General features: G+C 59.2%; 36 protein-coding genes and 1 pseudogene. 21 read left to right on the forward strand and 16 right to left on the reverse strand.

The features are described from left to right. Nucleotides 1-495, reverse strand: a pseudogene (locus QQ055_RS01725) (AAA family ATPase); the annotation flags it as partial. A 131-nt stretch (nt 496-626) separates the two neighbouring features. Next, nucleotides 627-1,286, reverse strand: a complete 660-nt coding sequence (locus tag QQ055_RS01730) for a hypothetical protein (protein WP_286004115.1) — start codon at nt 1,284-1,286, stop codon at nt 627-629. Between the two features lie 249 nt (nt 1,287-1,535). Between QQ055_RS01730 and QQ055_RS01735 the strand changes: the two genes are divergently transcribed. Next, entirely contained in the window at nt 1,536-2,864 is a 1,329-nt protein-coding gene (locus QQ055_RS01735) for a TolB family protein (protein WP_286004116.1), read from the forward strand. A gap of 86 nt (nt 2,865-2,950) precedes the next feature. On the opposite strand, the gene QQ055_RS01740 is transcribed toward QQ055_RS01735, so the two are convergent. After that, nucleotides 2,951-3,694, reverse strand: coding sequence for a hypothetical protein (locus QQ055_RS01740; protein WP_286004117.1), 744 nt, complete (start codon nt 3,692-3,694; stop codon nt 2,951-2,953). 189 nt (nt 3,695-3,883) lie between these two features. Here QQ055_RS01740 and QQ055_RS01745 point away from each other — a divergent pair, with 189 nt between their 5' ends. Further along, nucleotides 3,884-4,810, forward strand: a complete 927-nt coding sequence (locus tag QQ055_RS01745; protein WP_286004118.1) for a GNAT family N-acetyltransferase — start codon at nt 3,884-3,886, stop codon at nt 4,808-4,810. Here QQ055_RS01745 and QQ055_RS01750 read toward each other — a convergent pair. From QQ055_RS01750 to QQ055_RS01765, 4 genes are all read right to left on the reverse strand, one after another. After that, nucleotides 4,807-5,187, reverse strand: coding sequence for a hypothetical protein (locus tag QQ055_RS01750; RefSeq protein ID WP_286004119.1), 381 nt, complete (start codon nt 5,185-5,187; stop codon nt 4,807-4,809). The two genes, QQ055_RS01745 and QQ055_RS01750, sit on opposite strands and share 4 nt — an antisense overlap. After that, on the reverse strand, nt 5,180-5,476 hold the full coding sequence (locus QQ055_RS01755; protein ID WP_349775307.1) for a MoaD/ThiS family protein: 297 nt from the start codon (nt 5,474-5,476) through the stop codon (nt 5,180-5,182). Before QQ055_RS01755 ends, QQ055_RS01750 begins: the two co-directional genes overlap by 8 nt. Continuing rightward, entirely contained in the window at nt 5,476-6,591 is a 1,116-nt protein-coding gene (locus QQ055_RS01760) for a WD40/YVTN/BNR-like repeat-containing protein (RefSeq protein WP_285965057.1), read from the reverse strand. Before QQ055_RS01760 ends, QQ055_RS01755 begins: the two co-directional genes overlap by 1 nt. Nucleotides 6,592-6,697: 106 nt before the next feature. Further along, nucleotides 6,698-7,615: an aldo/keto reductase gene (locus QQ055_RS01765; RefSeq protein WP_285965058.1), complete on the reverse strand. Its 918-nt coding sequence runs from the start codon at nt 7,613-7,615 to the stop codon at nt 6,698-6,700. 213 nt (nt 7,616-7,828) lie between these two features. On the opposite strand from QQ055_RS01765, the gene QQ055_RS01770 reads away from it, so the two are divergent. The 7 genes from QQ055_RS01770 (at nt 7,829) to QQ055_RS01800 (ending at nt 16,361) form a co-directional block, all read left to right on the forward strand. Further along, on the forward strand, nt 7,829-8,848 hold the full coding sequence (locus tag QQ055_RS01770) for a LacI family DNA-binding transcriptional regulator (RefSeq protein ID WP_286004120.1): 1,020 nt from the start codon (nt 7,829-7,831) through the stop codon (nt 8,846-8,848). Then, nucleotides 8,845-10,341 (forward strand): sulfatase family protein, encoded by a 1,497-nt coding sequence (locus tag QQ055_RS01775; RefSeq protein WP_285965060.1) that lies wholly within the window; start codon nt 8,845-8,847, stop codon nt 10,339-10,341. Before QQ055_RS01770 ends, QQ055_RS01775 begins: the two co-directional genes overlap by 4 nt. A 2-nt stretch (nt 10,342-10,343) precedes the next feature. Next, nucleotides 10,344-11,882 carry an alkaline phosphatase family protein gene (locus tag QQ055_RS01780; RefSeq protein ID WP_285965061.1) on the forward strand — a complete coding sequence of 513 codons (1,539 nt, stop codon included), beginning with the start codon at nt 10,344-10,346 and terminating at the stop codon, nt 11,880-11,882. Beyond that, nucleotides 11,879-13,213: an ABC transporter substrate-binding protein gene (locus tag QQ055_RS01785; protein ID WP_285965062.1), complete on the forward strand. Its 1,335-nt coding sequence runs from the start codon at nt 11,879-11,881 to the stop codon at nt 13,211-13,213. The genes QQ055_RS01780 and QQ055_RS01785 overlap by 4 nt, the downstream gene beginning before the upstream one ends. Before the next feature lie 64 nt (nt 13,214-13,277). After that, nucleotides 13,278-14,162 carry a carbohydrate ABC transporter permease gene (locus QQ055_RS01790; RefSeq protein ID WP_285965063.1) on the forward strand — a complete coding sequence of 295 codons (885 nt, stop codon included), beginning with the start codon at nt 13,278-13,280 and terminating at the stop codon, nt 14,160-14,162. A 21-nt stretch (nt 14,163-14,183) separates the two neighbouring features. Next, entirely contained in the window at nt 14,184-15,026 is an 843-nt protein-coding gene (locus QQ055_RS01795; protein ID WP_285965064.1) for a carbohydrate ABC transporter permease, read from the forward strand. 6 nt (nt 15,027-15,032) lie between these two features. Next, on the forward strand, nt 15,033-16,361 hold the full coding sequence (locus QQ055_RS01800; RefSeq protein WP_285965065.1) for an anaerobic sulfatase maturase: 1,329 nt from the start codon (nt 15,033-15,035) through the stop codon (nt 16,359-16,361). 6 nt (nt 16,362-16,367) lie between these two features. Here the strand turns inward: QQ055_RS01800 and QQ055_RS01805 are convergent, their stop codons facing one another. From QQ055_RS01805 to QQ055_RS01830, 6 genes are all read right to left on the reverse strand, one after another. Next, a complete protein-coding gene (locus tag QQ055_RS01805; protein ID WP_285965066.1) occupies nt 16,368-16,691 on the reverse strand; it encodes an L-rhamnose mutarotase in 324 nt (107 codons plus the stop codon). 11 nt (nt 16,692-16,702) lie between these two features. Beyond that, a complete protein-coding gene (locus tag QQ055_RS01810) occupies nt 16,703-18,157 on the reverse strand; it encodes an L-fucose/L-arabinose isomerase family protein (protein ID WP_286004121.1) in 1,455 nt (484 codons plus the stop codon). A 22-nt stretch (nt 18,158-18,179) separates the two neighbouring features. Further along, nucleotides 18,180-19,220 (reverse strand): ABC transporter permease, encoded by a 1,041-nt coding sequence (locus tag QQ055_RS01815; RefSeq protein WP_285965068.1) that lies wholly within the window; start codon nt 19,218-19,220, stop codon nt 18,180-18,182. Continuing rightward, nucleotides 19,217-20,740, reverse strand: coding sequence for a sugar ABC transporter ATP-binding protein (locus QQ055_RS01820; protein ID WP_285965069.1), 1,524 nt, complete (start codon nt 20,738-20,740; stop codon nt 19,217-19,219). Before QQ055_RS01820 ends, QQ055_RS01815 begins: the two co-directional genes overlap by 4 nt. Next, nucleotides 20,737-21,741: an ABC transporter permease gene (locus QQ055_RS01825; protein WP_285965070.1), complete on the reverse strand. Its 1,005-nt coding sequence runs from the start codon at nt 21,739-21,741 to the stop codon at nt 20,737-20,739. The genes QQ055_RS01820 and QQ055_RS01825 overlap by 4 nt, the downstream gene beginning before the upstream one ends. Nucleotides 21,742-21,866: 125 nt before the next feature. Next, the gene (locus QQ055_RS01830) at nt 21,867-22,898 is read right to left on the reverse strand and encodes a sugar ABC transporter substrate-binding protein (protein ID WP_285965071.1); all 1,032 of its coding nucleotides are present in this window, start codon (nt 22,896-22,898) and stop codon (nt 21,867-21,869) included. Nucleotides 22,899-23,134: 236 nt separating this feature from the next. Between QQ055_RS01830 and QQ055_RS01835 the strand changes: the two genes are divergently transcribed. From QQ055_RS01835 to QQ055_RS01855, 5 genes are all read left to right on the forward strand, one after another. Beyond that, complete coding sequence (locus QQ055_RS01835; RefSeq protein ID WP_285965072.1) at nt 23,135-24,820, forward strand: substrate-binding domain-containing protein; 1,686 nt, start codon at nt 23,135-23,137, stop codon at nt 24,818-24,820. Between the two features lie 79 nt (nt 24,821-24,899). Beyond that, the gene (locus QQ055_RS01840) at nt 24,900-25,427 is read left to right on the forward strand and encodes a PadR family transcriptional regulator (RefSeq protein WP_285965073.1); all 528 of its coding nucleotides are present in this window, start codon (nt 24,900-24,902) and stop codon (nt 25,425-25,427) included. Nucleotides 25,428-25,476: 49 nt separating this feature from the next. Continuing rightward, nucleotides 25,477-26,310: a molybdate ABC transporter substrate-binding protein gene (gene modA, locus QQ055_RS01845; RefSeq protein ID WP_286004126.1), complete on the forward strand. Its 834-nt coding sequence runs from the start codon at nt 25,477-25,479 to the stop codon at nt 26,308-26,310. Then, nucleotides 26,307-26,996: a molybdate ABC transporter permease subunit gene (gene modB / locus QQ055_RS01850; RefSeq protein ID WP_285965075.1), complete on the forward strand. Its 690-nt coding sequence runs from the start codon at nt 26,307-26,309 to the stop codon at nt 26,994-26,996. Before modA ends, modB begins: the two co-directional genes overlap by 4 nt. Continuing rightward, nucleotides 26,980-27,777, forward strand: a complete 798-nt coding sequence (locus tag QQ055_RS01855; protein ID WP_285965076.1) for a sulfite exporter TauE/SafE family protein — start codon at nt 26,980-26,982, stop codon at nt 27,775-27,777. The genes modB and QQ055_RS01855 overlap by 17 nt, the downstream gene beginning before the upstream one ends. Before the next feature lie 12 nt (nt 27,778-27,789). On the opposite strand, the gene QQ055_RS01860 is transcribed toward QQ055_RS01855, so the two are convergent. Next, a complete protein-coding gene (locus QQ055_RS01860) occupies nt 27,790-28,653 on the reverse strand; it encodes a D-psicose 3-epimerase (protein WP_285965077.1) in 864 nt (287 codons plus the stop codon). A 154-nt stretch (nt 28,654-28,807) separates the two neighbouring features. Next, nucleotides 28,808-29,773 carry a glycoside hydrolase family 43 protein gene (locus QQ055_RS01865; RefSeq protein ID WP_285965078.1) on the reverse strand — a complete coding sequence of 322 codons (966 nt, stop codon included), beginning with the start codon at nt 29,771-29,773 and terminating at the stop codon, nt 28,808-28,810. 200 nt (nt 29,774-29,973) lie between these two features. Here QQ055_RS01865 and QQ055_RS01870 point away from each other — a divergent pair, with 200 nt between their 5' ends. The 7 genes from QQ055_RS01870 (at nt 29,974) to QQ055_RS01900 (ending at nt 37,924) form a co-directional block, all read left to right on the forward strand. Then, a complete protein-coding gene (locus QQ055_RS01870) occupies nt 29,974-30,945 on the forward strand; it encodes an ArsR/SmtB family transcription factor (protein ID WP_286004122.1) in 972 nt (323 codons plus the stop codon). A gap of 144 nt (nt 30,946-31,089) precedes the next feature. Continuing rightward, on the forward strand, nt 31,090-32,487 hold the full coding sequence (locus QQ055_RS01875) for an ABC transporter substrate-binding protein (RefSeq protein WP_285965080.1): 1,398 nt from the start codon (nt 31,090-31,092) through the stop codon (nt 32,485-32,487). A 97-nt stretch (nt 32,488-32,584) separates the two neighbouring features. Further along, nucleotides 32,585-33,739 carry a carbohydrate ABC transporter permease gene (locus QQ055_RS01880; protein WP_285965081.1) on the forward strand — a complete coding sequence of 385 codons (1,155 nt, stop codon included), beginning with the start codon at nt 32,585-32,587 and terminating at the stop codon, nt 33,737-33,739. 11 nt (nt 33,740-33,750) lie between these two features. Then, nucleotides 33,751-34,659: a carbohydrate ABC transporter permease gene (locus QQ055_RS01885; protein ID WP_285965082.1), complete on the forward strand. Its 909-nt coding sequence runs from the start codon at nt 33,751-33,753 to the stop codon at nt 34,657-34,659. Nucleotides 34,660-34,664: 5 nt separating this feature from the next. Beyond that, nucleotides 34,665-36,140, forward strand: a complete 1,476-nt coding sequence (locus QQ055_RS01890; RefSeq protein ID WP_285965083.1) for a glycoside hydrolase 5 family protein — start codon at nt 34,665-34,667, stop codon at nt 36,138-36,140. 9 nt (nt 36,141-36,149) lie between these two features. Beyond that, a complete protein-coding gene (locus QQ055_RS01895) occupies nt 36,150-37,271 on the forward strand; it encodes a glycoside hydrolase family 2 protein (protein ID WP_286004123.1) in 1,122 nt (373 codons plus the stop codon). Further along, nucleotides 37,259-37,924 (forward strand): glycoside hydrolase family 2 TIM barrel-domain containing protein, encoded by a 666-nt coding sequence (locus QQ055_RS01900; protein ID WP_286004124.1) that lies wholly within the window; start codon nt 37,259-37,261, stop codon nt 37,922-37,924. Before QQ055_RS01895 ends, QQ055_RS01900 begins: the two co-directional genes overlap by 13 nt. 121 nt (nt 37,925-38,045) lie before the next feature. On the opposite strand, the gene QQ055_RS01905 is transcribed toward QQ055_RS01900, so the two are convergent. Next, a complete protein-coding gene (locus QQ055_RS01905; RefSeq protein ID WP_286004125.1) occupies nt 38,046-44,036 on the reverse strand; it encodes a DUF7933 domain-containing protein in 5,991 nt (1,996 codons plus the stop codon). Nucleotides 44,037-44,060 lie beyond the last annotated feature (24 nt).

The raw sequence follows: 44,060 nt of genomic DNA on the forward strand, positions 1-44,060 counted from the left end.
CCAGGTTTTGCCCGTGCCGGGCGGGCCTTCCAGCAGCAGGCCGTTGAGCGGCTCGCCGCCGGCTTCCTCAAAGACGCGCACGCCGCGCAGCAGCGTCACGATCTGTTTTGCCTGTTCGAGCAGTTCCGGCTGCCCGCGATAATCCTTGAAGCTGACGCCTTCCTGACCGGGCCAGATGGTGTACATGCGCGTGCGGCTGAGGAACCAGAACATGGCGATCAACTGGAAACCGAGCAGGCTGCCCATCAGGCACATGCGACCGATGATGAAGGGGATGTAGGCCAGCGGCGTCTGTACGGCGGCGGCAAGCTGCGCATTGAGCAGGACGGCTATCGTGAAAGCGATGATCAGCAGCAGCAGCCAGCGGCGGGCGAAGAAACGACGGATACGATAGGGAAGTTTCCTTCGCTTATCGACCAGTGTTTCTTCTTCCTGCCAGCTAAAACGTCTGGGTTCAGGATCGGGCGATAAGTTGGTGGGCTTCGCAATTGACATACAGCTATCCGTAAGGAACTCGATGATCTGTATACGTCTGGAAAGCGGCTTTCCGATTTTCCGCTTCCCCCATCAGCACAACGGGCGGCTGGCTGTGGGGGAAAACGGACGAACAACCTGTGCTGGCGGCTTCAGAGCGAACCCGCCGCCGACAGCATGAACAGCGGATGATTGGGCGAGCCTTCATACAACTGAACACTGCTGGCGCTCTCGTAGATCAGCGTGCCGTTAGCGATCATGTCAAAGAAGGTGTTCAGCGAACGTTCTCCCTGGAGATACGCCTGCGCTGCCGAGCGCTCGATCTGCGCGTTGGCGATGACGATGCCGATGAAGCTTCTGCCGCTGTCGAGCGTGGTCACTGACTGCGGAGCGAGCAGAGTGACGCGCAGAATATCCGCGTTGACGCTCTCGCGCATCGTCCCGACCCACGTCAGTTCAAAGGCGCGGCGCAGCGCGTCGAGCTGGGCGATCTGCCCCTGCGTGGAATTGTCGGTCTGCGGCGGGTTGAATAACATGCTGACCGTGAAAACGCGGTTTTCAAAATCCTCGCGAATCTCGATGATGTCTACAGCGCCGCTGGCGGCTTCGATCCGGTCTGCCGCTGCGGATAAGCCAGGGTCTGTGCCGCCGGATTTATCTGCCATGACGAGATCGCCAGCCTGTACGGCGGTTTCTGCAATCGATTGAGGATTATCCTGACCTGTCAGCACGCGAAGTCCGGGCAGGCTTTGGCAGCCCGCGACGACGAGCAGCGCAACGACGAGGAATGGAAACGAAGCGAACCTGCGCATACGATAAAGTCCTTCAATCTCACCTGATTAGGACGGTCAGGTCAATAGTTGATAGCTTAACACGATTTAATGTGAATCGATCGGAAAGCCTTCGTAACTTTCAGAAAGCCTTAACCTCCTAAAAATTGAGGTGTGCAGGCTGTCTATCCCTTGAAAATGGGGGGATCCAGAGCCTTGAATCGCGTTATGCTACTGATACTTGTAATAACCGGCATGCTGATGCAGGTTCAATATTGAAAGGGCTGCCGAATGCGCACACGACTGACAACCCTATATGCGTTCAGCGCGCTGTTCGTTCTGCTGATCCTTGCCGCTGTGCCGGTTTACGCTCAGGGGAATTCGCTCGTGGCGTTCGTCAACACGGGCAGTCAGTTGATCGTGGGCAGCGCGGACGGATCCTATCGCTGGATCATGACCAATCCCGGTGAACAACTGGCGGAGCCGGTCGGCTTTGCCTGGTCGCCGGATGCATCGCGTCTGTTCTTTGCCGTCAATGCTGGTGGGGAAGCCAGCCTGCGCGTCGGCACGATCGCCACGCAGAGCCTGATCGAGATCGGGCGTGTGCCTGCCAGCAATCTGAGCGGCGGCGTGTGGCGGCGGGATGGCGGCGGCGTGTTCGTCGGCTATGCGGATACGATCGCGCTCTTTGATGCCAATGGCGGCGGTGCGACTCCTGTGATCACCGGTCAGGGGGCCGTCCGACTGATCTCGCCGTATGGCGACGATCGCCCCAACCTTCAGCGCCCCAGCAGCCTGTCTGCCGACGGGCAGTATCTGCTTTTCCAGCAGGCTGATGGACGCTACGCGATCTACGGGCTGACGACCGGTTCCCTGTTTGCGCTGCCGGGCACGAATGACGCTGCCGCCCGCTCAAGCGGGTTATGGTCGAGCGCGGCTCCGCTGGTGGCGACATGGGGGTATCAGGGCAGCGCGATCCTCAATGTGACCTATGCGCCGACCGGGGCGACAGTGACGCTTGACAGCGGGCGGAGCGCGCCGATCACGCCGCTGGCGTGGATTCCCGGCTCCACCGCGCTGATCTACCGCGATGCAACCGGTTTTGCGCGGGTCACTGATCTGTCGTGCCTGGCATCTTCATGTGCCGGGAACCCACTTCAGACCGGCGTTGAACTTGCGCCAGCGACGGCGACGGATATCCAGACCGAGAGCGGCTTTGCCTTCTATCGCGATGGCGACGGGATTTATGCGGTTTCGCTGAGCTGCCTGAACGCAGGCAACTGCCTGAGCAGCGCCAGCCTGCTTGGCATCAATGCAGCTCCCGGCACTGTCCTGCATATCTCCGGCGGCACGCTGGCCTATACCAGCTACACCGCTGACCCGAATAATCCGGCCGATCGCGCGGTCAACGTGATCGATCTGGCGTGCCTGAGCAGCGGCGGCTGTCAGCCGATCCCGGTGGTATCTGGGGCGGTGGCGGGGCTGGTCTCGCCGGACGGGATGGCGGTTGTGATCGAAGGGGCAGCCGGGCTGAATGCCTTTAACCTGGTGACGTTTAACCCGGCATGGCTGAGCGATTATTCGGGCGGTCAGCTTCTGCTGGATGCGCAGTGGCGGTAAGCTTTTCGGCACAGGTGCAAGAATCAGAACGGACGCGACCCTGAAAAGAGCCGCGCCCGTTTGTTTGCCAGTGACAGGCAAAAAACTTATTCTGGCAGATTGCCCGCCGGTGGCAGCGGGCGTCCGCCCCAGACGACATCGAAATTGGCGCCCAGCGCTTCTGCTGGAACCCAGACATACTGCGCCTGACAGGCGACGAACAGCTTGTAGAATCCATCACGCGCTTCGATGATCCACCATGACGTGCCTACCGGCAGGACGACATCGGTCAGCGTGTCGTATGAAGCATCCCAGAAGACCTGCGTCGGGAAGATCACGCGCCCCTGACCGAGTGTGGTGGGTGACAGCGGATACGGGCATGCAGGTGAGGCAACGGTGGGGATGGCTTCACTCTGGCACGAATCATAGACCGAGTTGGGAACACCGTAGGGCTCGATAGCATTGTAGGTGTAACCAAAGCCAGTGCCGTCGGTATCGACATAGATACCGATATCTTCATCATCATAATACCGATCCACGGTATAGATCACCTGCTGAGGTTGCCCGATATCCCCGCTAACCATAAAGGAAGCGAGCAGATTGCCATCGTCAAAGATGTTCACATAGACTATGTTCGACACTATTGTACCGGCTGCAAATTTGGCGAAAGACTTGCCGTCCAGCCGCACTATCAGCGGCGCTGGCATGCTGAAATCGATCACGATAGTGCAGCCGACGGTTTGTGCGTTCAGCCCGATACTGCTGGCTCCCCCGAAAACGGGCATCACGGCGGCGACGAGCATGAGCAGGACAACGACGGAAACCATAAATTTTCGGTAAAGCGAATTCATAGGATCTCCTGTGGATTAAAACGGGTAAAAATTGGTGAGGACTACGATGGGCTTCGCGTGTCTGTCACGGAAATCAACTATACAGCATTTCCAAATACGCGCGACTCATAAAGTACTGCCCTTGCTGAAAGCACCTGACGGGATCCCGCCCGGCGCTGTTCTCTTATTGAGGAGAGGAAAAACACACTGATGAAGATTCGACCGGAAACTACTGCTGATTATGCGGCGCTCGCCCGCCTCAATATCCTCGCGTTTCATGAGCGCATCGACGAATCGCATCTGGTCAGCCTGGTGCGGCAGCGGCGCGCCTACGATCCTGATCTCTGCCTCGTTGCAGAACTGGATGGGCAGATCGCCGGTCACATCATGTTCAACCCGATGCGCATCCGTCTGATGGGGCAGACGCTCGATGCGGTCAACCTCGCACCCGTGGCGGTGCTGCCGGGCTATCAGCGGCAGGGGATCGGCAGGGCGCTGATCGAGGCGGGGCACAAGGTGGTACGAGACAAAGGTTACGGACTGAGCCTGCTGCTGGGGCACACGGACTACTATCCGAAATTCGGCTATGTCATGGGGCTGTTCGGGACGGCTTCAGTTGAAGTTGACTCCGAGGCGGAAGGCGCTCCAGCAGACAGCCTGACTGTCCGCACGGTGACCGAGGCTGACCTGCCCGCGCTGATGGCGCTCTGGCTGCATGAGGAAGGCGGCGTCGATTTCTCGGCGGAGCCGGAACCGACGCTGATCGACTGGCTCAGCCCGAACCCGGCTGTCCAGCCGCGCATTTATGAGCGGGATGGGCAGATCGTCGGCTACACCCGGATCGACACGCGCCGGCCGCATGCTCCGCTCATGTTCCTGTCCGGGGATGCGCTGTCCGCGCGCCAGATGATCGCGTGGTGTGCCGCTCAGGCGGGGCAGCGGATGCTCACCCTGCCGCTGCACCCGGCTTCGGCTTCGGCGGCATTTTTCAACGGCGCGAAGGTCGATCCGTGGGATGCAGCGATGGCGATCCCGCTGACGGAGGATACGCCGCTGCATGACTTCATCGCGCAGGTGAAATCAGGTCAGCGGCTGCCCGGCAGGCTGATCTGGCCGAGCGTGTTTGATGTGAGCTAGGGGATCACTGTGCCGGAACGTTCAAAGACTGTAATTCGCCAGCCGCGATCCTGATCAGTGGTTTGGATCTGCCAGCCCTCCACATGAAGTTTTTCTGTCTGTGCCTGAAAGATGCTGGCGGCTTCACTGCGCAGCCGTTCCTGAGCGGATCGATCGCTGCTGAAACTGCCGGGCGGACGCCACGAGAACAGCGCTTTGGAGGTTTTTTTCCACGCGCTGTAACTGCTGTAGGTTCTGGATAATCCGTCGTTGCCCCGGCTGATCTGGCTGCGCAGCGTGGATGCCAGATCACCGGGTAAGAGCAAAACGACTGCGCCGCATTCATCGCGGACGCAGTCGATCAGCATGATGAGTGAAACCAGATGTTTCTCAGCCACCGGCCATCGCTCCGATGATGCGGAACGGTTCTTTGCCCTTCACCACATCGTCCGGCACGCTGGCATCCGGCGGCTCATGAGAGAGATCCTCTCCGCAGGCGAAGAAGCGGACGAACGCCCGGCGTTCATGCGTCGAAATATCGCGGATCGTGCCGCGCAGCATCGGGTAAGCCGCCTCCAGCGCGTCCAGGATGGCGCGCTGTGTGACCGGCTCCGGCACATCAAGATCGACCGCGCCTGTCACCTGTGCCAGCGTCCGCAGATGCGTCGGCAGGGTCACACGGATGATCATGACAGCACCTGCACCTCAACCGACAGCACGGGCGGCAGATCGTGGACGATCGGCATCCAGTGATCGCCGGAATCGGCGGAGACGTAGATTTGCCCGCCCGTCGTCCCAAAGTAGATACCGCACGATTCCAGCTTATCGACGGCGAAGGCGTTGCGCAGGATGTTCACGTAGCAGTTTTCCTGAGGCAAGCCGTTGGTGAGCGCTTCCCACTCATTGCCACCGGAACGGCTGCGGTAAACGCGCAGTTTGCCATCGGGCGGGAAGTGATAGGAATCGCTGGTGATCGGCACGACGTAGATCGTTTCTGGTTCATGCGCATGCACGCCGATCGGAAAACCGAAATCGCTGGGCAGGTTTCCGCTCACTTCATGCCAGAGATCGCCGCCGTTATCGGAACGCATCACGTCCCAGTGCTTCTGCATGAACAGGGTGTTCGGCCGCGAGGGATGCAGCGCGATACTGTGGACACAGTGCCCGACTTCTGCTTCGGCGTCGGGCAGTTCGCCTTCTGACAGCAGTCCCCGGTTGATCGGCTTCCAGGTCGTGCCGCCGTCATCACTGCGGAAAGCCCCCGCCGCCGAGATGGCGACGTAAATGCGGTTCGGGTCATCCGGGCTGAGGATGATCGTGTGCAGGCACATGCCGCCTGCCCCCGGCTGCCACAGGTTCGATTTCACATTGCGCAGACCGGAAAGCTCACGCCAGCTTTTGCCGCCATCGCTGGAATGGAACAGGGCGGCATCCTCCACACCTGCGTAGATCGAGTCCGGATCGGTTGGCGACGGCTCCAGATGCCAGACGCGGGTAAATTCCCAGGGATGCTGTGTGCCGTCATACCACTGATGTGTGCCCGGCACGCCGTCGTACCTGAATTCATTACTGACAGCTTCCCACGTGGCTCCGCCGTCGTCTGAGCGCTGGATCACCTGCCCGAACCAACCGCCTGACTGTGAGACGTACAGCCGGTTCGGGTCAGAGGGCGTACCGGTGATGTGATAGATCTCCCAGCCGGGGAAGTGGGGGCCTTCAACCTTCCATTCCCTGCGCCGTTCATCTGAGCGCAGGATGAATGCGCCCTTGCGTGTGCCAACCAGAACACGGACTTCACTCATGATCGTATCCCTTGTGATATGTGCCAGGCTGTTTACAGAATAGAACAATTGTTCAGTTCTGTCAAGCGCTTTGCCTGCTGCTGCTGCATGAGTAACAGCGCATCTCTCACGGCAGAATGTTGCCCGCTGCCAGATAAATGTCGTACCACTCCTGCCGCGAGAGGGTGATCTGCGATGCCTTGCAGATATCCTTCAGGCGCTGGGCATTAGTCGTGCCGACGATCGGCTGCATGCGGGCAGGATGACGCAGCAGCCAGGCAATCGCGATGGCGGTGTTTGGGACGCCCTTCGAGGCAACCAGATCGTTGATCACCCGGTTCAGCTCCGGGAATTTGTCATTATCGAGGAACACCCCTTCAAAGAAGCCGTACTGGAATGGAGACCACGGCTGGATCGTGATATCGTGCAGGCGGCAGTAATCGAGGATGCTGCCGTCGCGGTCGATCGAGGCGTCGATCTTCATGTTGACTGTCAGCCCGGCATCGATCATGCCGGTGTTGGTGATGCTCAGTTGAAGCTGGTTGAAGACGAGCGGCTGGCGGACGTAGCGTTTGAGCAGCTCGATCTGCATCGGATTCTGATTGCTGACGCCGAAGTAGCGCACCTTGCCGCTGCCCTCAAGGATATCGAACGCTTCTGCAACTTCTTCCGGCTCGACGAGCGCGTCCGGTCGGTGGAGCAGCAGCACGTCCAGATAATCCGTGCGCAGGCGTTTCAGGCTGCCATCCACGGCTGCCAGGATGTGCTCTTTCGAAAAATCGAACGAGCGCGGGCGAATACCGCATTTGCTCTGAAGGATCATCTTCTCTCGCAGGCTGGGTGACATCTGAATGGCTTCGGCAAATTTCGCTTCTGACTGTCCGCCGCCGTAAATATCTGCATGGTCGAAAAATGTTACGCCTTCATCCAGCGAGGTGTGGACGAGGTTGGCGATCCCCTCCAGCGGCAGCTCATGGATGCGCATGCAGCCGAGGGCGATCTCGGAGACTTCCAGATCGGTATGGGCGACAGGGATGGTTTTCATCGTCACAGGCACTCCTTGCTGACAGGGTTGGTCATGAAAAGTGGAGTATAGCGTATGGGGGTGGTTCAGAAACATGCAGGCCCAGCGGGCATCTGGACGGTGATTTGAGCGGTAGAAACAACTTTTTGACAACGCCTAATAATTACGCTATATTCCTTGCGCAACGTTGTCGCAAAATATGAAATACGGAAATACGATAGATTTATGCCTACTTTGGAAGACGTTGCTGAAAAAGCACAGGTTTCTGTTTCTACTGCATCCCGCATCCTCACCCGTGATCGGAATGGTCGTTTCAGCGATGAAACGCGCCAGCGTGTTTTAAATGCCGCGCGCGAGATCGGTTACAGACCCAACCTGGCAGCGCGTTCCCTGATCTCCGGACAGTCCAACATCATCGGCTTCGTGTCGCCGCGCGTCGTCGATACGCCCTTTACCGCGCTGCGTGTGCTGCAAATCCTGACTCATATCGAAATTGCGTGCAGTGAACGGGGCTATCATCTGCTGCTCAGTTCGCCACGCTATGTCAACGGTGCGCTCGACGAGCATTACATGCAGCTCCTCAGCAGCGGCTATCTGGACGGATTGATCATCCACGACGAAAACGTCAATTTCTCACTGCTTGAGCCGGCGCTGGAATTTGGCATTCCTGCGGTCGTGATCGGCAATCGCGAACATCCCTATTTCGTCAACGGAGACGATTATCTCGGCGGGGCGCTTCAGGCGGAGCATCTGCTTCAGCTTGGGCATCGTCATATCGGCGTGATCGGCTTGCCCGACAATTCGCATTATGCTGCGCGCCTGCGTCTGCGCGGCGTCATGGATGTGGCGAGTCGCATGGGGGTTTCAACGGAGACGTTCTATCGACGGGATGGGGATTTCACTTCAGAAAGCGGTCTGGCTGCGGCGCATTATCTGCTCACCCATCATCCGGAAATCACGGCGCTGCTGGTGAATAACGATCGGATGGCGATCGGCGCGCTTCAGGCTGCAAGGCAGATGGGGCTGCGCGTTCCGCAGGATATTTCGATCATCGGCTTTGATAATCTGCCGCAGTCAGCGGACACCACGCCGCCGCTGACCACTATCGACCAGTCTGTAGAACTGTGGGGTGAAGCGGCGGTGGCGATGCTCCTGCGCGTTCGCCAGGGTGAGCAGCCTGTTTCCCGTATGATGGATACCCGTCTGGTGATCCGCGAGACGACTTCTGCGCCGCGAACAGGAGGACTTCGTTGAGCAGGCACGTGCTGACCTCGCGCCCCAATATTCTCTGTTTTGTCACCGATCAGCAGCGGGCTGATCATCTGGGATGCTACGGCAATCCTGATGTGCAGACGCCGCATATTGATGCCCTCGCCGCTGAAGGAGTACGTTTCACACACGCCTACGTTGCCAACCCGCTGTGCATGCCCAACCGTGCCAGTCTGTTCACCGGCATGTATCCCAAAGCGCACGGGGTACGTGAGAACGGCATCGGGCTGTCGCCTGAACTGCCTGCGCTGCCGGAAGTTCTGCGACAGCAGGGCTATCACACGGCGTCGTTTGGCAAGCTGCATCTCGTGCCCTACAGCATCAAACGACATACGCCGCCTGCGCCATTCGAAATCTACGAGACGCCGGAATACTGGCAGGAGCATACAGACATCCCCGTGCCCTACTACGGATTTGAGCAGGTCTACCTGACCTGTGGGCACGGTCCTTACATTTTCGGTCATTACAAACACGAAGTGGGTGAAGAAGTTCATGCCCTGCTGAATATCGATCGGGCAGCAGTGACCCCCTCAGGGGTGCGCGAGTCGTGGAAGGCGGCGATCCCTCAGAGCAGGCATTACAACACGCTCATCGCCGACCACACGATCGAATATCTGCGCACGCGGGATGCAGAACAGCCGTTTTTCATCTGGTGTTCGTTTCCCGATCCGCATCATCCTTATATGCCACCTGCTCCCTACAGCGAGCAGTATGATCCAGCCTCGATCACGTTTGCGCCTGCGCGCCGCGCTGGTGAGCTTGATGATCTGCCCGCCTATTTCCGTGCCAGCCATGAGGGACAGATCACCACCGGCGGGCTGGAAGGCGGCGCGCAGATCAGCGATGCCGATTATCGCGAAATCTTCGCCCATACCTACGGCATGATCTCGATGATCGACGATCAGATTGGGCGTGTGCTGGCGGAGATCGATCGCCTCGGTCTGCGTGAGAATACCATCGTGATCTTCATGAGCGATCACGGCGATCTGATGGGCGATCACTGGCTGATCAACAAGGGTCCCTATCCCTTTGATGGTCTGCTGCGTGTGCCGCTGATCTGGCGTGTTCCGTCAGGCAAAGGCGGGCAGGTGAACGAGAGTTTTGTCTCTGCAGTTGATTTTGTCCCCACCGTGCTGGACGCTGCGGGCATTTCCCCGTATGCCGGCATTCAGGGGCGATCGTACCTTCAGCCGGCACTTGGCGAGCCGGTCAGGCATCGCGACCATGTGTATATCGAGTATGACTGCAGCTATCTGCCGGATCGGCTGCGCCATATCCGCAGTGAAGCCTTTGCCCTGACATTTTATGAAAGGGCTGAAGCTGGGCTGTTGTTCGATCTGCGCAGCGACCCGCGCGAGCTTCACAACCGTTGGGACGATCCGGCGCTCACGGAAGTACGTGAGGAGCTGCTGCGTCAGCTCTTGCGGGACAGCGTTGAGGCAGATAGCTGGCTGCCGCTCAAAAAGGGGCATGCCTGATCATGGCTGAGATCAGAAATGTCCTGTTCATCATGGTCGATCAGATGCGCGCTGACTGCCTGAGCATCGACGGGCATCCGGTGGTGCAGACTCCCAATCTCGATCGGCTGGCAAAACGCGGCGTTCGCTTTTCCCGCGCCTATGTCCAGACCGCAGTATGCGGGCCGAGCCGCGCCTGTTTCTACACTGGTCGGTATACGCATGCGCACGGAACCTACTGGAACGAAATACCGCTGGCGATCGATGAGCAGACGCTTGGGCAAGTTGTGCGTAATGCCGGCGTCCGTGCCGCTCTGTGTGGCAAGACGCATATGACCGCCGATGAGGCGACTTTGGAGCGCCTGCAGGTGGTGGAGCCCGTCCGGGAACGGCTGCGCCATGCAGGTTTTGAGCCGTGGGAAGTCAACGATTTCTGGGGCGAGGGCTGGATGCAGCATCTTCACAGCCGGGGCTATGACCTGCCGTTTGAAAATCCGATGCTGGCAGCTTTCCAGGTCACCGCTCCGGATGGCGCACGGCGCAACGGCTGGCGTTTTGAGAACTGCCGCCTGCCGACGGTTTACGATCAGGCAGACAGCGATACCGCTTTTATGACCGATCGCGCCATGGCGTTTATTGATGACGCGGGAGATGCGCCGTGGCTGCTGCATCTGTCCTATCTCAAGCCACATTGGCCGAATGTCGCTCCAGTTCCTTATAACACGCTTTACGACCCGGCTGATGTCCCCGCGCCGAATCGGGCAGAACACGAACGCACCAACCCACATCCCATCCTTCAGCCTTTCCGTGAGGAACGCCGCGGTCTCGCGCTTGACGACGAGCAGACCTGGCGGAACATGCGCGCCACCTACTACGGCCTGATCACCGAGATCGATACCCACATCGGGCGGCTGATGGCTCATCTTGAGGCGCGGGGCCGCCTGGATGATACGCTGATCATTTTTGTCTCGGATCACGGTGAATACATGGGTGATCACTGGTTATTCGAGAAGGAACTGTTCTACGAGGAAGCCATCCGGGTTCCGCTGATCATCGTCGATCCGGATCCGCGTGCCGACGGCACGCGCGGCAGTGTGCAGGATGTGTGGGTGGAGAGCATCGATCTCATGCCCACCTGCCTTGAAGCGCTGAATATTTCCATCCCGCCCGCTGTTCAGGGGCGCAGCCTGCTCGGCATCGTGCGAGGGGCGCAGCCGGACTCGTGGCGTGATGCTGTGTTTGGAGACTGGGATTTCCGCTTTTACCGGACATCCGCCATCCTCCGGCTGCCGGTCAATCGCTGCCGCGCCTGGATGATTCGGGACGAAGCCTACAAGTATGTTCATTTCAATGGCCTGCCGGACATGCTGTTCGATCTTCGTCAAGACCCTTCGGAACTCTGTAACCTGGCTGAGGATCCGTCTCGAAAGGAGGTGATTGCTGCATATCGGGAGCGCCTGCTGGCATGGCGTCAAGCCACAGAAGATGATCGGCTTGGCAAGTGGCTTGAAGCCCAAATGGGGCGCGCCGGGGTGTACTGGGTTCCTGACGACATTTTTTGAACGAGAAGTTTGTCCATGAGTGGGGAGATTACCCAATGATTTCGAAAAGACGTATTGCTGTACTGCTCGCTTTGTTCATCGTCGTCCTGAGCATCGTTCCCGCAGTGCCTGCTCAGGAAAATCGCACCCTGCGCGTGATGGGCTGGATCGGTCTGTTTGAACAGTATCTTCCGGCGTGGGAATACATGGTCAGCGAGTTTGAGGCGCGCAATCCCGGCGTGACGATCGACTATGTGGCGACGCCGTTTGAAGATACGCTCAACCAGGCGACTACTGCTATTCTCGGCGGCAATGCGCCGGATGTGATTCAGATTGTTTCCGGCTGGTCACCCGTTCTGCATGGTCTGGGCGCGCTGGCTCCGCTCGATGACCTGCTTGATCCCGCCGTGATCGAGCCGATCCCGGCTGCCATGCTGGAATCGGCCACCTTCGATGATGCCCTGCGCGGGATTCCCTGGGTTCCAGGCCCGATTGTGCTGGTTTACAACCGAACACTGCTGACTGAAGCCGGAGTCGATCCGGATGCTCCGATCGAGACCTGGGCGGATCTTCAGGCGGCGATCGACGCGGTATGCGCGCTGCCTGCGCGTGCTGATGGATCGCCGGTGTATGGGCTGGCGATGCGCACTGCGCGCAATCCCAATTCCGGTCACTGGCTTCTGCCGGTCATCTGGGGTTTTGGCGGCGAGCTGATCAATGAGGATGGCGAAGTTGTTCTCAACAGCCCGGAGTCGGCTGCTGCGCTCCAGTGGATACAGGAAGAAGTGGCGTCTGGCTGCATTCCGAACGGCTTCAACATCAACGAGACGCGCAATACGTTCGCCCAGGGGCGCGCAGCTTTCATCTTCGAAGGTCCGTGGGCACGTGGTAATGTCCTCACATTGTCTGACGGCGCTGTGACGGTTGCCGAAGATGGCGATGTCTGGGTGAGCCTGATGCCAGCCGGCCCTGACGGGAACATCCGCCAGATCGCCAACAATCATATGCTGGTGGTGACCGAGCAATCGCAGAACAAGGATCTCGCCGCCGAGTTCATCGAATTCGTGACGAACGATCCGCAGGCTGTGACGCAGTATTTTGAAGTCAGCGCCCAGCTTTCGACGGCAAACATGGAGGTTTTGAGGAGCGGCGCGTTTGCCGAAGACGAGTACACCCAGATCTTCGTTGAAGCGCTGAATTACTCAAATGGCGTACCCGTGAAAAACGCCCAGTGGGACGCGATCGCGGATGCGCTGTCTCTGGCGCTGCAGGAAGTGATGAATGGAAGCGATCCGGCTGCCTCGCTGGAGAATGCCTCGCGGGTGATCAGCGACCTGCTCCTGTACGACTAGTCCAGTTCAAACGGCCGGGGATGCCGTCTGGGGTCCCCGGCTATTTCCCGATGAGAGCAAACTGATGATCGTCAACAAACGCCAGCGCTATGGGTTCGTCGCTCTGCTGCTGCTTCCCAGCCTGCTCATCCTGTGCGCATTGATCCTGTATCCGCTGATCAATGGGATCTCGCTGAGCTTTACCAACACCTCACCCCTGCGCCGAAATGTTCGGGATGTCGGGCTTGAGAACTATACCCGCCTGCTGAACGATCCCCTTTTCTGGGAAGTGCTGGGCAACAGCCTTTACCTCGTTGGCGTTTCGATCGCGCTGGCGCTGGTGATCGGGTTTGTGATCGCGCTGATCCTCAATACGAAGCTGCGCGGCAGATGGTTCTTCCGTACAGCGATTTTTCAGGTGTGGATCGTGCCCTGGATCGCAGTCACGATCCTGTGGGGATGGATGTTCAGCACCGATTACGGCATTGTCAATCAACTCATGCGCAGTGTCGGGCTGATCGACAGCTCGCTCCAGTGGCTGGCACAGCCGCACCTGGCACAGTCGATGGTCATCCAGGCGTTCACCTGGCGAACGATACCGTTTACGATGGTGGTCTCTCTGGCTGCCTTGCAGAACGTGCCTGAGGAGCTGATCGAAGCCGCATCCATTGATGGCGCTGGGTATTTCCGCCGGCTGTTCTTCGTCATCCTGCCGCTGCTGCGCAACATTCTGCTGGTGACGGCACTGCTTCAGGCGGTGCGCCTGTTTCAGGAGGTCACACTGCCCTGGATCCTGACGCAGGGTGGGCCGATCAACGCCACGACGACGCTCAGCCTGTATACCTATCGCACGGCTTTTCAGCGCTGGGAGTTTGGCTTGTCTTCAGCGACCGGCGTGCTGTGGCTGATTTTTCTGACCATCTTCGCCATTTTCTATCTGCGTGTGCTGGTTCGCCCACAGCAGGATTAGCCAGCAGGGAGACGCCGATACATGGAAAGCCATTTTGCTCGTCGTATGCGTCAGGAAGTCCCGCTTTATCTGCTCATCCTTGTGATTCTGCTGGTCATGCTGTTCCCGATTGCATGGATGCTCTCCACGTCGATGAAGACGCCGGCTGAGGTTTTCGCCATTCCGGCGACATGGATCCCCAATCAGATCTCATGGGACAATTACCTGACGGCGTTCAACGCGACGCTGCTGCGTTTCTTCGCCAACAGCCTGATCGTTGCGCTGGGGACGATGGTACTGTCCACCCTTGCCGGAAGCATGGCGGCCTACGCGCTGTCTCGGTTTCCGTTTCGGGGCAGCAATGCGCTGCTGCTGTTTTTCCTGGCAACGATGGCGTTTCCGCTGCCACTGCTGATGATCTCGATGTACACACTCTTCAGCCAGCTTCGCCTGCTTAACTCGTACTGGGCGCTGATTCTCGGTCACACAGTGATCACGCTTCCCATCGTAGTCTGGCTGCTGAAAAGCTTCTTTGATTCGCTGCCGCGCGAAATTGAGGAAGCGGCCTATATCGATGGCGCCAGCCCGTTCCACACCTTTGTACGCATTGTGCTGCCGATCTCGCGGCCGGGGCTGGCGGCAGCGGCAATTTTCGGCTTCGTCACATCGTGGAACGAGTTCATCATGGGGCTTTCGTTCACATCGTCAACCGATATGCGCCCGCTGCCCGCGGGCATCAGCCTGGTTTTCCTGCAGGAATTTCAGTATCGTTGGGCAGAAATGATGGCTGTAGCTACATTGGCAACCCTTCCCATCCTGATCATTTTCCTGCTGTTTCAGCGCAATTTCATTCAGGGGCTGACTGCGGGAGCCGTCAAAGGGTAATTTCTGATGACCGATTCACAGGTCAGCGTCCAGCGCATCCCTTTTCATCTGATGACCAAGCCGCGCGGCGCGATCTGCAATCTCGATTGTCAGTACTGCTACTTCCTGAGCAAGGAACGCCTGTATCCCGGCAGTGACTTCCGTATGTCGGAAACCGTCCTTGAAGAATATACGCGGCAGTATATCGAGTCGCAGCCGGTCGATGAAATCACGTTCGCCTGGCAGGGCGGCGAGCCGACTCTGATGGGGCTGGATTTTTATCGTCAGGCGGTCAGCTACCAGCAGAAGCATCGCAAACCGGGCATGCGTATCCTCAATACGCTGCAAACGAATGCCGTTACGCTTGATGATGACTGGTGCGCGTTCTTTCGGGAGCACGACTTTCTGATCGGCGTCAGCCTGGACGGGCCTCAGCCGCTGCACGATGCCTATCGCGTGGATAAAGGGGGCGCGCCCACGTTTGAGCGTGTGATGAAAGGCATCCGGCTGCTGCAAAAACACGGGGTGGAATTTAACATTCTGACGACCATCCACGCCGCCAATGGCGATCACCCCCTGACCATTTATCGCTTCCTGCGGGATGATGTGAAGGCGTCGTTCATCCAGTTCATCCCGATCGTGGAACGCGCCAACGAGACCGGTTTTCAGGAAGGCAGCGCGGTCACGCCCCGCAGCGTGGGCGCGGAGCAGTATGGGCGTTTCCTGACAGCAGTCTTCGATGAATGGGTGCGCCGCGATGTCGGGCGCGTCTTTGTGCAGATCTTTGATGTGGCGCTCGCTGCGTGGTTTGGCGACCGTCCCGGATTATGCATCTTTGAGGAAACATGCGGGTCGGCGCTGGCGCTTGAACACAATGGCGACGTGTACTCGTGCGATCACTTCGTCGAGCCGAAGCACTTCGTCGGCAATCTGATCAATATCCCCCTGTCGGAAATCGTCGTTTCCGATCAGCAGCGGACCTTCGGGCTTGCCAAGCGCGAAACGCTGCCTGCGTACTGTCGTGCCTGCCCTGTGAAATTTGTTTGCAACGGCGGCTGTCCGAAGGATCGCTTTATCAGCACGCCAGATGGCGAACCCGGCCTGAACTACCTGTGTGCCGGGTACAGAATGTTTTTCACACACATTGATGAGCCGATGCGCTTCATGGCTGAGCAGCTTCGCCAGCGTCGCGCGCCCGCCGGCGTCATGTTCTGGCAGCGGGCCAAGGATGAAGCGCTGGCTGCGCGCTTCGCCGCGGCTGGGCGCAATGATCCCTGCCCCTGCGGCAGCGGGCTGAAGTTCAAGAAATGTCATGGCAGGCGCGGTTCAGAGACAGAAGCCGGCCCAGCCCCATGATTCTTGTCAGTCGGTATGAAAAACTTCTTCCAGCTCGATCAGCACCTGGTCCGGCTGCGCGCCGGGCGGGATCTCGAAGTACGGTGACATCATCTGCTGCCAGCGCGCGTTGACCTCCGTTTCAGCCATACGGGCGGTGGCAGCTTCCAGCGACTCTGGCGTCTCAAAATAGCCGAACAGAGTTCCATCCGGATGCATGAACAGCGAATAGTTGTGCCAGCCCGCCTCTCTCAGCGCCGCGAGCATTTCCGGCCAGACACTGCGATGATGCTCCTTGTATTCCTCGATCAGTTCCTGGCGCACCTTCAGCAGAAAGCCCACACGTTTCATCGTTTTCTTCCTTATCCGATCACCGCAAGTTCAAGGTTGAGCAGGCGCGCCAGTTTGCGAATCCTGCCAAGCTGATGCCCGATCCCCAGTGCGCAGTGATGCGTCGGGGCTTCTTCGCACCATGCATTCATAAAGGCTGCCGGATCAAGGCTGAATTTCAGCCGTGAATTGGTATTGCCGATCTTCATGGTGTCGCCGGGGATCGATTCCCCCTCGGCGGCAAGCATCTTCAGCCGTCCGTCGGCGGTCTGCGTCATCGCCAGGATCGTGATCGGTCCCGTCCTGACCTTGAACTCGACCGAAATCCCATAGCCACGCTTCCCGTGATACAGCCCCAGCCCGCGCAGCACCGGCTTCTCGTCGCTGATGGCGATATGCCCTGGACCGTCGTGCCCCATCAGGATGAAATCCTCGTTGAAGTCCATCGCGTAAAATTCGGTGTAGGAACCGCCTGCCCGGAAGCGATCCATCATCATCATGGCGACGCAGGTCTTGAGGTCGCCCTCGCCGGATGCAGGAATGCCGCGCGCCGTCAGCAGTGAGTTGCCGACGATCAGCGATGCGCCCAGTTCCTCGTTGGGGTTGCCGTCCAGTCCCCGATAGTAGTACGTCAGCCCGTGCAGGTCGAAATCCTGAGTCAGCCTGTCCAGCCCGGCGGCGACGCGCGCCGTCCACTGCATCGCTTCCTCGGTGACAGGCATCGAGATGCGGTCGCGCCCCGGTTCGGCAATATCGAACACGCGGCCGATCTCGTCGATCTTGGCGCTGATCTCAGCATCGGTGACCGCGCTGACACGCTTGTGCAGGTCGTCCATTTCGAGCACTTCGATATGTGTGCCGAGCTGGGCGTGATGCATGGTGAAATCGGAATACATATCCAGCATTCCGGGATAGGTATGGCCGAGAAAACCGATGCGGCTGTAGCTGACCGAGCGCATCACGGATGCAGCCTGAATCCATTCCTCGATCTCGTTCCAGGCGCGCTCATAGTACTGCTGCGCGTGACCATCTGCCGGAGAGAGCAGCCCGGAAACGACATTGAACTGAATGCGGCTGCGGGCAAACGCATTCGAAATTTCCGGCACACAGCAGGCGCAGCAGTTGGCGAGCCATTCCGCTGTGTCGGTGTCCAGATAGTCCAGCGCGGGGATCGGCTGAAGGTTCAGAATCAGCACGGGGGCGCGGCGTCGCTGAACAGCCGGCAGAACCTGAGACGATGTGGAATAGGTTCCGACATAGCACACGATGAGATCGACATTTTCACGCGTGAAGAGATCGCCCGCCTCGCGAGCGCCAGGCGCATCATCGACCAGCCCGGCGGAGACGATCTCTGCGCCCATTTCGGCGATGCGCGCTTCAACCTGCTTTTGATAGCGTTCCAGGCGTTCCTTCAGTCCCTCGAACTGGGGCCAATATGCCGCCAGCCCAATGCCGAAGACGCCGATTTTTGCTTTTGTGTTCTGCATTCTGATCTCCTGCGAAATGGTGTTATCTGCCACGCCTGAACACGCGGATCAGCCCGAACTGGATCTTCCCCTGGCGCACCTGATCGATGCCGACTGCCAGCAGCAGCACAAGACCCTGCGCGATATTTTGCATTTCCGTCGAGACGCTTTGCAGTCGCATACCGTTGAGCAGGCTGCTGAGCACCAGCACGCCGAGCAGCGTCCCGACCAGGTTCCCCTGCCCACCTGCCAGGCTCGTCCCGCCCAGCACCACGGCTGTGATGACCGTCAGTTCGATGTTGGGCGCAGCGTTAGGATCAGCAGCATACAGGCGCGATGTCAGGAAAACGGCAGCGACGGCAGCGCTCAGCCCTGACAAAATGTAAGCGGTCATGCGATAGCGCCGAACGGGCAGCCCTGCCAGGTAAGCTGCTTCCTCGTTATCGCCAATCATGTACATGGCGCGCCCATAGGTGGTGTAACGCAGCACGACAATGCCGATCACGAACAACCCGACGGCAACAAGGATCGGGATCGGAATGCCTGCAATCGTGCCTTCCGATAGCTGAGTGAATGCCTCATAGATTTGCGTCTGTTCACCCGTTCGATCAAAGACAGGGATCGTCAGCCCATTGGCGATCACAAACGCCAGTCCACGCGCGATCGACAGCATGCCGAGCGTGGCAATCAGCGGATTGATCCCGATGTATGTCACCAGAAAGCCGTTGATGAAGCCGACCAGCGCGCCGACACCGAGCGCCGTCAGCACACCGGTCCACAAGCCGGGGATCTGCTGCATCGAGCCGATGATGACGCCGCACAGCGCGGCGGTGGACGCTACCGACAGATCTAATCCACGGCTGATCATCAGCATGGTGGTGAACACAGCGATAATGCTCACTGTGGTGGTATCAAGCAGAAGGTTGGTGATATTTCTCGGCGTCAGGAACAGCGAGGTTCCGCGAGACATGACCAGTATGATGAGTGCCAGCATGATCACCAGCGCGATCAGTTCCTGCACTCCTGATGAGCGCAGACGGCTGCGGCTCAGACCCGCTGCTTTCGGCTCAGCGCGTATGCTCATACCGTTTCTCCTGCGGCGGCGGCTAAAAGCGCGGTCTGCGAGGCATTCTCTCGCGTGAATTCTCCAGAGATGCGCCCCCGATAGATCGTCAGAATACGATGACTCACCATCAGCACTTCCTGAATGTCAGATGAAACCATTAGCACCGCCAGTCCCTGTGCAGCCAGCGCGTCCAACTGATCATAAATATCGGATCGCGCGCCGACATCGACCCCCCATGTCGGCTCGTTGAGGATCAGCACACGGACGCGGGCTTCCAGCCAGCGCGCCAGCACGGTCTTCTGCTGATTGCCCCCGCTGAGATAGCGAATCGGCACTTCCATCCCGCCAGCCATGCGAATGCCGAGACTGTCGATCCAGTGCTGGGTATGCTGCCTTTCGGTCCGCTGACGGAAGAAACCGAGGATCGAGAGTGCCTTCCAGTTGGAAAGCGTTGTGTTCCTTCGCACGCTCTGCCCCATGACCAGACCGCGCACCTTGCGATCGATGGGCACAAAGCCGATGCCTGCGCGCTGAGCGTCTCGCGGGCTGTGGATGCTGACCGTCTGCCCGTCCACGCGGATGCTGCCTTCGTTATAGGGTTCTGCACCGAAGATACTCTGCGTCAGGCTGAACTGACCGGAACCGATCAGGCCAAAGATTCCCAGAATTTCGCCCGCATGTACCTGAAGGGAAATATCCTCAAAAGCTCCGTAACGGGTCAGCCCGCTGACCTCAAGCACGATATTGCGTCCGGCATCCATTTCGGCGTGCGGCGCATGCCGTTTTTTGATCTCATGCCCGACCATCATCTCGACAACGGATGCCATCGTGAGGGATTCGATCGGTTCTGTTCCGACGAGATTCCCGTCTCGCAGCACGGTGACGCGCTGCGCGATCTGGAAGATTTCATCCAGCCGGTGTGAGATGTAGATGATCGCGACCCCTTTCTGCCGCAGATCACGAATGATACGGAACAGATGCTCAACTTCGGTTGGGGTGAGCGCCGCCGTCGGCTCATCCATCACGATGATGCGTGCCTCTGCGGAAAGCGCCTTGACGATCTCCACGATCTGGCGCTCGACGATGCTGAGATCGCGCATTTTGCTGTCCGGATGAATGTCCAGTTCCAGCAGCGCCAGTCGTTCGGCGGCGATCCGCCGCGCCTGCGCCCAGTCGATAATGAACTTTCCGAAGCGACCTCGGCGGCGGGGCAGGCTGCCGAGAAGCAGATTTTCTGTCACCGAAAGATCGGGCGCGTAGTGGAGTTCCTGGTAGATCATGCGGATGCCGTGTGCCTCTGCATCTCGCGGGGCGCGGAAATCAACCGGCTTTCCCTCCATCAGGATGACTCCGCTGTCCATCTGATAATCGCCGTTGAGAATCTTGATCAGCGTCGATTTGCCTGCGCCATTTTCACCAAGCAGCGCGTGGACCTCGCCGGCATGGAGCGTAAACGAGACGCCGTTGAGCACGCGAACGCCGAAGAAGCTTTTGCTGATATTCTGCATCTGGAGCAGGGGCGCGGCTGCGTTAATCATGCCTTGCGCCGCCTTTGCTGTAGCTGTGCGATTCGGATCCGCACCTGATCAAAACTCACGGCCAGGATCAGCACCACGCCGCGCGCCACCTCCTGATAAAAGGACGAGACGGACATCAGTACCAGACCATTGTCCAGAACACGGAGGATGATCACGCCGATCAACGTGCCGATCAGCGTGCCTTTGCCGCCTGCCAGGCTGGTTCCGCCAAGTACGACAGCGGTGATGACGGTAAATTCAAGCCCTGTCGCCGCGCGCGGCGCGCTGGAAGCAAGCTGAGACACACTGATGATGCCGCTGAACGCCGCCAGCAGTCCGGAAATGATGAAGACGATCAGCAGGTGGGGCGTGACAGAAATTCCCGCCAGACGGCTGGCTTCTGCGCTGCCGCCGATGGCATACAGGTTGCGCCCAAAAGCGGTATAGCGCAGCACCAGTGCGAAAATGGCGTAGAGCAGCAGCATGATGATCAGCGAGAAGGGGATGCCTGCGATTGTGCCGCGTCCCAGAAAGTTGAACGCCTCGTTGGAGAGCAGATTGGTCTGCCCTTCGCTCAGGACGAAAGCCAGCCCGCGAACGATAGAGAACGTCGCCAGCGTGGTGATCAGCGGATTAATCCTGAAGTATGAGACGATGATCCCGTTGAACAACCCGACCAGCCCCCCGCTGAGGACGCCGATCACGGCGCTGACTCCAAGCGGGATACCGGAATTGAGCCAGAGCTGGCTGGTGACAACGCCAGCCAGGGCCGCCACTGAACCTACCGAGATATCAACGCCGCCGGAGATCAGCACCAGCGTCATGCCGATCGATGTGATGCCGACCACGGCAATCGTTCGGGTGAGCGTCTCCAGGTTCGCCTGAGTGAAGAAAAACGGCGTTTGTGAGCCGAAGAACAGGCACAGCACCAGCAAACTGATGAAGAGGCTGACAATCGTCAGGCTGTCACGGCTGCCTGTGATCGAGCGTACCCGCCCGGCGTTCAGAAAACCCAAGGACATGGAAGCTTATCTTCTGGTAACAAATTTCCCACAGGAAGAAAACAGTTCCGTGTTCGGGTGCAGAAGGCGAGATCGCTCTTCCACACCCGAACGAAGGTTATATCAGTCGCGAAACCGAAAGCGGTTTATTCAGCGCAGTAATCCGGCCAGCTCTCAGGATAGAAATCGCAGACGTTTTCCGCGCTGACGAACACGTGCTCGATGAAGATGGACGGGGGAACCGGTTCACATTCGAGCGTGGCGATCACCTCTGGCAGAAGCTGCGCGCCGTAATTCTCCGGGAAATAGGCAGTAGCACCCAGGTAACGGCTGTTTTCCTTGATCATTTCTTCCTGTCCGGAAGGATCGGCATTCTGCCCCACGACCATCAGGTTTTCGGCGCGTCCTGCGGCTTCAACCGCGGCAATCGTGCCCAGGGCTGTGCCATCGTTGATCGTCACGGCGACGATGCGGGCATCCGCCGGGATAGCGGGCAGGGTGTCACTCACGACACGGAAGGCTTCTTCCTGGGTATTCTGACTGTCCAGCCGGAAAATCATGTCAGCCGGAACCGGAGTCTCGACATTTTCCTGGAAAGCCTCTTCCATACCCTGCATACGCGCCGCTGGAATGGGGCCTGACTGCGGCAGTTCAAGGATCAGCATGGCATCCGCCTGCCCATCCCAGTTTTCGTTGACCCATTCGGCAAGGGCCTCACCTGCCAACTGACCAGCATAGTAGTTATCAGCGCCGAAGAATGTTGCGCCGGGCATCGGAATATCGATGGCGAAAACCGGGATGCCGGCAGCGCGGGCGCGCGCCATGATCACATTGCCGAAAGCCTCATCCGTCTGGAAGTGGATGATCGCATCCACGCCCTGGGTGATGAAGTTTTCAGTGTTGGCGAGGGCGGTTGCGCCGTCCAGCCGGTTATCTGCGAGGACGATTTCCACATTGCCGAGCGCTTCCGCAGTTTCCAGAATGCCTTCACGAACGAGCTGCGTGAAGACAATGTCCTCTGTCAGATTGGCGAAGCCAATGACGTAGCTGTCTTTGGCGGTGGGGCAGTCTCCATCCTGAGCAAAGGCAATCCCCAGGCTGAAAGGCAGAACTGAAGCGATCAGGGCGGCGAGAGTCAGCAGTGAAAGCAGGCGTACAAGGGCAGATCTTGAAGTCATGACGGGTCTCCTTACAAACAAATTCGTTAATGCTGACGAAAACGCAATTTTTCCCCTCTGATACTGTATTTCCCTCCTCTCGCTGACCGCTGTGAAACTGCTTACACGCAGAACAATTGTCGAAAGTTGGTGAAAATTGTTGAAACTTGTTGAAATATATCTGTTTCAACAAAAAGTGTCAAATTTTTGCCTGTATCTTATAATCAGAGCAATTCGGGACGAGTGGAAACGACCGCATGAATACCTATGAACGTCAGCAGCTCATCCTTCAGCGCCTGAAGGAGCATGGAAAAGTCATCGTTACCGAGCTTGCGCAATCGCTGGATGCGTCTGAAGGCACGATCCGCAATGATCTGACCGCTCTTGAGGAACAGCGTCTGCTCACACGCATACGCGGTGGAGCAATTCCGTTCAATGGCAGCAATATGATGCTGCCCCTGTTCGATTCCCGTGTGCATCGCAATGCGGAGTCCAAGAAGAAGATGGCGCGCTGGGCATCCGAGCTTGTGGCAGATGGTGACGTGATCCTCCTGGATGCGAGTACGACCGCCTATCATATGGCGACGTTCCTGGCTGATAGGCAGGACATCACGATTGTGACCAATCATATTGAGACGGCGCGCCTGCTGAACAGCGACCCGACCAAACGGGTTATCCTGTTGGGCGGTCATCTGCGCGCGGATGGACTGGCGGTGACCGGCGATATCGCGCAGGACATCCTGAAGGGTCTGCGCATTCACCGGGCCTTCATTTCGTGCGTCGGCTTTTCGATGGAAACTGGACTGATGGAAGCTGACCTCGAAGAGGCGAACCTGAAACGACAGGTGCTTCAGTCCTCATCAGAGGTGGTGGCATTGGTGGATTCGAGCAAGTTCGGGCGGGTTGGACTGAAGTCGTTTGCGGCGGTCAGCGATATCACCCATCTGGTGACGGATGATGGAATTTCGCCTGAAATGATGCAGACGCTGCGCCATTCGAACATCGCCCTGACGATCTGTGGCGAGTCGTCTGTGCAGTCTCTCATGCCCCAATATCATACCAACGGTCACTACAGGATTGGGTTTGCCAATCTCAGCGAGGAACTTGCGTTTTCGATTGATGTTCGCCGCGGGCTGGAACGAGCAGCGAAAGCGAGCGACAAGCTGGACATTATCTATGTCGATAACAATCTGGATGGCGAGAATGCTATCCGCCTGGCAGACGAACTCATCAACCGCGGCGTTGACCTTGTGATCGAGTATCAGATCGATGAGCTTGCAGGCAATGTGCTGATGAACAAGTTCAAGCAGCATCAGATCCCGGTCATTGCGGTTGATATTCCGATGGTGGGCGCAACCTATTTCGGCGTCGATAACTTTACCGCGGGCAGTATGGCGGGGCGCGCGCTGGGGCAGTGGATTCGGGCGCACTGGGACAGCCGGGTCGATTACGTGGTCGTGATGGAGGAGCGTCGTGCCGGGCCGCTGCCGGGCGCACGTATTCAGGGACAGCTCAGCGGGTTGGAAGAAATGATCGGGACGATCCCGGATGACGCGCTGATCTTCGTTGACAGCGGCAATGCCGCGCAGACCAGCTACACGCACGTTCTGCCTGTCCTGAGCCAGCTTTCCCCCATCAGTCGGGTGGCGTTTGTCTGCTTTAATGATGATGCTGTGATCGGGGTGCTTCAGGCGGTGCGCGAGCTGGGTTTTGCCAATACAGCGATTGTCGGGCAGGGAGCTGACCGGCAGATCCGCGCTGAGATCCGCGATCCACATTCGCCTGTGATCGGCTCAACAGCGTTTTTCCCGGAGCTGTATGGTCAGCGCTTGATCGAGATCGCACTGCGCATTCTGAGCGGCGCTCCGCTTCCTCCGGCCGTCTACATGGAACATCATTTTATCGACGGTCAGAATATTGCCGAGTTCTATCCGGACGGCTAGGCAATACAGCTTCCCGATATTGAGAACTTCTTCTGACAGCTATTTGCCCCGCTGCTATTCCACGATAGAATAGGTCGATATGAGCTCCCTGACCCCTGATGAAACCATTCTCGGACTGCTGGCGGTCCGCGATCGCCACGGTTATGAACTGCTGGAATGTTTCCGCAGCCCACAGCACCTTGGCCGCGTCTGGAGGCTGAGCACCAGCCAGATCTACGCTGTGCTGAAGCGGCTGGAACGCGAAGGCTGGATCGCCGGGACCGAAATCGCCTCAGAAAATGCCCCGCCGCGCACAGAATATACATTAACGCCATCAGGCAAGACCCGGCTGGAGGAATGGCTGTTCATGCCGCAGCCATCAGCCAGTATCCGGCGCATTCGGGTCGAATTTCTGAGCCGCCTTTACATCGCCCATCAGTTGAGTATTCCGCCGGATACGATTGCGCGTCATCAGCATGCAGCATGCCTGGCGCAGTTGGAACGGCTTGCTGAGGAGCGTCAGCACGTCGAAACTGCCATTGATCAGCTCGCGCTGGAGCTGGCTATCCGTCAGCTTGAAGCGGTGTTGGGCTGGATCGAACAGAGTGTGCTCATGCCGTCCGATTAAGGGCGACTGGTGACATTAAGCGCTGGGTTTAAAGGAAGGAATGTCGTTGATGAAGCTGCGCCTGACCATTTTCTTCACGCTCGTTGGGTTTGTGCTGGTTTCCTGCGCCAGCGCTGATCCGCCAGCAGCTTCAACATCCGCCAATAATCCGCCTGTCCCGTCAGGGATGTCTGACAGCGTCTCTCTGATCGTCGCCGCGGCAGCCGATCTCACACCTGCATTTCAGGAATTGGGAACGCTTTTCACCCAGCAAACCGGCATTGAGGTTGTTTTTAACTTTGGCTCCACCGGGCAGCTTGCCCAGCAGATCGCGCAGGGTGCGCCGGTAGACGTTTTTGCAGCCGCCAATCAGTCTTACATCGCCGAGCTGGAGCAGGATGGGCTGGTGATTTCGGAGACGGTGGCGCTCTATGCTCAGGGACGGATCACCTTGTGGACGCGCGCAGACAGCCCGCTGAATTTTGAGACGCTAGACGATCTCATGCAGCCGGAGGTGACCCGCATTGCGATTGCCAACCCGGAACACGCTCCCTATGGAGTCGCCGCGCGCGAAGCCCTGGAATCGGTGGGTTTGTGGGAAGCGCTGGAGCCGAAGCTCATCCTGGGCGAAAATGTCGCCCAGACGCTGCAATTTGCTGAAACAGGCAATGTAGACGTGGCGATTGTGGCGCTGTCTCTGAGCATTGCAGCGGGCGATGACGGACGTTACGCGCTGATTCCGGCGGAACTTCACAATCCGCTCGATCAGGCGCTTGCGGTCGTCAGCAGCACAGCGCACGAGACAGAAGCGCGGCAGTTTGCCGTGTTTGTCAACAGTGAGGCAGGGCGCGAAATCATGCGGCGCTATGGCTTTATCCTGCCCGGCGAAGAGCCGATCCCATGAACTGGCAGCCTTTCTGGCTTTCGCTGCAAGTCACCGGAGCTGCGGTGATCGGCATTCTCATTATCGGGCTGGCGCTGGCGCTGCTGCTGGCACGGGTTTCGTTTCGCGGCAAGCTGCTGCTCGAAACGATCATCTATCTGCCTCTCGTCCTGCCGCCCACGGTCGTCGGCTATTATCTGCTTTTTGTTCTGGGGCGCGGCAGCTTTCTGGTGGAGCGGCTGAATCTCAACCTGCTGTTTACGTGGCAGGCGGCGGCGATCGCTTCAATGATTGTCGGGCTTCCGCTGATGGTGCAGACGGCGCGGGCGGCATTTGAGGAAGTGGAACCCGATCAGGAGGAGGCGGCGCGTGTGGATGGCGCGGCAGAGTGGCAGGTGTGGTGGTATATTACGCTGCCTATCGCCAGACGTGGCATCCTTGCGGGTCTCATTCTGAGTACAGCGCGCGCACTGGGAGAATTTGGCGCAACACTGATGGTCGCGGGCAACATTCCGGGGCGCACCCAGACGCTGCCGCTGGCAATTTACGATGCGGTGCAGGCGCGCCGCTATGACGATGCCAACCTGATGGTGCTCATGATGACTTCGCTGGCATTCACCGGCCTGTGGCTGGTTTACCGGCTTGGCGCAGCATCCCGCAAACCCCCGCGCCGCTATGGGAGTACATTCAGTGAAAAATCGCCCTGATCACAGGCGTACAGCATTTCTGTTTGCCGTCCCGATTGCCGTGCTGGGCGGGCTGATCGGTCTGGGCGGCGCGGAGTTTCGCCTGCCGGTGCTGGTGGGGGCGCTGCGCTACTCTGCCAGGCAGGCAGTGCCGCTCAACCTCTCGATCAGCCTGATCACCGTGATCGCTTCGCTGCTGATCCGCGCGGGCGCACTGCCGATGAATGCCCTCAGCGAGCTTGCCGTGCCGATCACAGCCCTGATCGCCGGAGCCATAGTTTCTGCCGCGGCGGGCGCGTCGCTTGCCAGCCGACTTCCAGAACACTGGCTGGAAGCGACGATACGCCTCTTTCTGCTGGCTATCGGCGGGCTGCTGATCGTTGAGGCATTTCTTCCCCTGCAAGGCAGTGGATTTATCCCTGCTGAAGCGGTATGGCGCGCGGGGGCGGGCGTCCTGTTCGGTCTGCTGATCGGGCTGGTGAGCAGCATGCTCGGTGTGGCAGGCGGGGAATTGATCATCCCGACGCTGATCTTTGCCTTTGGCGCGGATGTCAAGGTAGCCGGGACCGCCAGCCTGATCATCAGCCTGCCTACGATTATGGTCGGGTTGTTTCGCTATGCCCGGCGCGGCGCATTCACCGATCGCGCTCCCTTGCGAGAGACAGTCGCTCCGATGGGCGCTGGCTCGATCATCGGCGCGCTGATCGGAGGGGTGCTGGTGGGGATCGTGTCTGCCGCTTTCCTCAAGCTTCTGCTGGGTATCGTCCTTATCATCTCTGCCGTGCGCATGTTTCGTCACTGAGGGGTGCGCAGGCTACTTCAGCACCCCACGCATGAAGTGCAGCGCTTTCCGGGCTTCACTATCCAGGTCAAGACCGGCGCTCAGGTCACGATAGACGCGGATATCAGCGCCGACCTGACCGCCCGGCTGCACAAAGGGTTCCATCACCACGTCGCCGGTATAGCCGATCTTGCGCAGGGCGGCCGCAATGCGCGTCCAGGGAATGCTGCCATAGCCGGGCGGCATGCGGTTGTTCTCGCCGATATGGAAATGCCCCAGGTGATCCCCTGCCCGCAGGATGGCTTCCTCGATGAAGTCTTCCTCGATGTTCATATGAAACGTATCCAGCAGCAGCCGGACGTTTTTCGCCCCCACTGCATTGAGATAGTCGATGCCTTCTGCGCAGGTGTTCATCAGAAACTGTTCAAAACGGTTGACCACTTCAAGATTGAAGATGACGTTGTGATCGGCTGCCACACGGGCGGCGCGGCGCATGATGCTGATGCTGCGTTCCAGGTAAGGTCTGCGATCCGTGTCGCCTGCCGGAAGCGTCATCGGCCAGGCGCCGTACAGGATACCGCCGACCTTGCCGCCGCCCATCTCGCCGACTGCGGTCGAAATCTGGTTGAGAAAGGCTTCTCCACGCTGAGCAACCTGCGTCTCCGGTGAGGCGATATCACAGTCGGGCGCAAGACCGATACAGTAAGTCAGGGTAATGCCCCGGTCAGCCGCGTGCGACCGAAGTTCCCGACGTTCAGCCGGTGTCATACGGGCAGCAGTACCGGCGTTGATCTCCAGCACATCAAAACCCAGATCTGCCACCCTGTCGATATAGGGATGGAAATCTGCGTCCCACTCGCGCGTCCAGTAGGCATAGTAAATGCCGATTCTGTTCATGATGATCACCCCCTGATCTGCTGTGAGACATGCTCATCGAGAATGCCGCAGCGTTTATGCCAGATCACAGCGGTCATGTCGAGATCCACCGGGAAATTTAATGACGGACATGAAATGCGTCAGCCTTGTGTGAGCGCGGACTGATCTGCCGGGTTCAGCGCGCGAGCCAGGGCGCGAGCTGGGGCGTAAACGTGGGCCCATGCAGCACCGGGCGCACACCGTCCCAGGTCAGACGATCGATCCTCAACTGGCGGGCGCTCATGGCGGCATCCCAGCCATGATAGACGATCATCTCGCTGCCATCCGGCGCTGTGGTGAAGGAATTGTGTCCAGGGCCGATGACATGCCCCGGCACGCTTTTCAGCAGGGGGCCCGGCGGAATATCAGGTCGCTGATAGGGGCCCAGCGGATGATCGGCCACGACATATGCCACGCCATAATTTTCACGCTCCCACGCGCCGCCGCTGTAGAAACAGTAATATTTTCCATCGTGAATCCGCAGCGCCGCGCCTTCGATCGTGTGCCAGTCATAGATAGCGCCGTACATCGGGCGCTGCGGCTCGAAGATCTGCCAGTCGGCGTGTGGGCGGATGACGACCTGGGGATCGCCCGCCAGCGTCAGCATATCGCTGAGCCGATCAACGACGATTCCTGTTCCCACGCGGAAATCTCCGTCAGAGGTCAGGAAATTGCGCGAGTAGAACAGATACCACGTGCCATCCGGTGCGCAGAAGGGATGCGCATCGATGGTGAAGGGATCATTTGGCGTCAGCACGCGCCCACTGTCCCTGTAGGGACCTTCGGGCTGCGCGCTCAGCGCTACGCGAAGCTGATGGTCGCGCCCTTCAATCCCCTGTGCTGAGTAGTACATGTAGAAGATACCGTCATGACAGGCAACTTCCGGGGCCCAGTACTGGACGCCGCCCGGCACAGGTTCCAGCGCGCCGCCCTGCGGAGTCCAGTGGATCAGATCATCGGAGATCATCAGCGCGAACTCACGCCCGTCTGCCTGGGCTGGCGCTGTGGCGAAGGCGTAATAGCGCCCCTCATGCAGCAGGACGAAAGGATCGGCGAAGTAACCTGAATAGACGGGGTTGGTATAGGTGGGTGTGGTGTTCATGGCTGCCCGGATGCCTCCCGGTGATCTTGTGACAGGCTGCACAATCTTGACAAGGATTGCAACTGATCCTACTCTTTATGTAATGAAACAGCAAAATATGTGCCGCTTGTGAAATTTGGGCTTAAAGCTGTCCAAAAGTGGCAGCCAGCAAGCGTATTAAACAGGAAAATATGTTTCATAAGGGCTTCTGGTAAAGATTGATGATACCTTCACCTGGTGAACTGCCAAACGGTCTGGGGCGTCTTCTTTCCATCGATATGGACAGCGCCGAGGCAGAGCACGACTTTGAAGAAATCCTCAAGGCGCTGGCGTCTGACAAGCGGCTGGAAATTCTGCGTTATCTCGGCGGGCATATCGCCAGCGTGAACGAGATCGCCGACAAGCTGGATATGCCGCCTTCCACAGCGACCATGCACATCAATCTGCTGGAAAAGGCAGGTCTGATCCGCACCGAGCTTAAGCCTGCCAGCCGGGGTCTGAAGAAGCTCTGTATTCGTGTATACGATCAGATCGCCATCACGCTTCCCACAGGTGAGCGCAGCACTGAAAATACCGTCGATATTTCCATGCCGATCGGCGCTTACGTGGATGCCAACGTCAGCCCGACCTGCGGTCTTGCCAGCGAAACGGCGATTATCGGCCATCTTGACGATCCGGCGACGTTTTACGATCCGGATCGCGTCCACGCCCAGTTATTGTGGTTCAGGCACGGGTATATCGAATATCGCTTCCCCAACCGCATTCCCGCCAATGCCATCCCGGAAAGCATCCAGATCAGCATGGAGATCGGTTCAGAAGCGCCGCTCCACAATGATGACTGGCCATCCGATGTGACGATGTGGATCAACGATATCGAGATCGGCACATGGACATCGCCGGGCGATTTTGGCGGCGAACGCGGTGCGCTCACGCCGGAATGGTGGGAAGAATGGAACTCGCAGTACGGCTTGCTGAAAGTCTGGAAAGTGGGAGACAGCGGCAGTTATGTCGACGGCGTGCGCATTTCCGATGTCACGCTGGCGCAGCTCCGTCTCGAACAGGCGCGCTTCATCTCGGTGCGTCTCGGCGTGCTTGAGGATGCCCAGAACGTGGGGGGTATCAACATTTTCGGTCGCGCCTTTGGCAACTATCCGCAGGATATTCATCTGCGGATTCGTTATCGCACGCCGTAATAGGCTGGGCAGAGCAAGGAGGCTATTTGACGACGATCATCAGGAGGTTCATGCCGGCAGGGGTGCGCTGGCACGCACCCCTCAGTACCGCAGTTGTACCTGGGTTGAACAGGCACATACAGACAGACCATTTAGGAGGATAACATGAATAAGAACCTACGTCTTCTGGCGATTTTGATGCTTCTCAGCAGCCTGATGTTGGGCAGTTTTTCCGCCCTCGCGCAGGATGTGGTGACTCTTTCGTTCGTCGGCTGGGGCGGTCCTGAGGAGGGCGCTGTCTTCCAGTCGCTGGTTGATTCGTTCAATGCCAACAACAGCGATGTTCAGATCGATTACACGCAGATTCCGTCGGATTACGTCACCGCGCTCAACACGCTGATCGCGGGCGGCACACCGCCGGATATTGCCTATGTGCCTGACGGCGGGCCGTTCACCTCGCTGGTGACGCGCGGCGCGCTGGTCAACTTGCAGCCGCTGGTCGATGCGAGCGAAAACTTCGACCCGGATGGCGTCTGGCCGTCGGCGCTGGGGCGCTATATGTATGATGCCGAGACCAGAAGCTTCTGGACGGGCGATCTGTATGCGCTGCCCAAGGATATCGGGCCGACAGTGCTCTACATCAATGTCGATCTGTTTGAGGCGGCAGGGGTTCCGCTGCCGGATCCCGTCGTGCCGATGACGTGGGATCAACTGATCGAAGTGGGGACGGCGCTGACGTTCGATGCCAACGGGCTGAATCCGGATGACCCCGGTTTTGATGCCAATAACATCGTGCAGTGGGGCGTCGCCGATCTGTGGTTTGAAAATGTGGTTTATGGCAACGGCGGCCGCATCGTCAGCGAAGACGGGCGCACTTTCGTGGCGGCGGATGATCCGAACACGATCGAGGCGATCCAGTTCCTGAGCGATATCACGCACGTCTATAACATTCACCCGAACGCGCAGGCGACAGGCTCCATGTCTGTCGGTCAGATGTTTGAGACGGGCCGCCTCGCCATGACGACCAATGGACGCTGGGCGACGACCGGCTATCGCAATTCGCTCCAGTTTGAGTGGGATGTGCGCCCGAACATCGTCGGGCCCAGCGGCGAAGTGACCGCCTATGCCAACCAGGAAGACTGCTCTTTTGGCGGCTGGTCAGGCTCGGTCGGGCTGAGCATCATCGCCGGCTCGCAGGGTGAAGTTCACGCAGATCTCGCCTATCGCTTCATCGAATATCTCGCCGGACCGGAAGGTCAGATCGAACAAGCCGCTCTCGGTTTCCAGATCCCCAATCAGGTCGAAATCGCCATGACGGATGCCTTCCTGCAGCCGGATCTGCCGCCCGCCAACGCTGAAGTTTTCCTGGAAGCCGCCCGCTGCCAAAGCCCCGGCCCGTGGACACAGACTCCGCTCTATGGGCAGTGGTTTGATGACAACTGGTGGAACGGCGTGTGGCCGGAAGTCGTGGTTGATGGTTCGGTGCTGGCAGAAGACGCGCTGGCAGAACGCCGTGACGCCTTCCAGCGCCGCCTTGATGAAGTCTGGGCGAGTCTGGGGTAATCCTCGCTGCAACCCTCAGCAGATGATGGGAGACGGGGCGAATGCCCTGTCTCCCGCGCTGCATTCCCCGCCAGATGTTCTGCCTGGAGTGATGATTATGGCAGCAGTGACACATACGCCGCCGGGTAAGTCTACCCTGGGGCGCAGCGAGGCTCGCTGGGGATACCTGTTCATCGCGGCTCCGCTGCTCGGCTTTCTGTTCTTCGCCGCTTTCCCGCTGTTGATGTCGCTTTTCCTGAGTTTCTCAAGCTATGACCTGGCGAACGCGCCGCGCTTTGTCGGCACTGACAACTGGAATCGTATTTTCAGCGTAACAGTTGCGCATGTTCCGTATATGACGGATGAAGCGACCGGTGAAATTCTCTATCGCTGCGGCAGGGAAACGGTCGTCGAGTCGCAGATCGGTGAGTTTGCCGGGCAGACCGACGCGCGCGGCACACCGATCACGTGTGCGCCGCGCACCGTTCCTGCCAGTCAGGCGCTGCCGGGTGGCTACGAAGTCATCTATAACCTGCCGCTCTTTGGGCAGAACTATGTGCTGGCCGCGCGCGATCCGATTCTATGGATTTCGCTTTTCAATACTGCTTTCATGCTGCTGGCGATCCCGATCAGTATGACGGTGGCGCTGATCGTGGCCATCGCGCTCAATCAGCGCATCATCGGGTCGCGTTTCTTCCGAACCATCTTCTATCTGCCGACTATCCTGCCGATCGCGGCGCTGGCGCTGATCTGGTTGTGGATTCTCAATCCCGATTACGGTCTGCTCAATTTTGGGCTGCGCTCGATCGGCCTGACGGAACTGGGCAGCACCAACTGGCTTCAGAACGCCTACACGGTCAAGCCGGCGCTGATCCTGATGGGCGTCTGGCGCGGATTCGGCTATCAGATGGTGATCTTCCTGGCAGGTTTGCAGGGAATTTCGCGCACGCTCTACGAAGCCGCCGAGATCGACGGGGCTGGCGCATGGGCGAAGTTCCGTTATGTGACGTGGCCCGGTTTGACGCCCACGACGTTCTTCCTGTTCATCACCTCGATGATCGGCGCGCTTCAGATCTTCGTCGAGCCGCAGATCATGACGCAGGGACAGCCGTACTTCTCGTCCACGACCACCGTGATGGTCATCTGGCAGAATGCCTTCCGGGATTTGCAGATGGGCTATGCCGCGGCGCAGGCCTGGCTGCTGGGCGGCATCACGATGATCCTGACGGTGATCAATTTCACACTCTCTCGCCGCTGGGTGTTCTACGACTAGTCAGGAGTGATATGGTCATGGCGCAAACTGCGACAATTACCCACCCGACAGTGCGCACACGAACCCCGGCAAAGCACCGCCAGCGGCAGATCGTATTCAGGATCCTGTCATACGTCCTGCTGATCGCCTTCGCGCTGGCAATCCTGCTGCCTTTCTTCTGGATGCTCTCGACAGCCTTCAAGGAAGAGCGGGGTTTGTTCGTGCTGCCGCCGCAGTGGATTCCGAATCCGTTCACCTTCGCCAACTTCGAGCGCGTGCTGACGCCGACGCCGCAGGCGAATATCCCGATGGCGTTCGTGAATTCGATGTTCGTCGCCCTGACGAGCACGATCGGCGAGGTCTTCATGGGGACGTTAGCCGGGTTTGCCTTTGCGCGGATGCGCTTTCCGGGGCGGGGCAAGTTCTTCGGGCTGCTGCTGGCGACGATGATGATTCCGGGCGTGGTTACGCTGGTTCCGTCGTTCATCCTGTTCAAGGAACTCGGCTGGCTGCGGACGCTGGCTCCGCTGATCGTGCCCGTGATGTTCGGCACAGCGTTTGCTGTCTTTCTGAGCAGGCAGTATTTCGCGACCCTGCCGCAGGAACTGGAAGAAGCGGGCAAGATCGACGGCGCGAATATGTTCCAGATTTACCTGTTGATCATGCTGCCGCTGGCAAAGCCGATCATCGCGACGCTGTTCGTACTCGGCTTCATCGCGCGCTGGAATGATTATCTCGGCCCGCTGATCTATCTCAGCGGCGGCAAGCCGGAGACGTTCACCATTCCGCTGGCGCTGGCGAGCCTGCAAGGCGCATACACGCTGGAATGGACGACGCTCATGGCGGGTTCAACGGTTGCGCTGCTGCCGATCGTGATCCTGTTCTTCATCTTCCAGCGCTATTTCGTTGAAAGTATTGCCCTCACGGGCATTAAAGGGTAAATGCCATGCGTTCTGGCTTTATCGCCGTGATCCTTGCAGCCATCGCGCTGCTGTTTTCTGTACAGGAGTCGAGCTTGGCTCAAACCGAAATCACGCTGCCCACCTATCAGGGCTATATCTCCGTTTCGCCGAACGGTCGATACTTCGTCGATGAAGCCGGGCAGGGGTTTATCGTCATCGGGCAAAACGACGGCGTGCCGTGGCCGGGTCTGGTGACGCTGCTCAACAACCTGTCCCCGGAAGCGACGGAAAACTACATCATCGATCTGCGCGAACATGGCATCAATGTCAGCCGCGTCATGATCGAGTACTCGCAGGCTCCACATACCTATCTTGAGAATCCCGTCGGCACATTTTCGCCCGCGATGGTCGCTTTCTGGGACGATTTCATCGCCCTGGCAGAGCGTCACGGTTTGTATCTGCTGCTCACGCCCTACGACACGTTCTGGCAGGCGGCAAACTGGGATCGCTACCCTTACAACGCGGCGCTGGGCGGCCCCTGCGAGACCCGGCGTGACTGGCTGACTTCGCGCCCATGCATCGATGCACACAAGCAGCGCTGGCGGTTCATCCTGGAACGTTGGGGCGGCTCGCCCAACATCATGGCGTGGGACATCATGAACGAGATCGATATCTGGTGGGACGCCACGGCCGACGAGATCCGCGCCTATATCGACGAAATGGCGGTTTTCATCCGCGAGACTGAAACGGCTGCCTGGGGACGTTCGCGCATGCTCACGGTGTCCTCGGCGGCATCCGTGCCGGATGGTGAGCTGGGGCGGATCATCTACAACCATCCGCTGCTGGATTTTGCCAACACCCATCTCTACATCGGCCCCGATATCAAGGCCCCCACTGACCCGATCGGGGCGGGACCGATGATGGCGGGCGGCGTGGTGCTGTCGATCCAGGCGATCAACGATAACCGACCCTACCTGGATACCGAGAGCGGCCCCATCGACAGTTGGATTGGCGATCCCGCCTTCGACGCGGAATATCATCACAACATGTCGTGGGCGCATCTGGCGGCGGGAGGCGCAGGTTCTGGCATGCGCTGGCCCTACACCACGCCGCACTGGATCCTGCCGGAAATGCGAGACAATCTGCTGGGGCTGGCGCGTTTCGCCTCACAGGTAGACTGGGCGAATTTCCCCAGCCAGCCGATCACCAGCAATATCCTGATCGATGACCGCAATATCCTGCGCGCAGGCGCATCGGATGGACGCAGTGCCATCGTCTGGCTGCTGCTCGATACCCGTGGCGACCGCCAGCCCTCGTTTGAGGGGCGCACGCTCATGATCAATCGCACTTTCGAAGATGGAGACTATAACGTGCAGTTCTGGGAGACCTATTCCGGCACGCCGATGCAGACCGTCAGCGTCACTGTGACGGGTGGGCAGCTTCGGCTGGAACTGCCCGCCTTTGACAACTGGGCTGACCTGCGCGATCTGGCGCTGCTGATCACGCCGCAGGCGAATTGAGAGGATGAAATGACTCTTCCACGACCCGAATATCCTCGTCCGCAGTTCGTGCGGCGGGAATGGTTGAATCTGAATGGAGAATGGCGGTTCGCTTTCGATGATGCCAATGTCGGGCTGCGCGAAGGCTGGGAACAGACCGATGGCAGCCAGTTTGCGCGGCGGATCATCGTCCCATTCGCCTTTCAGACGAAGCTCAGCGGCATTCACGAGACGGATTTTCACGACGTGGTCTGGTATCAGCGGCATGTTGATGTGCCGGCGGCATGGGCAGGCAGGCGCATTCTGCTTCATTTCGGCGCAGTTGATTATCGGGCGCAGGTCTGGCTGAACGGGCGCTTTGTCTGCGAACATGAGGGGGGACACACGCCGTTTTCTGCTGATATTACAGGCTATCTGCGCACGGATGGCGCACAGTCGCTGATCGTGCGCGTGGAGGACACCTCACTCGATCTGTCACAGCCGCGCGGCAAGCAGTACTGGAAGCTGGAGTCCGACAGCATCTTCTATACGCGCACGACGGGCATCTGGCAGACTGTCTGGATGGAACCCGTCGCAGAGGTTTCGCTGGAACGGCTGAAGATCACGCCCGATCCCGATCATCGACAGGTCACCATCGAATACTTCGTCGCAGGCGATGCATCCAGCGTTGAGCTTGAAACTGAAATTCGCTTCGGCGATCAGGTGATCGCACAGCGGCAGCACGGGGCAGGCGAGCAGCGCTTCGTTTTTGATGCTGATGAGCTTCATGTCTGGTCGCCGGAAACGCCGCATCTCTATGATCTGACGGTGCGGATAGTGTCAGGCGGGCACGAGATCGACCGCGTTGAGAGCTATTTCGGCATGCGCTGGATCAGCGTTGAGGGAGGACGTGTCATGCTGAATGGCGCGCCGTACTTCATGCGCATGGTGCTCGATCAGGGCTATCATCCCGATGGGCTGCTGACGTTCCCCTCGGACGAGGCGCTGCGTCTCGATGTCGAACTCACCAAAGCGATGGGTTTCAACGGGGCGCGCAAACATCAGAAGGTCGAAGATCCGCGTTATCTGTACTGGGCCGATCGTCTTGGGCTGCTGGTGTGGGGAGAGATGGCCAACAGCTATCTTTCACCGGGCAGTCTGTGCGTCAGCTAGCTCACGAATGGCAGGCCGCCGTCAACCGTGATTACAACCATCCCTGTATCGTGGCGTGGGTTCCGCTGAATGAGAGCTGGGGTGTGCCGGATATCCCGAACGATCCTCGCCAGACGGACTGGCTGCTGGCGCTGTATCATCTGACGAAGGCGCTTGATCCGACCCGGCTGGTGATCTCCAACGATGGCTGGGAACACGCCCGATCCGACCTGCTCACAATCCACGATTACACGGCGGAAGAGTCCGTGCTGCGCGGGCGCTACAGCACGATCGAGCAGGCGCTGTTGTGGACGCCGGGCAATCATGCGCTGCTGGCTCCGGGGGTCGCCTACAACGGTGAGCCGGTGCTGGTGACCGAATTTGGCGGCATCGCCTACCGCGTCTCAGATCAGCAGGGTTGGGGATACAGCTCGGCGGAAGACGACGAGACGTTCGTGAGCGGGCTGCGGGCAGTCTTTGCGCCCATGCACGAGTCGCCGCTGGTGCAGGGGTTCTGCTATACGCAGCTTACGGATGTTGAGCAGGAGATCAACGGCTTGCTGACGTATGATCGGCAGCCTAAAGTCGAGCTGTCCATCATCCGCGCGATCGTTACGCACAGCGGCGATCCATCCCTGATCGGCGGGGTTGCGGCGCAAGAGAAGACTTCCTGACCAGCCGCGCTGTCCGCCGGAAAAACAGCTTTCCTTACCTGTAACACGAGAATGGGTAACATGAGAACGGGGAAGTGTCGATAGCGACACTTCCCCGTTCCTGTCTTTGAGCATTGCGCCCTTAACCGCAGTTTCCTGTGGTCGTGAGCAGCGTCTCGCTGATCCAGCCCTGCTGGCTGCCGAAGATCACACGATACCAGCCGTTGGTATATGCGGTCGCCTGAAGCATGAGCTGGTACGGAACCTGATCAAGAATCGCGCTGCTGGTGTTCGGCTCTGCGCGCAGGCGAGCGATGTACTGCGTCGTGATCATGCAGTTCGTCAGCTCGGTGATCCCGGCGGCGGCAGGTGGCGCAGCAGCCGGCTGCACTCCGGTCGATGACGGGATCAGCACCAGCGTCCCCGGCTCATAGAGGATGACGCAGGTATACCCTGCAAAATCATCCACAGCGAAGCCTTCGACAGGGCGCGCTGAACGCGGGGCTTCGCTGGCGCTCAGGAACAGCAGCGTCCCCGTTCCGCGCAGGCAGATCAGCGCGCCTTCAGGATACGATTGCGGACCGTTCGGGCTGAAGACATCGACCGCCTGGAATACGCTGCTGTCCAGCACCGATTGCAAGCCGATCTGCGCGGGGTTGGTGATGAAATAGCCCAGGTACGAAACGTACTCGCCATTCTGCACCAGCAGCCGGCAGAAAACGGATGTGCGCAGACGATCCGGTATGCTGGCGCGGATGACACTGTTCGGATTGAAATTCTCATCCACGCACAGCGGTGTTGCCGGCGGCGTCGGGAAGTTGAATACCCCGTTCGAGTCCCCCGGCGGCGTCGCCGTCGGCGGTACACCGATGAAGATCACGGCTGTGGCAGGCGCAGCCGTGATGCCGCCGTCCGCTGTGAGTGGGCTGGTCGTGTTCGTCAGGCTGCCGAGCGCCGCGCCGTTCGACTCGACGGTGACTTCGATCGTGCAGGCGCTGTCGCCAGCGCCCAGGCTGCCGCCGGTAAAGGTCAGGCTGTCTGCATCGATCAGCGTGACTGTGCCGTCGCACTGTGGGGTTGTGACCGGGGACACGTAGACCAGACCCGACGGCAGATCATCGGTGAAGGACAGGTTGGTCAGCGCCGGGTTGCCCGCCGGGTTGGTGATCGTGAACTGGAGCGTGCTCGTCTCGCCGGTCAGGATCGGATCGGTCAGGAAGTCCTTGCTGAACGTCAGCCCGGCGATGATCGTCGTCACGGTTGGGTCGTCAGCGCCGCCCACGCCCGGATCATCCGTCAGGAATGGCGTGAATCCGACGCCGCTGATCGTCCCCTGATTGCTGATCGTGTTCACGCCTGCCGGGAACGGATCGTTCACAGTCACCCGGAAGACGATGACTGCCGACTGTCCAGCTTCGACAACTCCGGCAGCCGCGCCCGGACTGTTGACCAGCCCGCCGCTGGCATAGGGCATTGCGCCGCCGGCATCGGCAGCCGAACTGCTGTTGAGCGTGGTGCTGCCTGCAACATAGGTCGTATTTGCCGGGATCGGATCGTTGAGCGTGACGCTGCCCGCGTCCTGATTGCCGCTGTTGCTGATCGTGATCGTGTACTCGATCTCGTCGCCCGGAACCGCGCTGCCGCCGTTGAGGTCGCTGGCGGTTTTGGTCGCGTCCATGATCGGCGCGGCGCTCACCGGCGTGCAGGTCGGGTCATCCGCGGCGGCTGTGTTCGGGTCATCGGTGACCTCGCTGAATGGAACACCACTCAGCAGGCCGGAAATCGTGCCCTGATTACAGACCTGCGTCACGCCAGCAGGCAGCGGATTATCGACCGTCACGTCGAAGATGATGCGTACTGTATCTCCGGCGGGCAGGGTGTGGATGCTGGTGCTGACCGTCTCGCCGGAGAGCGCCGGGATCAACGCCAGCCGAAGGACGCCCGGATCGGGTTTGTCGCCCGCCATGTGCGCCAGCGGGAAGCGCCGCGTGCCTGTGGGCAGCGTTTCCACCATCAGCGCGTGCGGGTTTGCTGCCGACGGCGCATCATCCAGCCCCAGGATATGCCCGTATTCGTGCATGATCGCCGTGAGCAGATCCATCTGCCCAAATGCCGGGCTGGCCGCCGCCGCCCTGTACTCTGTCGGCGCTGCGATCCGGCTGAACTCACTGTCGTCATCTGGTGAAGGATCCACAAACCAGCCATAGCCCGCCGCGCTGGCGTCGATCTCGATGCGGTCGGGGTAAGCGTAGGCAAGCACACCGTCCGGAAGCTCGGCAGTGGTCACATTGATCGCTGCCAGCCGCGCGATCTGCGCTGCCGAAAGCCCGGTCGCTGCCCAGCGTGCCGCTGCCGCTTCAGCGATGCCCGCCAGATGAGCCGGCATCAGCGCCGCCCCATTGAACGAGCCGGCATTTTCGCCACCTTCGGCGAGCAGAGGCACAACCGCGGCGGTGAAGCCGGTTTCAGCGGAAACCAGCAGTGTGCCCCCTCCAGCCGGGTTCAGGCTGTTGACATGGTTGATCACCTGAGAGCCGAGCGTGTTGGGAGATGGGGACAAGCCTTCAATGGCGAAGGCGTTCAGGTTTGGATCTGTCCCTTGTTTACGCAGCCCGATCCCCTCGACAGTCGTGCTGACAGAGCCGTCGCTGGTATTCCCGTTGATCTCAAGGCGGATGTCATTGTCGCCCGTTGCGCCGCCCGCGTTCACCTGAATGCCGGATCGGAAGCCGGTCAGCGGCGCGGCGACGATATTGTTGTTGATCTTGAGGGTGATCTCCCAGTCGGCATTGGAGACAACATTCTCATTGGCCACGAAGAAGATCCCGTTGCCGTCGGTCTGGCTGATATTGTTCCCTTCGACGGTGGCGGTCAGGCTGGGGGTATTGGTTGCAAAGCCTGTGGCAACGCCAACGCCGCCCGCGATGCCGCGAGCGCCGAACGTGTTATTGGAAACGATGGTGTTGTTGTTGATGGTTGAAACGACAACGGCATCGCCGAAGACATTGAGCGAGATGCTGTTGCCCACGGTATGAGAGACACTGTTGTTCGAGATGTTGAAGTTGCCCGTCCCACTGCCGTTGACGCTGACAAGGATTCCCTGCGTCCCGATGCGGTTGGCAGCGCTCTGCCCGGAAATCGTGTTGCCGGTGATGGCGATGATATCGGTCGCGCTGCCCGGCACGCCGAAATCGCTGCTGTTGCCACCTTCAGTGGCATTTCCGCCTACAACCATGATCCCCGCGTCACTGGGGAAGTTCGTGACCGTATTGTTACTGATCGTCGCTCTGGTCACGTCAGCTCCGCTGTAGGCCAAGATGCGGATGCCGGGGGCGACACTCGTCGCCGTGGAGGTGCTGCTGGTGATCTGGTTGCCGGAGACGGTGAGATCGGAGACAGCGCCTGTGTAGTTCTGAATGTCCACCCCGCTGTAGAAGGCGTTGCTCAGGATATTGCCGCTGATATTCACCGTGCCGGTCAGCATCGAGATGCTCGTGTTGGCGGCATTGTCGTTGAAGTTGATGTTCGAGGTGAACGCCGCTGCCGACAGACCGGAATTGGTAATCGTGCCATTCCTGAACGTGAAATTGCTGACCTGGGATCCGGTAATGCCGCTGCCCTGTGTGTTCTGGATCGTGACGTTGGTGAACGATGGACTCGCTACGTTGTTCAGGTTGATGCCCGCCCCGGTCGAGTTCTGAATCGTGCCGCCGGAACTGTTGCCACCCAAAGACGTATCTCCGCCGCCAGCGATCGTGAAGCTGCCCGTCGTATTCTGGAGCGAAATCCCGTTTGCGCCGCCGTTGGCGCTCACTGAGGTGAGCGTCATGCCCAGCGTCGCCCCGTTGATATCGATGGCTGCCGCGCTCGATGAGGCGATCGTGCCGCTGCTCGTATTGACCGTGCCTGCTGTGATGCCCAGGATCGCGTTGTTGCCCGCGCCCGTCGTGTGGATGTTCAGGGCGGTGAAGGTATACGTCCCCGTATTATTCGTCAGCGTCAGGCCGTCGATGGACAGCGGAGACCCACTCGATCCGACGGTCAGAGCGGCGACGGAAATGTTGCCCGCTGAGTTAGCGATGCGCGCGCCGAGAGATGATCCGGTGGCCGTCAGCGTGCCGCTATTAAAGGTGTAGCTGCCACCGGTCATGCCAGTGGCCTCGAACACGTAGTTACCGCTGGCGCTGATATTGCCGGTGAACGTCCCGCTCGGTGAGCTTGAACTGATCAGGAAAGAAACACCAGTCGTCGGATTTGTGATCGTCCCGTTGCTGAAATTGAATGTCCCGCTGGAGCCGCTCTCGATACGGACGCGCGCACTGCCACCGTTGAGCGTGGTCGTGCCGCTGAAATTGACCGTGCCGTCAGCATTAAAGAACAGCAGGCCATCACCGCTGGTGGCGCTCACGGTGCCGCCTGCCGCAAACGTGTACGTGCCGCCGCTGACGTTGGTCAGATCCACCAGCAGACCGGCATTGTTCTTGCTGATACTGCCCGTATACGCCCCACTCGGACTGCTGGCGTTGATGGTGAACGCTGTACCGGTGGGGTTGGTGATCGTCGCATTGGCGAAGTTGACCGTGCCCGCAGAGCCATTCTGGATGCGGATGCGGGCGTTGCCACCGTTGAGCGTGGTTATGCCATTGAAATTGACCGTACCGTCAGCATTATCCAGCAGGATGCCGTCGCCGTCCGTGGCGCTCAGCGTGCCCGTCTGGAAGGTGATTGTGCCGCTGCTCACCGTCGTCAGGTCAACCAGCAAGCCGGCGCTGCTCTTGGACATGCTGCCTGAATAGGTCACCGTCGGGCTGCTGGCGTTCACACTGAACGGCGTTCCGGTCGGGTTGGTGATGTTTGTGCCTGTTCCGAACGTGAAGCTGCCGCTTGATCCTGCCAGGATGCGGACGCGGGCGTTGCCGCCGTTGAGCGTGGTCGTGCCGTTGAAATTGACCGTGCCATCCACATTTTCCAGATAGATGCCGTCGCCGTTGGTCGTGCTCAGCGTGCCCGTCTGGAAGGTGATCGTGCCGCCGGTGGTGTTGGCAATATAGACCAGCGTGTTGGTATCTGTCTTGGTGATACTGCCGCTGAAGGTGATGTTCGCGTTGCCGCCGTTGACGAAGAACGCAACGCCCGTTGTTGTGGCGTCAATCGTGACATTGCTGGCGAAGGTGAATGTTCCGGATGGCGTGCCGTTCAGGAAGATACCGGAGCTGGTGGCCCCGCTGATGGTGATGTTCTGGAAGGAGCCGCCGATCGTGTTGTTGCCCGTGATGGCATCACCGGCAGGCCCGGTCGTATTCAGACCGCGAATGTCGTTGCCATTGTTCAGGGAAATCACCGGGCCGGAGTTGTTCGTGATCGACGGGTTACTGGTAGCGCCCGGCAGTATTGGGCTGCCCAGCGGCAGCGCGCCGACCAGCGCACTCAGGTCTTCGCCCTGCCCGATCAACTGCTGGTTGTTCAGCAGGGTAATCCCGCCCGCATAGGTTGTGCCGCGCTGATAGATGAAGATGCGGTCACCGGCGGCGGGGTTATTCCCCGTCCCGTTGTTGACCGTGTTGAATGCGTTCAGCGAGTTGAACGGCAGGTTGAACGTCCCCAGACCTCCCGGCGGAGCGCTGCTGTCGATGAACCAGATCATCCCGCTGACATTGATCGTCACGGTTGCTGTGTCCGTCAGCGCGTTGTCGAGCGTATACGTGAACGTGTCTGCTCCCTCAAAGCCCGGCGGCGGCACATAGACGAAGCTGCCGTTTGCGTTCACGCTGACGATCCCGCCCTGTGCGCTCACAGGGTCGTAGGCGCTGATGACGGCCCCGTTGAGCACATCGTTGGCGAGCAGATCGTTCGCGCCGTCGGGGATGACGATGCTCAGGTTACCGTGCGCCGAATAGGTGTCGTTATTCGCTTCCGGCGGCGGGATCACGGTGATCGTCACCGTGCCCACAGCGCTGCCCGCGCCATTGGTGACGGTGTAGGTGAAGGTGTCATCCGGCGGGCTGATGAAGCCAGTCGGCGGGTCGTAGGTGAAGCTGCCATCCACCGCCACATTGACTGTGCCGCCCTGCGCGCTGGTGGCGTCGAACGCAGTCACCGTGCCGCCGAACAGATCGGTATCGTTGAACAGCACGCCGCTTCCAGCCGGGACGACGAG

It is taken from the genome of Geitlerinema calcuttense NRMC-F 0142 (assembly GCF_030285425.1).

What these genes read in the sequence shown, in the direction of transcription:
- QQ055_RS01730 (WP_286004115.1), bottom strand. Translation starts at nt 1,286, where the DNA reads ATGCGCAGGTTCGCTTCGTTTCCATTCCTCGTCGTTGCGCTGCTCGTC.
- QQ055_RS01735 (WP_286004116.1), top strand. Translation starts at nt 1,536, where the DNA reads ATGCGCACACGACTGACAACCCTATATGCGTTCAGCGCGCTGTTCGTT.
- QQ055_RS01740 (WP_286004117.1), bottom strand. Translation starts at nt 3,694, where the DNA reads ATGAATTCGCTTTACCGAAAATTTATGGTTTCCGTCGTTGTCCTGCTC.
- QQ055_RS01745 (WP_286004118.1), top strand. Translation starts at nt 3,884, where the DNA reads ATGAAGATTCGACCGGAAACTACTGCTGATTATGCGGCGCTCGCCCGC.
- QQ055_RS01760 (WP_285965057.1), bottom strand. Translation starts at nt 6,591, where the DNA reads ATGAGTGAAGTCCGTGTTCTGGTTGGCACACGCAAGGGCGCATTCATC.
- QQ055_RS01765 (WP_285965058.1), bottom strand. Translation starts at nt 7,615, where the DNA reads ATGAAAACCATCCCTGTCGCCCATACCGATCTGGAAGTCTCCGAGATC.
- QQ055_RS01780 (WP_285965061.1), top strand. Translation starts at nt 10,344, where the DNA reads ATGGCTGAGATCAGAAATGTCCTGTTCATCATGGTCGATCAGATGCGC.
- QQ055_RS01790 (WP_285965063.1), top strand. Translation starts at nt 13,278, where the DNA reads ATGATCGTCAACAAACGCCAGCGCTATGGGTTCGTCGCTCTGCTGCTG.
- QQ055_RS01795 (WP_285965064.1), top strand. Translation starts at nt 14,184, where the DNA reads ATGGAAAGCCATTTTGCTCGTCGTATGCGTCAGGAAGTCCCGCTTTAT.
- QQ055_RS01800 (WP_285965065.1), top strand. Translation starts at nt 15,033, where the DNA reads ATGACCGATTCACAGGTCAGCGTCCAGCGCATCCCTTTTCATCTGATG.
- QQ055_RS01805 (WP_285965066.1), bottom strand. Translation starts at nt 16,691, where the DNA reads ATGAAACGTGTGGGCTTTCTGCTGAAGGTGCGCCAGGAACTGATCGAG.
- QQ055_RS01810 (WP_286004121.1), bottom strand. Translation starts at nt 18,157, where the DNA reads ATGCAGAACACAAAAGCAAAAATCGGCGTCTTCGGCATTGGGCTGGCG.
- QQ055_RS01815 (WP_285965068.1), bottom strand. Translation starts at nt 19,220, where the DNA reads ATGAGCATACGCGCTGAGCCGAAAGCAGCGGGTCTGAGCCGCAGCCGT.
- QQ055_RS01820 (WP_285965069.1), bottom strand. Translation starts at nt 20,740, where the DNA reads ATGATTAACGCAGCCGCGCCCCTGCTCCAGATGCAGAATATCAGCAAA.
- QQ055_RS01825 (WP_285965070.1), bottom strand. Translation starts at nt 21,741, where the DNA reads ATGTCCTTGGGTTTTCTGAACGCCGGGCGGGTACGCTCGATCACAGGC.
- QQ055_RS01830 (WP_285965071.1), bottom strand. Translation starts at nt 22,898, where the DNA reads ATGACTTCAAGATCTGCCCTTGTACGCCTGCTTTCACTGCTGACTCTC.
- QQ055_RS01835 (WP_285965072.1), top strand. Translation starts at nt 23,135, where the DNA reads ATGAATACCTATGAACGTCAGCAGCTCATCCTTCAGCGCCTGAAGGAG.
- QQ055_RS01840 (WP_285965073.1), top strand. Translation starts at nt 24,900, where the DNA reads ATGAGCTCCCTGACCCCTGATGAAACCATTCTCGGACTGCTGGCGGTC.
- modA (WP_286004126.1), top strand. Translation starts at nt 25,477, where the DNA reads ATGAAGCTGCGCCTGACCATTTTCTTCACGCTCGTTGGGTTTGTGCTG.
- modB (WP_285965075.1), top strand. Translation starts at nt 26,307, where the DNA reads ATGAACTGGCAGCCTTTCTGGCTTTCGCTGCAAGTCACCGGAGCTGCG.
- QQ055_RS01860 (WP_285965077.1), bottom strand. Translation starts at nt 28,653, where the DNA reads ATGAACAGAATCGGCATTTACTATGCCTACTGGACGCGCGAGTGGGAC.
- QQ055_RS01865 (WP_285965078.1), bottom strand. Translation starts at nt 29,773, where the DNA reads ATGAACACCACACCCACCTATACCAACCCCGTCTATTCAGGTTACTTC.
- QQ055_RS01870 (WP_286004122.1), top strand. Translation starts at nt 29,974, where the DNA reads ATGATACCTTCACCTGGTGAACTGCCAAACGGTCTGGGGCGTCTTCTT.
- QQ055_RS01875 (WP_285965080.1), top strand. Translation starts at nt 31,090, where the DNA reads ATGAATAAGAACCTACGTCTTCTGGCGATTTTGATGCTTCTCAGCAGC.
- QQ055_RS01880 (WP_285965081.1), top strand. Translation starts at nt 32,585, where the DNA reads ATGGCAGCAGTGACACATACGCCGCCGGGTAAGTCTACCCTGGGGCGC.
- QQ055_RS01885 (WP_285965082.1), top strand. Translation starts at nt 33,751, where the DNA reads ATGGTCATGGCGCAAACTGCGACAATTACCCACCCGACAGTGCGCACA.
- QQ055_RS01890 (WP_285965083.1), top strand. Translation starts at nt 34,665, where the DNA reads ATGCGTTCTGGCTTTATCGCCGTGATCCTTGCAGCCATCGCGCTGCTG.
- QQ055_RS01895 (WP_286004123.1), top strand. Translation starts at nt 36,150, where the DNA reads ATGACTCTTCCACGACCCGAATATCCTCGTCCGCAGTTCGTGCGGCGG.